A 45,322-nucleotide genomic window follows, 5' to 3' on the forward strand; every position below is an offset into this window, starting at 1 on the left:
CCGAGTCTGCCCAGGTGGCATGACTCAAACAAAAGGGTCTCCGAGAAACCCGGGGCGGTTCAATAATGTTTTTTTACAGCGCGTTGGAAGCGCACCCTTTACTGACACAAGTGTCTTGCACAGCCGTCTTTATGGTTATCAGATCCAGGCGATTGACAGCGTGGGAAACAGCTCTGAGCGCTCTGAAACGCTCTTGGTCACTACAAAGTCAGAGCCCTCTGACGATCGCCCTACGCCACCAGGCAACTTACGCCAGACCGCTGCAACAATGACCAGTGTTTCATTAGAGTGGGACGCGTCTTTCAGTGCACTGGGTGTCGCGTCCTACCGCCTCATAACCTTTGGCGGGGAGACAGTGAGTCTCGACGCCACAACACTCAAGTACACTGTGGAAGGACTAACAGCGGCTAAAACGTATCAGTGTCTTGCCGGCGCGCTCGATACAGAGAAAAACCTGTCTGGCCCAAGCAATGTTGTACAAGCTTCGACCAGCGCAGCGATTCCTGAGTGGAAAACAGCTCAATCCTATTTGAAGGGGGATAAAGTGACGTATGGCGGCGACACCTATATCTGTCTCAATCCTCACACCTCACAAATAGACTGGAAGCCAGGTAGTGCACCAACGTTGTGGGCGCTTTGGGTGGAGCAAGCAGGCGGCAAACTTTATCCCGGTTTGCCGAAAAAATGGCAGTAATCCTCGTGGCGTCAGGTACCTTCTGCCATAGCCGATGAGACGGGCTTGAAAATATAGCGCCGCAATGACTTATCCACACAGCCTTCAAAGCGTTCATGTGGGTGAGTCGTTGCGCTGACGCAGGAATGTACTGGATAACAATCACTTATCCAGATCACCTTGCAAACATTGCACCTGTACATTTTTTGCTCAAAACCTTGTAGCCCACAGTTTCACTGGGTTACAGAGGAGCGCGAACACCTTATCCACAGAAGCGCCAACAGACTTTGGGTACAACTTCGTCCGAATCACTCGGCCTGCTGTGGACAACTTATAAAATGGCTGAAAAACCACCCGAATGGACCAACGCTGCACGCAAAACCCTGCTTTGATCATTTTTCATACAAAACCTCCAAAGCCTTTATTTACAAGGCTTGCAGGTAATCACAAACAACTTGTCCACAAGCACGCGCACAGAGATTGTGGGCAAACCCAGTGGCTGGCAGATGGCAGTGCGCATTTATCCACAAAAAAAATGCAATGAAAATAAAGAGTTAGATTGATCGTTTTTTGAACACCACTCCGAAAGCCACGTTCTAAAAGCCCTTCAGACGTTCACGAACACATTATCCACAGGCGCACGCACAGGGATTGTGTGTAAGTCGTCCTGCAAAGCCGTTTATGCACAGACCTGTCAGGTTTGATAGGTACCTCAGCGCTTGCTCCGCGTATAGGATTTATTCAATGCATTGCCAACTCACTGTGAATGGACTCGGGTGTGCCGTGAAAAAATATCAAAGGATTGTAATGTCGGTGGCATTTGCCAGCGGCCTTCTGTTGGCCTGGCTGGTCACTGCGGCCCCTGGCGTGAGCCCTTCTGAATCATCTCAATCGGCCTCGACTGTTCCCGTCCGGGCAGTCGGTGAAGAAGTGAACGCGGGCACTTTCGAGCAGCCACGGCTGGCAGGAGAACCAGCTTTCAAAGGCGCGGTATTCCTCGACCTGACCGAGCAAGGCAACGTGTTCTATACCGCTGTGTTCGACAGCCAGCCTGATCAGGCTGATCCGGCTTTTCCCGATACGCCACGTTCAACCGAATTCTGGACCTACGCCGGCCAGCATTCAGGTCTGGGGCCGGACCTCAAGTCGTTCGATGAGCCTACCCGTGTGAGTGCCCTGCACATGGGCCTGATTGATAACAAAAGGCTTTGTTAAGCTCGAAAGTGGACGGCACGCCAAGTGCCGAAACACCCTATCCCACCACAGCACAGAGCAATGATTTCTGGGACTTCCTAGGCTTTTTTGATAAATCCGGAACACCTGAAGCCATGAAAACCGATCAGGATCTGGTATGGCCTGGCGTCTTCGTATATTTCGAGCACACCAAAACCGTTTATCTGGCACAGCACACCGGACGCCCAAGTGTTGATGCTTGGCCTGCACCCGGCACAGAGCAAGGCGCTGGGTACTGGAAGTTTGCGGGACCCCTGTCAGGCATAGGGGGTCCCCCTCCCCAAACCCTGGACCGACATGAGCACGTCGAAGGGCTCTTATTATCGCAACCCGCTGAGCCCGCTACGCAGTCACTACTACGCATCCACATTTATCGGGTTTGCGCCCCTTCTGAATGCAGAGTTCCCCAATGACGCGCAGAGCAATCACAACTGGGACTATCGCGGCGCACATGAAGGCTCATATACAGATCCGAAAGCCTTCGGAGAAAACACGGCGCTCGACAAACTGCATCGCGCCAAACTGCAGGGCAAGTGGGTTTCATTCGCGGCGCACTTCGCGGGGGCAGTTGAACAGCCTTACCCAACCTGGCCTGCCAATACCACTTATTGGGGAGTGCGCAGCATCACCCAGAACGCCGGAACCTGGTGGGACCCCAGAACTGATCGGGACACCGAGACCTGGGTCGGCGCTATCCATTCAGCGCCGCAGAGCCAGGGGAAAGCGCTGTATCGTGCGCTGACATCCTGGACCGCGCCGGCAACCGGTTGGGATTACAGCCAGACCGACGAGTTCCATTCGTTGGGGACTTCTCTCCATGCAGGAACAGTGGCCGACCCCAAGACCCAACAGGAATTTACCTGGCCCGGCGCGGTGCATAAAACGCTGATCGACGGCACTCCCGTTTATTTCGTATCGCTGGCAGAGGGCTTTCCCTCCGAGCAGGACTGGCCGCTGCCAACCACACCAGAAAGCAATGAACACTGGTCATATATTCCGGTGATACAACCGTTAGGCACTTTCGAAGCGCCGAGGCAGTTCGCTGACTACAGCCAGGCAGGTTCGGTCTACGTGGATGGCACTGTTCCAGGCGCGCGCACGTTCTATGTTTCCAATTACGAAGGCTACCCCGCCAACGATCTCGACAGCTTCTCGACTGTAGGCATCGCCGATCCTTACTGGGTCTATGCAGGCAGGCACGCAGGCACATGGAGTGACTTCAAGCCCTTCGATGACTTCACCCGGATCGGCGCACTGCATGAGGCCTCGATCAAGGGTCAGCGTGTAGTACTGCGCTCACTGTTCGACGGCATGCCCTCCGCAACGACGCCCTACCCGAATGATCTCGCCAGTAACACACACTGGGAGTTCGTCACGGTGTTCAAACATGCCGGCACGGCAGACGACCTCAAAGACCGTGATGACACCACATGGCCTGGCGCACTGCACCTGGATGAAGATCAGCACATCATTTTTGCGGCCAGGCAGCAGGCTCAACCGGATGCAGGGGGGTGGATTTATCCGGTGGGCGAAACAAGCGATGATCAGTGGAGCTACGTGACCTCACTCAACGGCGGCACAGCCGAAACGCCGCGCGAACGTAACGACATCAACACGCCCGGCGCAATCTTTGCCGACCAGCTTGGCCTGACGCGTCAAAAACTTTTCCGCTCCAGATTTTCCGGATTTGCTCAGGATGTAGGTGCTGTATATCCCTCAGGCGACGAATCCAACGTGTTCTATGAGTACGCCGGAGAACATGCCGGCACCTTCTCGGACCCAAAACCCTTTACCGATCCTACCTGGCCAGATGCGATACACGTAGCAACCATCGATGGTCAACGGGTGTTTCTCAAATCGAAAATCAGCGGAAAGCCCACTTCGCAAACACCTTACCCGCAACAGCCCGCAAGTACAGACTTCTGGGAGTTCATGTTTACCTCCGATCAGGCTGGCACTTACGCCGACCCCAAATCAATGAGCGGCCAGACCTGGGTTGGCGCTGTTCACGAGTACAGCTCATCAGGCCGGCGCCAGTTTTACATAGCTCAGCAGTCCGGAAACCCGACCGCCGACCATTGGCCTCTCCCGACTGCGGGCGATACAGAGTATTGGAAAGTGATGGGCGTGGTCCGGCACAAAGGCACGTTCGCCGATCCGAAAGACTTCGACGAAATGACCAGCCAAGGGCTGATTCACGCCACTACCGTTGAAGGTCAACACGTCTATTACCGCTCTCTCGCACAGGGCATTCCTCAAGCCAATGACTGGAGTTATCCCGTACCTGGAACCGACAACGAGCACTGGCAGTATTTGGGCACAAACGTTCCCGAGGGTACCTGGGCCGATCCGAAAGGCTCCTCAGGATTTACCTCGCCCGGCAGCATCAACGCGATGCAAGCCAGAGACCGTACTCTGTATCTGCTCTCCAAAGTCGATGGACTGCTTGCCGAGCACGACTGGCCGATTCCTCTGAACGGAGAAAATGATTACTGGACAGTAGTCGGAGAATCCAGGCATTCGGGCGATATCATCAATCCCAAGGATCAGCAGGAAGTGACCTGGACGGGAGCGATTCATATGCGCCAGGTCGAAAACACCAGGCATTATTACCGCTCGAAGATTGCAGGCAATCTAGCTGTCATCGGCATCGATCACCCGCTTCCGCTGCAAGCAGCCGGCAACGCCTGGTGGGAGTTCGTGGGCCAAGCCTCTCATCAAGGCACATTGACTGATCCAGTGCAGGCCGGGGAGATGATCAGGCCAGGCGAGACTGTCCGGGTCATCCACACCACGGACGAGTATTACCAGGCTCGTTTTGCCGGTGTTTTCAGTACCGGGCATCCGCTGCCTGACTCACAGCAAAGCAATGAAGACTGGTTTTATGTGGGTAAAAGTGCGCTTGCAGGCACCTTGCAATCACCCAAGGACGCTTACGAAATCACTTGGCCTGGCGCGATTCACCGCTTTGAAGTTGATGGAAAGGTTTACTTCGCAAGGTCCCTCATCGATGGCGTTCCCGGTCAGGGAGGATGGCACTATCCGACACCGCCTGACAGCAACCAGCAATGGTCTTACCTGGACATGGGTATTCACGCGGGCAGTTGGCTCGATCCGAAACCTGAATCCGATGCAACCTGGCCAGGCGCGCTACACGTGGTGAAAATCCCCACCGGTATTGGCGAAAGTTTTACCCGATGGTTCTTCAGATCGAAAATCTGGGGGCATGTGGCGGATGATCCAGAGGGCTATGGGAACGAAAACAACTTTGATCATGTTGGCTTTTCGATTTACCAAGGCACGCTGAACAGTCCCAAATATTTCGACCAGCCAACCTGGGCGGGTGCCATCCATCTGGACCTGGAAACGCGATTTATGTTTGAAGCCAAAAAATCCGGCGAAATGAACGTTGATGTAGGCGAACGGCCAAAGACCCCCACTGATAACGACTCCTGGCACTTTCTGGGCGTCAGCAGGCACTCCGGAACCGAAAACGATCCCAAGGAGTGGGATGAATACACGTGGCCCGGACGTCTGCATCGCTATGAGTATGATGGCAAAACACTCTACTTCCGTGCACAGATGACAGGGACACCTTCAACACATAACTGGTACTACCCCACAGATGAAAGCAGCACCGAACAGTGGGCCTATTACGGCACGACGTCGCATGCAGGCACTTTTGCCGACCCTCATGTACCTGACGAAGTTACGTGGAGGGGAGCGATTCATCGCGTAGAAAAAGACGGCATACGGCTCTATTTCAAAGCCAGACGCGCTGGAATACCCAACCAGCAGAACTGGGCCTATCCCCCAGACGACAGTAGCACTGAACATTTCCTCTACGTAGCGACCGCAAGACACGACGGCACTATCAGCGATCCCAAGAATGAGAACGAGCCCGTCATACCAGGCGACTATGTAAAAACCACGTACGAGGATGGTGATCATTATTTCATCGCGAAAAACAGCGGTGTTCCTTCATTGAATGACTGGCCAACCCCCGCCGATCAACAGGACAACGAAAACTGGGTTTTCTATGGCATCTCCAGGCACGCCGGCACCGTCGATAACCCTAAAGAGTGGAACGAAGTCAGCTGGCGCGGCGCCGTTCATGTGCGCAATGTCAGCGGAATGCGCTTGTTGTTTAGCGTGAACTCCGACAAGGAGGGTATACCTGAGCAGGACAAATGGAGCCAGCCTCCGAACGCGCCACTTGATACGGACGAAGAGAAGAAGCCTCCGGCTCTCGTCGAAAAGTCGCCAGCCTGGAAGTTTCTTCAGGTCACGCACCTCACTGGAACACGCGATCAGCCCAAAAGCCTGGCTGACTGGACGCAGAATGGCCTTGTCCATCAGACAACCATCGACTATCAAAGCATGTTGTTCAGGTCGAAGTTCACAGGCAAGAACGACTACCCCAAGGAGCAGCCCGCTAAAGGCGACCCTGTTGCCGACAAGAGCTCTACATGGTGGGAGTTCTTCCGCAAGGGACGAGGTACGTTCGAAGTGCCCAATACCTGGAACGACTACGCCTACCCGGATGATATCTACAGCTACGACTACCACGGCGAACGGTTGTTGTTCCGTGCAGAAAAAGAGGGTCGTCCGTCCGAAGCGGGCCGGTACTTTCCAACCTCGGAATACAGCACGTCAGACTGGACATATCTCTACAAAAATGAAGGTAACTACGCCGATCCCAAAACATGGAACGAATTTACGCGTGTGGGGGAAATTCATCGTTACGATGAAAATGGCCAAACACGGTTCTTCAAGGCCTTGAAGGAAGGCAGCCCGGCCAGACACAACTGGTATTACCCTGCGGGTGCTGCAGACAACAGTTACTGGACCTATGCTGGCAAGCATGCAGGAACATGGCAGGATCCGAAGGAATGGGACGAACCTACGTACCCCGGCGCCATTCACTCGCTGAATAACATTACTTTTTACCGCTCGAAATTTTCCGGTAACGCAGCCGCGCATTACTGGTATTACCCGACCTCAGAAACAGAAGACGCCCACTGGATCAGGGTCAACAAGGATGCGTATGCAGCGCCGGGCATCAATGACTTCACCAAGACCTTCGATCAGTACACGTGGGTCACTGCGCACAATGCTTATCTGGACGCCATTACTCCACAACTGGAACGCGGTATCAGGGGGTTCATGCTGGATATCCACATGGATGTGGGCGATGACAACGGGCAAAAACGGGTTCGGGTATGCCATCTGCCGGCGATCGGTGCATGCTGGAGGGACGCGCCCTTGTTAAGCGACGTGCTAAGAGAGTTTATTGCCTACATGAAGAAAGATCGAAATGCCGTCATTTCCATGCTTTTCGAATCGACGCTGAGCCCAGCCGAACTGCTCCCGGTGCTGGAAGAAGTGCCGGAAATAGCGGATTACAGCCATGTGTCCAACGGACAAAGCTGGCCAACGGTTCGGGAAATGATCGACAGTAACAAACGCCTCGTCATGTTATCGAACGGGTCAGCGGCGCAGAAGTACACGCTGGCCGGCAAACAGGCCGAGGTTCTTTGGGCACCCAACACGCAAGTTGAGAACTCCTACAACCTGGGTATAACTTCGCTGGTTCATGACTGGCAATGCAAAAGACGCTACAGCTACATGGACCTTTCATTGCGCACCCGTGACGGTGGTTTGCCGCGGCTATTCGTTCTTAATCAATTCCATGCCTGGGGCAGTACTACGCTGCATGCAGGAAACATGGACAACAACCTGACCTGGTTGCAGCGCCGGGTGGAAAACTATTGCGGCGAAGCGACCGGTTGGCGCAAACCCAACTACCTGGGCATTGACTGCAACCAGGTGGGTGACGCGCTGCCCTATGCTGCGGCGCTTTCTCAAGGCGGTCTCTATTTCTACGAAGACAACCGGGCCAACCGTGCGGGGGACACCTCCTGCGTATTGCCGGTGAATCAGGGTGGGGGCACCAGCGGCGTTCAATATGACATGAAGCTTGCCTCACGCGGGTGTGAGAACGACGAACTCCGGTCAATGGAACTTGAGGGTGTTCGAGCGGGCACGCGTATAGAACTGTACGACAACCCCGACGCAGATAAGCAGGATGACTTCACACTGATAGACGTCAAGCAATCGATTCCCATGGGCAAAAGGGTGCGAATCGATTCATTCGAGGGCTCGGCCGATACGTTCTACTACCGCAAGGTCGCCTCTCATAATAATGGGCTTGACGGTAAGGTTTCACGAATAAAAGTGCTTAACAAAGCAGACGATAACGACATAAGCGACGCAAGCATTGTGTTCTATGAAGGCAATGGGGCAACACAGAATATTGTCTGCACGGTGCCCTTCAATGCGGACAGACAATTCAAAATGGGCAGTGGCAATAACAGCTATGGCTGCGACAACGATGAAATACGCTCTGCCAAAATACTCAAGGCCGGTAAGGGATCGAGGTTCTCGGTTACCGGCAAGCCGGACGGAAGTTTTGGCCAAGGCCGTACAGGCGTAACGTTCAAACGAGCCATCTTGCTACCCATCACGATTTCGAGTTTCAACCGCAGTTACGAAAACGCGGATGTAAAAGTCTAGGTCAGTAATGGCGGTGGTCTGGACGGGAGCATTTCCTATGCCTACTTCCAGCCTCTCTCCGAGCAGAAAGGCAAACCGCCCATCAAAGAGGGCAGCACCAGACCATAGCCTTACTTTACGACGCCCTCATCGATCAACAGCTTCAGAATCGCGGCTGCGCCCTCTTCCGGGCGCAGCCCCTTCAGCACTTGGCCTGCGCCGCCGCTGGCCTTGGCAGTGGCGGCTTTCATGCGATCAGCGCCGCTCTTGGCCTTGATCACTTTCAGGCGTTTGGGCCGCGGTCTGGCTGGCTGCAGCGCTTGGTTGGTCAATAACTCATCGGCAACGACCTGAACTCTTTCGGTGTCCAGCGTGCCACGCTGTGCGGGCCCGAATGCGCTCTGTCGAGGTTTGGGAGCCGCGTTATCCACAGTGGCCAGAAACGGCAGGCGGACCTTCAGCCGACGACGCTGGCCGCGAGGCAGAGCCTGCAACACCACTGCGGTACCGTTGTTCAGCGACTCGACCTCAGCCAGACCGGTCACCAGTGGCCAGCCCAGCCTTTCAGCCAACAGAAAAGGCAGCATGCCCGACCCTTCACCGGTTTCAGCCTGACTGCCGGCCAGCACCACCTGTGCGGCAGAATCGCGGAGGTAGTCAGTCAACGCGACCAGCGCATCGGCGCCCTCGGGTTGCTCCAGCACATGCAGCTCGTTGAGCCCCATGCCAAGGTAAGCGCGCAGTGCCGGTTCTTCGGCATTGCCGGCGTGCAGTACCTGCAAGTTATCCCCAGCCAGCTGCAAGCCAAGCTCGACGGCCCGCGCATCCTGTTCGGCGCGGCGCGCACGACCCGATGTCGGGTGCGCCCCGATGGACACCAGACTGATGATCTGTACCGCATGCTTATCCACAGACACTTCAGGCTGCATCGCGCTTACCTCCGCTGCGCCAGGCTTGCACTGCGGCTATCAACGCCGTGAGCACTTCGGCGCTCTCGCCGATGACCGATAGATCAGCGCGTTTGACCATGTCGCACCCCGCATCCAGATTGATCGCAATGACCTTGTCGCAGGCGCCGATGCCCTGCAGATGCTGGATGGCCCCGGAAATACCGACGGCGACATACACCCTTGCGGTCACCCAGGTGCCACTCGCGCCTACCTGCCGCTCGCGGCCCATGAAACCATCGTCCACCGCCACCCGCGACGCCCCTTCGGTGGCCCCGAGTACCGAAGCGGCGTGATGAAACAGGTCCCAGTCTTTGACACCATTGCCGCCAGACAGAATGAATTCGGCTTCAGCCATGGGGATAACTCCGGGGTCGACGGCAACCGCTCCCAGGTCCTCTATACGCGGCAGGCTGCGCGCCACGCTTGTGGACAACTCGACCTCCAATACCTCGTGGCGGGTTTCGCTCACCGGTTCGGCACACTCTACGGCGGCCAGAATCAGACGGGCCAAAGGCCGAACCAGGTCTTCGCGCCCGGCTCCTGCCCGACTTATGCACAGCTGGTCCTTGACCTGCCAGATCCGCGTTGCAGGTCGCTCGCCGATACTGGCGGCAAAACGTCTTCCCAGCTCGCCACCGCCGCTACGGCTGTCCGGCAACAGCCAGTGGCGCGGGTTGACCTGGTTATCCACAGCTCGCGAACCCTGCACGCGCTGTTCCGGTGAATAACCGTCGAACCCGGCACCGTCGATAATCAATAACCGATCCACGCCAGCAACGTCGAACGCAGTTTCCTTGTGTTCGCCGAACACCACTGCCAGCACGGCACCTTCAGCTCCGGCAAGCTGACGCGCCAGCCCCAGCAAGTCGCGATCGTGGCTGCTCAGGCGGCCGCCGACCATATCGGGCACCACCGTGATATAGAACGCTGGCTCGACGATGGCATGCAGTGGCAACTGCACGTCGGCAGCGGCCGAACGCTTGACCGCGCCACCCTGCTGAGCGCCGCTACGGTCGATGCGCTTTATACCGTTGGGACCGATAAAACCCAGGCCATGCACGTTCTTGCGCAGCAAACCGTTTGGTCCCATCCAGCTGTTCAGCGCCGGCTGCATGGCCGCATGCAGTGGGTGCAGTCGATTGCGGGCAATCCACTCGGCACGAGGGTCGCGGCGGATAATGTCGCTCATCAGTACACCTCCGCGGGTTCACGTTTGCTGGCAACAGACGGGCTGGGGATAACTTCTTCAATCAGCGCATCGGCCACCAGCTCGGCGATATCCTTGATCAGCGGGCGTGGTTCAACCACGCCTTCAAGCATGGCCGTGCACTGTGGACAACCGACTGCTACCACCTCGGCAGCGGTTTCACGAATGTCGTCCATGCGCATGTCGGGAATTCGCTGTTTGCCGGGGATATCGGTGATCGGCGCGCCGCCACCACCGCCACAGCAGCGGGAACGAAAGCCCGAGCGCTGCATTTCCCTGATTTCTATACCCAGCGCACGCAGCACGTCACGAGGGGCCTCGTACTCGCCGTTATAACGGCCCAGGTAACACGGGTCGTGATAGGTCACGCTGGCACCTTTGTGCTGGCCCAGACTCAATGCGCCATTGCGCACCAGTTCAGCCATGAAGGTGCTGTGATGCTGCACCTGATAGTCACCGCCAAAAGCGCCATATTCGTTTTTCAGCACATGAAAACTGTGTGGGTCGCAGGTCACGATACGCTTGAAGCTGTAATTGGCCAGGGTCTGAATGTTGCGTTGGGCAAGTACCTGAAAGGTTGCCTCATCGCCCAGACGCCGTGCCACGTCACCGCTGTCGCGCTCTTCGAGGCCCAGCACGGCGAAATCGATCCTGGCCGCTTTGAGTACTTTGACAAAGGCGCGCAGCGTGCGCTGATTGCGCATGTCGAACGCGCCATCGCCGACCCAGAACAGCACGTCCACGCTCTTTCTCTCGCTGAGCAGACTCAGGTTCAGATCCGCTGCCCAGTTCATCCGACCACCCGGTGCAAAACCGCCGGGGTTATCGGTGGCGATCAGGTTATCCAGCACCTCGGCACCCTTGTTTGGCGTCGCGCCCTTTTCAAGGGTCAGGTGACGGCGCATGTCGACGATGGCATCGACGTGCTCGATCATCATCGGGCACTCTTCGACGCAGGCTCGGCACGTGGTGCAGGACCACAGCGTTTCGGCGTCCACCAGCCCGTTGACGATGGGCTGATGCGGATTGCCGCCATGCTCGCCCAGCGGCTTGCCTTTGCCATCCAGCGACGGATATGGACTGCCCGCAAATTTTGCGTCGGTGCCACCGGCAAGGCCGACCACCATGTCCTGAATCAACTTTTTCGGGTTGAGTGGCTGGCCTGCCGCAAACGCCGGGCAGGCCGCTTCGCACTTGCCGCACTGCACGCAGGCGTCGAAGCCCAGCAGTTGGTTCCAGGTGAAGTCCTGAGGTTTCTCCACACCCAGCGGTGCGGTTCGATCGTTCAGATCCAAAGGTTTCAGGCCCGTGGAACGTCCCCCAGCAAAACGCTCGGCACGCCGGTGCCAGGCCAGATGCAGCGCCCCGGCGAAAGCATGCTTCATCGGCCCGCCCCAGGTCATGCCGAAGAACAGTTCACTGATGCCCCACAACACGCCCAACCCGAGGATAACGACCAGCACCCAGCCACCAAAATGCTCGGGAAGAATGCCCGCCACCGGCAGCGTGACCAGAAAGAAGCTCGCTGAAAACGCCATGAGGCTTTTCGGCAGGCGCATCCAAGGCCCTTTCGACAAACGCGCGGGCGGATTGAGACGACGCTTATAGACAAATACCGCGCCGACAAACATCACCGCCGTCATTAGCAATAGCGCGTAGCCAAGAACGCGGTTATGCAGGCCGAAGCCGTGCACCAGAATCGCCAGCACGATTGAGGCAACCGCACCCCCTGCAGTGGCAACGTGGGTGTTGGCGATGTATTTATCGCGTGCGACTACGTGGTGCAGGTCAACCATGTAGCGCTTGGGCATGGCCAGCAGCCCGCCGAGCAAGTCGACTTTCGAGGGCCGTCCGTTGCGCCACATGCTCACCCGCCGCCACGCACCCAGCGCCGCAAGGGCCAGGGCGCTGAACAGCAGGATGGGAAGAAGGGTGTCTAGCATCACGTTGCCCTCAAGATGCAAGCTTTAAGCTGGAAGCCTCAAGCTGCAAGCTGCAAGCTTCAAGAAAAAGTACCGAGCAAAGGCTTCTACTTGCAGCTTGAAGCTTGCAACCTGTAGCTGTTCTCAAAAATCCTTGCACAGGCGCAAGCCGTCATAGATCGCTGCATGGGTATTGCGCTGCGCCACGCAGTCGCCGATACGGAACAGCAGGTAACCGTCGCCCGGCTGGCTCAATGAAGGCTGTGGCTGAATGGCGAATAGCGCATCGATGTCAATCTGGCCCTTGTTGCGCGAGCCTTCCTTGAGCGCGTAATAGATAGCTTCGTCAGGGCGCACGCCGTTCTCCACCACCACTTGATCGACAACTCGCTCCTCCTTGGCACCGGTGTATTCGTTTTCCAGCACAGCCACCAGCTTGTCGCCCTCGCGATAGACTTTTTCCAGCATCATGTCGCCGGTCATGATCACTTCCTTGGGGTACATGCTGCGGTAGTAGGTCGGGAACGAGGTTCCGCCAATTGCCACGCCCGGCTTGATGTCATCGGTGACGATCTCGACCTGGCTGCCCTTGTCGGCCAGATAGTCGGCCAGATAGTCGGCCACCGACATGCCGGTGAACTCGCAGATGGTGTCGTAGACCAGCACGTTCTTGCCGGGCGCCACCTTGCCGTCCAGCACATCCCAACTGCTGACCACCAGGCCTTCAGCCGCACCCCAGTGTTCGTTCTGCTCAAGAAACGGGTGACCGCCGACCGCCAGCACCACGATGTCCGGGCGCAGGTCGAGGATGGTTGCTCCATCGGCCGCAACACCCAGACGCAAATCTACTTTCAAGCGCGCCAGCTCCAGCTGGAACCAGCGCGTAATACCGGCAATCTGGTCGCGCTGCGGTGCCTTGGACGCGGTAGTGATCTGCCCGCCGATGAACTCCTTTTTCTCGAACAGCGTTACGTCATGGCCACGCTCGGCAGATACCCGAGCCGCTTCCATACCGGCAGGACCGGCACCGACCACCACGACCTTGCGTTTTGGCCCGGCTGATTTTTCGATGATGTGCGGCACGCCCATGTATTCGCGGGACGTCGCAGCGTTCTGAATGCACAGCACATCCAGCCCCTGATACTGGCGGTCGATGCAGTAGTTGGCACCGACGCATTGCTTGATCTGATCGATCTGGCCCATCTTGATCTTGGCGATCAGGTGCGGGTCGGCAATGTGCGCGCGGGTCATGCCGACCATGTCGACATAGCCGCCTTCCAGAATTCGCGTTGCCTGGTTCGGGTCCTTGATGTTCTGCGCGTGCAGCACCGGGGCCTTGACCACTTCCTTGATCCCGGCCGCCAAGTGCAAAAACGGCTCCGGTGGATAACTCATGTTCGGAATGACGTTGGCCAGGGTGTTGTGGGTGTCGCAACCCGAGCCCACCACGCCGATGAAATCGATCATGCCGGTGTCGTCGTAATACTTGGCGATCTGTTTCATGTCCTCGTGACTGAGACCATCGGGGTGGAACTCGTCGCCACAGATGCGCAGGCCCACACAAAAGTCGGGGCCGACCTCCTTGCGCACCGCCTTGATCACTTCCAGGCCGAAGCGCATGCGGTTCTCGAAACTGCCACCCCATTCATCGGTGCGCTTGTTGACCCGCGGGCTCCAGAACTGGTCGATCATGTGCTGGTGCACCGCCGACAACTCGACCCCGTCCAGCCCACCGGCCTTGGCACGCGCCGCTGCGCTGGCGTAGTTGCCGATCACTCGCCAGATCTCCTCCGGCTCAATGGTCTTGCAAGTCGCACGGTGTACCGGCTCGCGAATGCCTGACGGCGACATCAGGGTCGGCCAGTGATCACCATCCCAGCGCGAGCGACGGCCCATGTGAGTAATCTGGATCATGATCTTGGCGCCGTGCTTGTGCATGGCGTCGGCGAGGTTCTGGAAGTGCGGGATGATTCTGTCGGTCGCCAGATTGACCGATTTCCACCAGCCTTGCGGGCTGTCGATGGCGACACTTGATGAGCCGCCGCAGATGGCCAGACCGATGCCGCCCTTGGCCTTCTCTTCGTAGTACTTCACATACCGGTCGGTGGTCATACCGCCGTCTGTGGCATAAACCTCAGCGTGCGCGGTACTCAACACACGGTTACGGATTGTCAGTTTGCCAATCTGGATCGGCTGGAACATCGCTTCGAAAGCCATAACGCGATCCTCGATTTACAGCGGCTTGACGACAAACAGTCCGTCGTCGTGACCTTCTTCGGAACCACCGTAAACCTGCTCGGCTACGGTACGGATCGAGCTGCCGCTGGCGGCGAGTATCTGGTCCATCGCCCCGGCAAACCAGCCGGTGAACATGTAGTCGACCTTACGTCCGACCTTGCCGTAGACATACACGAAACAGGAGTGCTCAAGCTTCACGCTGGCGGTGCCTTTTTCGATATCGATGTCCTGAATCTTGAACAGCCCCCAGCCGCGTTGCGACAGACGCTTCATGTAGTGTTCGAACACGGCAACACCTTGCAGGCCGTGGCATTCGGCTTCTTTTTCACACCAGTGCCAGGCGGACTTGTAACCGGCTTTGTAGAGAATGTCAGCGTAGGCATCGGCACCCAGCACTTCTTCGATGCCCATGTGGTTGTTGACGAAAAAGTGCCGGGGCACATAGAGCATCGGCAACGCATCGGAGGTCCAGACGCCGGTTTCGCTGTCGACTTCGATAGGCAGTTGCGGGGCGATTTTAGCCATGGGGGTCAAACTCCAGATGATTCGGGTTACAACCACCGCCTGAAAGGCCGCGGGGGTTCAATTCGATAAGGTGTGGCTGGCGGATTACTCGCCCCAGACGTCGGCCAGTACGTTGACCCAGTTCTCGCCCATGATCTTGCGCACCACGCGCTCGGAATGACCGCGCTTGAGCAATGTTTCAGTCAGATTGGGAAACTCGCCCACGGTGCGGATGCCCAGCGGGTTGATGATCTTGCCGAAGCTGGTCAGACGGCGGGCATAGCCCTTGTCGTGGGTCAGGTATTCAAAAAAGTCCTGACCGTGCCCCTGGGTAAAGTCAGTACCAATGCCGATGGCATCTTCACCCACGATGTTCATCACGTATTCGATGGCTTCGGCGTAATCGTCGATGGTCGAATCGATGCCCTTGGCCAGAAACGGCGCGAACATGGTCACGCCCACAAAGCCGCCGTGGTCGGCAATAAACTTCAGTTCAGCGTCGGATTTGTTGCGCGGATGCTCTTTGAGGCCTGAAGGCAGGCAGTGGGAATAGCAGACCGGCTTTTTCGATTCGAGAATGACTTCTTCCGAGGTTTTCGAACCCACGTGGGACAGGTCGCACATCACTCCGACACGGTTCATTTCAGCGACGATCTCACGACCGAAACCCGACAGCCCGCCGTCACGCTCGTAGCAGCCGGTGCCGACCAGGTTCTGGGTGTTGTAGCACATCTGCACGATGCCGACGCCCAGTTGCTTGAAGATCTCGACGTAGCCGATCTGGTCTTCATAGGCATGCGCATTCTGGAAGCCGAAGAGGATGCCGGTCTTGCCCAGTTCCTTGGCCTTGCGAATGTCTGCGGTGGTGTGCACCGGCATGACCAGATCGCTGTTTTCGCGCATCAGTATCTGGCTGCTGCAGATGCTGTTGATAGTGGCCTGGAAGCCTTCCCATACCGACACCGTGCAGTTGGCCATGGTCAGGCCGCCCTTGCGCATGTCTTCAAACAGCTCGCGGTTCCACTTGGCGATGATCAGCCCGTCAATAACGATGCTGTCGGCGTGCAATTCGGCTGGGCTCATCAGGCTGTCCCCTTTTTTTGATTCCGGCGCGCCGAATCGGCTGTCGGCGCTAATGGGGTCAGCATATGCCGGAGGGTCGCGTGAACCGGGTGCAAAAACGACAGGGGGTTTGCCGAAAGCGTCAAGATGCGACAAAGGGTGACGGCGTGTCGCCCCACGATGTCGTAAACCTGTTCATTGTCTCGCGCTTGAGACAGAATCCAGCGTATCAATGGATCGGAGCGACTCGATGAAAACGTTTTTGCTGACCCTGGCCCTGATGGCAACGGCTGTGACAGGCGTACAGGCTGCTCAGAACCCGGATGTCTCGCCTTGCGACGGTGTTGACGATGACAAGCAGACTCTGGAGTGCTCGGTTTACAGCCGCACGACTGCAGAAGAATTGCTCAAGGAAAATTTCAACAACCTGCTCAAGCGTGTTCAGTCCCAGTTCGTTGCCAACAAGACGCAATTCAACGACTTTACCAGCAAACTCAAGACCGCCCAGCAAGCCTGGGAGAAGCTGCGTGACGCAGATTGCGCCGTTGAAGTCTTCCCTTCTGCGGCAGGCAGCAAAGCATTCACCATCAGTGAAAACGACTGCATTGCGCGCATGAGCGACGAGCGCTCGGAGTACCTGGAGTCGATTGCACAGGAATAACGTCTACGATGATATAACCTGCTTCTTTATATGAACGAGCTCATCAGGTTTTCTCATGATTATTTGCGGTGTAGAAATCAAAGGCAGCGAAGCTATCTTCGCCCTTGCCACTCGGCAGAGCAGCGGGCTCGCTCATCTGCCGCTGGCCACGAAAAAGATCGCGCTGGAGGACGATGAAGAGCCTGCCAACGTCAAGGCTTTCGCTACGCAGCTCGCCAGCTTCGTACGCGAACACGGCGTCAGTCACATCGCCATCAAAAAACGCAGCAAGAAAGGCGAATTCGCCGGCGGCCCGACCACATTCAAGATCGAAACCATCTTTCAACTGATGTCCGATTGCGATGTAGCGCTGATCTCGCCGCAGACCATTAATGCGCAGAACAAGAAACACGCTTTCGCCCTGCCCGATACGCTTAACAAGTATCAGCACGAAGCTTACAAGGCGGCGTGTGCGGGGTTGATGAAGAGCGTTTAAGCAACTTCAAGAGAGGACGCAGAGCGTCCAGAAAGGCATGCGACGCGGAGCGTCGCACGATAGTTGTAGGTGTTCTCCCGGACGCCGATCGTTCCTCACGCTCGCTCCAGCGTGGGAATGCCTGTCGTGACGCTCTGCGTCACAAATCTGCGCCGCGCTGCCAATTTCGAAGCGCTATAAAAAAACCCGCATTTCTGCGGGTTTCTTCAATGCGCAGTCAACTCAGTTGATCTTGGCATCCAGCTCGCCACGCGCGTAGCGTTCGAACATGGCGTCCAGGGAGATCGGTTTGATCTTCGAGGCGTTGCCAGCGGTGCCGAAGGCTTCGTAGCGCGCGATGCACACGTCACGCATGGCCGAGACGGTTTTGGCCAGATACTTGCGCGGGTCGAACTCGCTTGGGTTTTTAGCCATGAATTCGCGGATGGCACCGGTAGAGGCCAGACGCAGGTCGGTATCGATGTTGACCTTGCGCACGCCGTGCTTGATGCCTTCAACGATTTCTTCGACCGGCACACCGTAGGTTTCTTTGATGTCGCCGCCGAACTCGTTGATGATCTTCAGCCATTCCTGTGGAACGGACGAGGAACCGTGCATCACCAGGTGAGTGTTAGGGATGCGCTTGTGGATCTCTTTAATACGCTCGATCGCCAGGATGTCACCGGTAGGCGGCTTGGTGAACTTGTACGCACCGTGGCTGGTGCCAATGGCAATGGCCAGAGCATCGACCTGGGTGCGCTTGACGAAGTCAGCCGCTTCTTCAGGGTCGGTCAGCATCTGGCTGTGGTCCAGAACGCCTTCCGCGCCAACACCATCTTCTTCACCGGCCATACCGGTTTCCAGCGAACCCAGCACGCCCAGCTCACCTTCCACGGAAACGCCGCAGGCGTGAGCGAAGGACACTACGCGACGGGTAACGTCGACGTTGTAGTCGTAATCGGCTGGGGACTTGCCGTCTTCACGCAGCGAGCCGTCCATCATCACCGAGCTGAAGCCCAGCTGGATCGAGCGCTGGCAGATGTCAGGGCTGGTGCCGTGGTCCTGGTGCATGACCACCGGGATGTGCGGGAATTCTTCGATCGCGGCGAGAATCAGGTGACGCAGAAACGGCGCACCGGCGTATTTGCGGGCACCGGCAGAAGCCTGGACGATCACCGGGGAGTCGGTCTTGTCGGCCGCTTCCATAATGGCGCGCATCTGTTCCAGGTTGTTTACGTTGAAAGCTGGAACGCCGTAGCCGAATTCGGCTGCGTGGTCCAACATCTGGCGCATGCTGATAAGTGCCATTGTCTGTCTCTCTCCCGGTAGGATCGTTAATCGAGCAAGCCTGCCGTAGTGGCGGCTGCCATTCAAGTTATAAGCTCAGCCACGAAGGCTGTGCGTGTGTGCCCGAGATCCGACTTATCTGGCCTTGCAGCCGCGACCGATCAGATCGTTGGTAGCGTCCCAATAGATCAGGCCCTCGCTACCCTTGTTGACGAATGCCAACACATTGTTGCTGTAAAGCGTTCCGCTGGCAGCGCCGGGTTCAGCCTTGAGCCTGAACACCTGATCGCTCTGATTCAGACGAACATCGACTTCCTTTTTGGCCGAATCGATGTAGCGCCAGTTGACCTCTGCATTGCTGTCACACACCCAACGGTTCCAGGGGTCATTGTGCTGCGATGTGCTCAGGCTCGAACAACCGCCAAGCACTGCCAAAACCCCAAGGGCAATCACGCGTCTCATTACATCTCCTGGCTGCCCTGCGAAACGCGGTGTATGCCGGTCGTTTCAACTGTCAGGGGCAGTTCTGTTCCTGTTTACGGTCGTCGGCCGGCTCACCCGTTACATGTGCCTCGACCCGTTGACTGTTTTCAGTCGTCGGCACATTCACAGAGGCCGGGCTGAATATCTGACAGGTCTTGGCATGCGAGCCAGAACCGGTACAACCAGCCAATACAACGCAGCTCATCAGAGCCAGGGCAGCGATCTTCATGGCGAAACTCCTTTGCCGGAAAAATATCCACTCTTTAAAGACCGCCCAAGCCCGTCAATGTTGCCAAACGGATTTCAGACCTGGCTCACAAACATCCTACATTGCCTGTTCTGGGCATGAACTCGTAACGATCCCATACCTGCGGACCGCCACGCTTGTAGATGACCGGCACTGTTTCAGCCTGCCAGCCAGCCTGATAACAGCTTAACTGGAGCGGTTGGCTCGGGGAGTCGCTCTCCACCTCTTCAACCGCAGGTTTGCCCGCGCAACCGGCCAGCAAACCTGCGATGAGAAACCACGGTAACGCCCTGACCATTGACCACTCCTTGTCCAAGGCTTTCATTCAAGCCTTGGCGCGTTGTTCGAGCACTTCTACCGCTGGCAGAACCTTGCCTTCCACGAACTCGAGGAATGCACCGCCACCGGTCGAAATGTAGGAAATCTGTTCTGCAACACCATACTTATCGATAGCCGCCAGTGTGTCGCCACCGCCCGCGATGGAGAACGCCTGGCTTTCGCCAATGGCCCTGGCCAGCGTTTTGGTGCCTTCACCAAACTGATCGAACTCAAAAACGCCGACCGGACCGTTCCACAGGATAGTCCCGGAAGATTTCAGTAATTCGGCGAAATGCGCAGCAGTTTGCGGGCCAATATCGAGAATCATGTCGTCATCGGCGACGTCAGCGATCAGTTTGACAGTAGCGGCAGCGCTCTCGGCGAACTCCTTGGCAACCACCACGTCCGTCGGCAATGGCACGCTGACCTTGGCGGCGATGGCGCGAGCGGTGTCGAGCAGGTCAGGTTCGTACAGCGATTTACCGACCTTGTGACCGGCCGCAGCGAGGAAGGTGTTGGCAATGCCGCCGCCGACGATCAACTGATTGCAGATGCCGCTCAGGCTGTTGAGTACGTCAAGCTTGGTGGACACCTTGGAGCCGGCAACGATGGCAGTCATCGGCTGAGCCGGAGCGCCCAAGGCCTTGCCCAGCGCTTCAAGCTCGGCGGCCAGCAACGGGCCTGCCGCTGCCACTTTGGCGAATTTGGCAACGCCGTGGGTCGAGCCCTCGGCACGGTGAGCGGTACCGAAAGCGTCCATCACGAACACGTCGCACAGGGCCGCATATTTCTGTGCCAGCTCGTCGGCGTTCTTTTTCTCACCCTTGTTGAAGCGAACGTTCTCGAACAGCACGACGTCGCCGGCCTTGACGTCAACGCCGTCCAGATAATCGGCAACCAGCGGAACATCACGACCCAATGCCTTGCTCAGGTAATCGGCAACCGGCTTGAGGCTGTTTTCAGCAGAGAATTCGCCCTCGGTCGGACGACCCAGGTGCGAGCAGACCATGACGGCCGCGCCTTTTTCCAACGCCAGCCTGATGGTCGGCAGCGAGGCAAGAATACGTGCATCACTGCTGACAACGCCGTCCTTTACCGGGACATTGAGGTCTTCGCGGATCAGTACACGTTTACCTTGCAGATCGAGGTCAGTCATCTTCAAGACGGTCATGAGCATTCCTGTTTTTTTACTGTTATTGGTCAGCGACGCGCAGAAAGTGATCGGCGACGTCGAGCATTCGGTTGGCAAAACCCCATTCGTTATCGAACCAGGCCAGCAGATTGACCAGCCTGGGACCGGAAACGCGGGTCTGACTCGCATCGACAATCGCCGAATGCGGGTCATGGTTGAAATCGCAGCTGGCGTGCGGCAACTCAGTGTAGGCCAGCAGTCCCTTGAGCGGGCCGCTGGTGGCGGCCTCACGCAAAATACGGTTGATCTCGACAGCGTCGGTGTCTCGCGACATTTGCAGCGTAATGTCCAGGCAAGACACATTGACGGTCGGAACACGAACAGCTTTGGCCTGAATTCGGCCGGCAAGTTCCGGAAGCAGCCGCTCGATTCCGCGCGCCAGACCGGTGGACACCGGAATGATCGACTGAAACGCCGAGCGCGTACGGCGCAGATCTTCGTGGTGATAGGCGTCGATTACCGGCTGATCATTCATTGCCGAATGGATGGTCGTGATGGTGATGTACTCAAGGCCGATGGCCTGATCCAGCAGACGCAGCAGCGGCACACTGCAATTGGTGGTACACGACGCTGCGGAGACCAGTAATTCCCGGCCAGTCAGCTTCTGCTGGTTGACGCCGAACACGACAGTGGCGTCGACATCCCGCTCGCTGGCCATCGGCTGAGAGAACAGCACCCTCGGCGCACCGGCATTCAGAAAGCGCTGGCCGTCTTCGCGAGTGTTGTAGACACCGGAACACTCAAGCACAAGATCGACCTCCAGCCCGGCCCAGTCGATGCCTTCCGGCGTCGCACTGCGCAGAACCTTGATGCGGTGATCATTGATATGCAGGTATTGCCCCTCGACCCGCACTTCGCCGGGAAACCGGCCGTGTGTGGAGTCAAAGCGCGTGAGGTATTCGAGACTGGCCATGTCGGCCAGATCATTGATGGCAACCACTTCAAACCCGGCCTTGGCCCCTCGCTCGCACAGTGCGCGAACGACGCAACGACCAATACGGCCGTAACCGTTCAGAGCAACTTTGTAAGGGCGGGGCTGGGGCATGAAGTTTTCGCCAGGGAATAACAGTCATGTGGGAGCGGACTTGTCCGCGAATGGCAGCACTCGGTTCAGCTGATTTACCGAGTTGCTACATTCGCGAGCAAGCTCGCTCCCACAACATCAACATCAACGTTACATAGCTGATCAGTCTTCAAGCAGCTCTTCAGCCGTGCTCAAGACGTTTTCCAGCGTAAAGCCGAACTCTTCGAACAAGGCTGACGCAGGGGCCGACTCGCCGAACGTGGTCATGCCGATCACGCGACCTTCCAGACCCACGTATTTGTACCAGTAGTCGGCGTGAGCCGCTTCGATGGCAATACGTGCACTGACCTGCAGCGGCAGAACAGCCTGCTTGTAGGCCGCATCCTGAGCTTCGAAGATGCTGGTGCATGGCATGGAGACCACACGAACGTTGCGACCCTGCTCGGTCAGCTTGTCATACGCCTGCACAGCCAGACCGACTTCAGAACCGGTCGCGATCAGAATTAGCTCAGGCTCTGCAGCGCAGTCACGCAGTACATAGCCGCCACGGGCAATGGCATCTATTTGCTGCTGTTCACGCGCTTGGTGAGTCAGGTTCTGACGCGAGAAAATCAACGCGGATGGGCCGTCATTGCGCTCGATGGCGTGTTTCCAGGCCACTGCCGATTCCACGGCATCTGCCGGACGCCAGGTGTCCAGGTTCGGCGTGGTACGCAGGCTGGTCAGTTGCTCGATCGGCTGGTGAGTCGGGCCGTCTTCGCCCAGACCGATGGAGTCGTGGGTGAATACATAGATCACGCGCTTCTTCATCAGCGAGGCCATACGCACCGCGTTGCGAGCGTATTCCATGAAGATCAGGAAGGTTGCGCCGTACGGCACGAAGCCGCCGTGCAGGGCGATACCGTTCATCATGGCGCCCATACCGAACTCACGAACACCGTAGTGCAGGTAGTTGCCGTTAGGGTCTTCGCCAGTGATGCTCTTGCAGCCTTTCCAGATGGTCAGGTTGGAGCCGGCCAGGTCGGCCGAACCACCGAGAATTTCAGGCAGCAACGGGCCCAATGCGCTCAGGGCGTTCTGGCTGGCCTTACGGCTGGCGATGGTTTCGCCTTTGGCGTTGACTTCGGCGACATAAGCAGCGGATTTCTCAGCAAAGTCAGCAGGCAACTCGCCGCTCATGCGACGGATGAAGTCGTTGGTCAGTTCAGGGAAAGCGGCGGAATAGGCAGCAAAGCGCTGATCCCACTCGGCTTCGGCAGCCAGGCCTTTTTCTTTCGCATTCCACTCGGCGTAGATATCAGCCGGAATTTCGAAAGGACCGTGGTTCCATTTCAGGGCCGCGCGAGTCAGGGCGATTTCGTCCGCACCCAGCGGCGCACCGTGGGATTCTTCCTTGCCCTGCTTGTTCGGCGAGCCGAAACCGATGGTGGTCTTGCAGCAGATCAGTGTTGGCTTGTCGCTCTTGCGCGCAGTGTCGATGGCTGTCTTGATTTCTTCAGGGTCATGGCCGTCGACATTGCGGATCACCAGCCAGCCGTAGGACTCGAAGCGCTTCGGCGTATCGTCGGTGAACCAGCCTTCGACTTCACCATCGATGGAGATGCCGTTGTCGTCGTAAAACGCAATCAGCTTGTCCAGTTGCAGCGTGCCGGCCAGGGAAGCGACTTCGTGGGAAATACCTTCCATCATGCAGCCATCACCCATGAACACGTAGGTATGGTGATCAACGATGGAATGGCCTGGGCGGTTGAACTGTGCAGCGAGGGTTTTCTCGGCAGCGGCAAAACCGACAGCGTTGGCAAAGCCCTGACCCAGCGGACCGGTGGTGGTCTCGACGCCTGGGGTGTAGCCAAACTCCGGGTGGCCCGGTGTGCGGCTGTGCAGTTGACGGAAGTTTTTCAGGTCGTCGATGGACAGGTCGTAGCCGGTCAGGTGCAGCAACGAATAGACCAGCATCGAGCCGTGGCCGTTGGACATGATGAAACGGTCACGGTCAGCAAACGCAGGGTTTGCAGGGTTGTGCTTCAGATAATCACGCCACAGAACCTCGGCGATATCCGCCATGCCCATCGGGGCACCCGGATGGCCGCTGTTGGCTTTTTGCACGGCATCCATGCTTAGGGCACGAATAGCATTGGCACGCTCACGACGGCTTGGCATCGCTGATCTCCTGGGAATTGTAAAATTAGGATCGGAAAAAAGACGGCCATTTTCCCTCAGGGACAGGCCGGGGGCAATCACAGATAGTCGACCATAGGCTTTTTTCCGGGGTTACGGACATTATTTGCCCTGTAAAGACTGGATTACCCATCAGCGCAACAAGTTCAGAATGCCTGACCGGTGCCACCCATCCAGCAATATCAAAACTTTTTGATATTGCCCTTGCAGCGCTCCGGATCGCTCTCTAGACTGCGCAGCTATGAACCTGCGTGTACCTGCCATTCGCCATGATGCATGCGACGACCTCTCTGCATTGTGCAAGGCCGGCGGAGATCCCTTGCGGCTCAACGTACTGCGTGTGCTGACCAACGATTCGTTCGGCGTGCTTGAGCTGGCGCAGATTTTTGCCATCGGTCAGTCCGGCATGAGCCACCACCTCAAGGTGCTGGCGCAGGCCGATCTGGTTGCAACGCGGCGTGAAGGCAATGCGATTTTCTACCGTCGCGCCCTGCCCCACACTGAATTGCCGGGTGGCAGGCTGCATGCGGCGCTGCTTGATGAAGTGGACACGCTGAACCTGCCGGACGACGTACAGAGCCGCATAGGCCTGGTGCATCGACAACGTGCACTGGCTAGCCAGGATTTCTTTGCCCGTACTGCCGAAAAGTTTCGTGCCCAGCAAGACCTGATCGCCGGTCTGGCGCAGTACAGCGAAAGCCTGCTGACCCTGCTCGACAAACTGAGCTTTGGTGCGCAGGCAACCGCTCTGGAAGTAGGCCCCGGTGACGGCGGCTTCCTCCCTGAGCTGGCGCGGCGCTTCGGTCAGGTCATCGCGATGGACAACAGCCCGGTGATGCTGGACCTGGCGCGTGGCGTCTGCGAGCGCAAGGCGCTGGCTAACGTTGAGCTGAGGCTGGCCGATGCACTGACCGACGCTAAAGTCAGTGCCGACTGCGTCGTCCTCAACATGGTGCTGCACCATTTCGCAGTCCCGGCCCAGGCCCTGAGGCAACTGGCCGAACACGTAAAACCCGGCGGTAGTTTGCTGGTAACAGAATTGTGTAGTCATGACCAGAGCTGGGCCAGGGAGGCCTGTGGCGATCTCTGGTTAGGTTTCGAGCAGGAAGACCTGGCCCGTTGGGCCATCGCTGCGGGGCTAGTTCCCGGGGAAAGCCTTTATGTAGGCTTACGTAATGGTTTCCAGATCCAGGTTCGCCATTTTCAGCGACCGGCTGGCGACACTCACCATCGGTAAAATGAAGGAAACCCGTAGAGATGAGCGAATATTCACTTTTCACCTCCGAGTCCGTGTCCGAAGGACATCCGGACAAGATCGCCGACCAGATTTCCGACGCGGTTCTGGACGCTATCATCGCTGAAGACAAATACGCCCGTGTAGCGTGCGAAACACTGGTCAAGACCGGTGTGGCAATCATCGCTGGCGAAGTGTCGACTTCGGCCTGGGTCGATCTGGAAGACATCGTGCGTAACGTCATCCTCGACATCGGCTACAACAGCTCCGACGTCGGTTTCGACGGCGCGACTTGCGGCGTGATGAACATCATCGGCAAACAGTCGGTAGACATCGCCCAAGGCGTTGACCGCAGCAAGCCTGAAGATCAGGGCGCTGGCGACCAGGGCCTGATGTTCGGCTACGCCAGCAACGAAACCGACGTGCTGATGCCAGCACCGATCACCTTCTCTCACCAATTGGTGCAGCGTCAGGCCGAAGCGCGTAAATCCGGCCTGCTGCCGTGGTTGCGCCCGGATGCAAAATCCCAGGTTACCTGCCGTTACGAAAACGGCAAGGTTGTCGGCGTCGACGCCATCGTACTGTCGACTCAGCACAACCCGGATGTGTCCTACAAGGACCTGCGCGAAGGCGTGATGGAGCTGATCGTCAAGCACGTCATCCCTGCGCACCTGCTGCACAAGGACACCCAGTTCCACATCAACCCGACCGGCAACTTCATCATCGGTGGCCCGGTAGGTGACTGTGGCCTGACCGGCCGCAAGATCATCGTCGACACCTACGGCGGCATGGCCCGTCACGGTGGCGGTGCATTCTCCGGCAAGGACCCATCGAAGGTTGACCGTTCGGCTGCTTACGCCGGTCGTTACGTGGCCAAGAATATCGTGGCTGCCGGTCTGGCCGAGCGTTGCGAAATTCAGGTGTCCTACGCTATCGGCGTGGCCCAGCCGACGTCGATCTCGCTGAACACCTTCGGCACCGGCAAGCTGTCCGATGACAAGATCATCAAGCTGGTCCGCGACAACTTCGACCTGCGCCCATACGCCATCACCACCATGCTCGACCTGCTGCACCCGATGTACCAGGCCACTGCGGCCTACGGCCACTTCGGCCGTACCCCGGTCGAAATGACCGTTGGCGATGACACCTTCACCGCCTTCACCTGGGAAAAAACCGACCGCGCCGACGCCCTGCGCGCCGCTGCCGACCTGTAAAAACCAGTAAAAAAGCCTCGAGCGACCTGGTCGTTCGGGGCTTTTTTTCGTCTGGCGATTATCGTGCGACGCTCCGCGTCGCATGCCGTTCTGGACGCTCTGCGTCCGATCTTGAATACGCGGCGCAGCACAGATCTGTGACGCGGAGCGTCACGCACTGCATTCCGACGCTGGAGCGTGCGGAACGATAACCTCAACTATCTCAACTATCTCAACTATCGTGCGACGCTCCGCGTCGTATGCCGTTCCGGACGCTCTGCGTCCTGTCATCAAACAGGCCGCGCAGGGCTTTGGCAAAACCCGGTAACCAAGCAACCCGTCTATAAACAACACCAGCAACTAGCCTCATCGAGCCCATTCCTAAAGCAAGGATGCTTCGATGTTGCCCACCATTCGCCTGATGACGTGTGCCCTTCTGTTTCTTCTGCCCGGCCTCGGCCATGCCAGTCAATGCCCTGACTGGCCTGCAGCCAAGGCGCGCAGCGAGGTCACAAACTTGCAACAGCAGATGGCTGCGTGGGACGACAGCTACCACCGCCAGGGCATTTCGCACATTCCGGACGAGCTCTACGATCAGGCGCGGCAGAAGCTGAACCTGTGGCGCTCGTGCTTTGCCGTTTCCACCCCAGAGGCCGATCCGCTAAAGACAGCAGTTGGCCCGCTGCCTCATCCCGTACCGCACACGGGCGTCAACAAGCTGGCCGACGAAAGCAGCGTCAAGGACTGGCTCAAGGGCCGCAAAGACCTGTGGATTCAACCCAAGGTCGATGGCGTGGCAGTCACACTCGTTTACGAAAAAGGTCAGCTGGTGCAGGCGATCAGTCGCGGCGATGGGCGCAAGGGCCAGGACTGGACTTCGCAGGCACGACTGATAAAAGCCATTCCTCAGCGTTTGCCCCAACATGACTCCCTGATCCTGCAAGGCGAGCTGTACTGGCGGTTGACCGATCATATTCAGGCAACATCCGGCAGCGTCAACGCGCGCAGCAAGGTGGCAGGCATGCTGGCCCGGCAGACAATCAGCCCGCAGCAGGCTGATGCCATCGGGCTATTCGTCTGGGACTGGCCGAACGGGCCTACCGATATGGCTCAACGACTCGCAGGCCTGCAAGCCATGGGCTTTGAAGGCAGCGAGGCGTACACGCACTCACTGGAAAATCATGTTCAGGCTGCGAGATGGCGCGAGCATTGGTACCGCAATCCTCTGCCGTTCGCGACAGATGGCGTGATCATGCGCCAGGGCCAGCGCCCACCGATGCAACGCTGGCAAGCCAGTGCGCCTTACTGGATCGCGGCCTGGAAGCACCCTTACGCACAGGCACTGGCCGAGGTGCGCAAGGTCAGCTTCAATATCGGTCGCAGCGGCAGGATTACCCCTGTGCTGGAGCTGACCCCGGTACGTCTCGACGACCGTACCGTCAGCCGCATCAGCACCGGCTCACTGCAACGCTGGCAAACACTGGATATAAGACCTGGCGATCAGGTAGCCGTGAGCCTGGCCGGGCTGACGATTCCGAGACTCGACGGCGTGATATCCCGCGCGGCTGAACGAGTTGAAATGATCACTCCGCAAGCCGACGACTTTCATGAGTTGAGCTGCTGGCAAGCCACCCCAGGCTGTGAAAGCCAGTTCCGCGCCAGACTGATCTGGCTCAGCGGCAAGAAAGGCCTTGCGCTGCCCGGCGTCGGTCCGGGGACCTGGGACAAGCTTATTGAAAACGGCCAAATAGAGAGCCTGCTCGATTGGATGACCCTGAATCATGCTGAGCTTGCTAACATTCCCGGCTTCGCAGAGCGCAGCAGCGCTAAACTGCTCGCCAGCCTGCAAACAGCGCGTGAACGGCCGTTTCAGACGTGGCTCAAGGCCATCGGACTGCCGCCCACAGGAAGCGCAACACTTCCTGACAATTGGCAGGAACTGGCCGGGCGTAGCGTTGAGCAATGGCAAGCAGAGCCGGGCATAGGGCCTGGCCGGGCAGCGAAACTGAGGTCTTTTTTTCAGGCCCCAGAGGTGCAGGCATTGAGCTATCAATTGCAGGCTCAGGGTATTTCAGGTTTTAAGTAGCGGACGTCCATTTTTTGGTCCGTATTCAAACGGAGTTCATATGCAGTTTTTATCACCACTGATCCTTTTCACCAGTTGCACGCTACTGGCTACAACGCTGCTGGCAGATGAGCAGGCACCCGCACCTTCCGAGTGCCAGATCAAAAGCCAGGAAATCAGCAGCAAGATTCAGGACGCCAAGACCGAAGGTAACAAGGCCGAGCAGGTCGGGCTTGAGAAGGCCCTCGCCGAGGTCAATGCCAACTGCACCGAAACCTCATTGATCAAGCAGAGAAAGCAAAAGGTGCTGGACGCCAAGCAGGAAGTCAGCCGCCGCCAGACCGACTTGAACAAGGCCATGGACAAAGGTGATCCGGAGAAGATCAACAAGCGCAAGGACAAGCTGGCCGAGTCGCGCAAAGAGTTGCAGGAAGCCCAGACCGACCTTGAGAAGGTCCAGCCTGACGATTGATCAAGGTTGCGGCGCTGCTGCTTATCGGCAGCGCCGCAACCTGGCTGTCAGGATACGGCCGGGAAAGCCGACACGCCGAACAGCGCGACGATGAGCCCCATGCCCACCAGCCAGACTATCGAACGCAGTGCGGCGAGATCAGCCAGATAGAAGATGATGTACAACAGACGACTGGTGATGAACAGCACCGCCAGCACATCGATGGTCACCAGCTGCGCATTGCCGGCAATGTGCGCGATGATGACCGCTGCGGCAAACGCCGGTGTCGCTTCATAGCTGTTGAGCTGGGCAGCATGCGCACGGCGCGGGAAACCCTCCAGCTTGTCGAGAAAGGCGCGCGGGTCATGATTGTGTCCGCTGCCGAATTTGCCGCTGCCGAACTTGGCGATACCGGCACACATAATCGGCAGCAGGATCGCGACCAGCACGCACCAGAAAGCAACTGTCATACGTCCATCCTTATAGGTTCAGCTTCATCTGAAGCATCCGGGCAATACCCGCTCACAAGCTATGAGCCGGGGGGCAGCGAAAGGTTCTTGAAGAACGACCAGCAACCTGACGCATTACACCAGTTTAGGAAAGATCAGGCTGAACGTCGTGAAGTGTCCGGGCTCGCTCTCGACCGTCACCTGCCCTTCATGCAGGCTCATGATGGGACGCACAATCGCCAGCCCAAGCCCCGTCCCGCCCTGCTGTCGCGCGCGGCTGACATGAACCCGATAGAAGCGATCGAACAGCCGCGACAGATGTTCGGCATCGATACCATCGCCCGCGTTGCGCACCGCCAGTGACACTTCATCTGCATGCGTGGCAAGGGTGATGGTAATGACACTGCCGGACAGACCGTGGCGAATAGCGTTGGACAGCAGGTTCGAAATCGCTCGCTGAATCATCAGCCGGTCGCCTGTTGCCTTCGCGTTACCCTGAACCTGCAAGGTGATGTCGCGCTCTTCCGCCGAAGATGAAAACAGCTCGGCGACCTTATCGGCTTCTTCGCGCAGGTCGATGACCTCAACCGGCAACGGCGCGGCAGGCTGGCTGACACTGGCCAGAAACAGCATCTGGCTGATCATGCGCGACATGCGCTCCAGTTCCTCGGTGCACGATTCCAGCGCCTGCTTGTACTCTTCCGAAGGGCGCGGCCTGGACAGCGTGTCCTGCGCCTTGCCCATCAGGTTGTTCATGGGCGAGCGCAACTCATGCGCGAGGTCGTCCGAGAACTGCGCCAGTTGCTGCACATCGCCGTCCAGCCGGTGCAGCATGAAATTGACCGCATGCGCCAGGTCGCGCAATTCATCAGGCAGGCCCTTCAATTTCATGCGATGAGACAGATCGCGAGCCGAGATCAGTGCCGTTACTTTTCTGAAAGCACCCAACGGCCTGAGACCACGACGCACTACCCACCAGGCACCGAAGCCGACCAGCAGCAAGATCAGCGGCAGTATCAGGAAAGTCGATTTCAAATAAGCGTGCAGCAGCGTGCTGTCACTTTCCCGATCCATCGACAGCCTGACGAGAATATCCTGCCCTGTCTTGAGGTGTATTTCCCTGTAACCCATCAGAATCTTGTGGCCGTGTACCGACTGCAACTCCTGAAAGCCTTGAGGTATGTGATCTGCCTCGGGGACAGGCAGGTTCCGGCCTTCCTCGTTACCGACCATCATCAATTGCTGCCGAGGATTGCCCGCGTCGAGCACCATCAACGAGTAGCTGTCGTGTCCGATGATCTGGTCACGCAGGGTATGAGGGTATTGAACAATGTCTTCGATGCCGAGAAAGCCCTCGCTCATGCTGTGTTCGATCTGCGCGAACTTCTCGTTCAGGCTGTCTTCGGCGCGCAGATCGAGCTGACGGGAAATAGCCGCATAAGCGAGCATTTCCATTACCAGCACCAGGCACGCAATCAGCGCAGTAACGGTCAGCCCCAGGCGCGTCGACAGACGCGTCGGTTTCATTCACGCACTTCCAGCACATAGCCCACGCCGCGCAACGTGTGGATCAGCTTGGTCTCGAAAGGATCGTCGATCTTCGCGCGCAGGCGACGGATCGACACTTCCACCACATTGGTGTCGCAATCGAAGTTCATGTCCCTGACCAGAGAAATGATCTGCGTACGCGACATGACTTCCCCGCTGTGACGCATCAGCAGGTGCAGGAGCGCGAACTCCTTGGTGGTCAGGTCGATGCGCTGGCTGCCGCGAAACGCCCGGTGCCGCCCTTGATCAAGCTCCAGATCGCCAACCGGCAACACCTTGGAGGTGGTGGTCTGCTCGCTGCGCCGCATCAACGTGCGGACCCTTGCCAATAGCTCGGGAAACTCGAACGGCTTGACCAGATAGTCATCCGCGCCCAATTCCAGACCCTTGACCTTCTCTTCCAGGCGCCCTCGTGCAGTGAGCATCACGCGCGTACTGACCGTCTTCCTCAGGCGACTCAATACCTCCCAGCCGTCCATTTCCGGCAGGTTCACATCCAGTATCACCACATCGTAAGCCTGATGCTGCGCGAGATAGAGGCCATCGAGCCCGGTTGCAGCGATATCGACGATATAGCCACTTTCGGTCAGACCCTGATGCATGTACTCGGCAGTTTTCGGCTCGTCCTCTACGACAAGGATTCGCATAACCAGGCTTCCTGTTTGATGAACGGATGATGACGATGCCGTGCAGTGTACTGAAAAGAAACGCTTATCTTGCTGGATAACAAAATCGTAATTTTCCAGCAATCCCTGTGATAGCTCCGGTTACATAAAGTCCCCACAGCCAACTTCAGCGCCAAGGTGCCTGTTTGTTTTTTGTTTTGATGGGGTGCTTCATGGACAGGGTAATTCATGCGACTGAAGAACAACGTACGCACTCCGCGTACCGGTCTGGTAACAGGGTGCCCGGCATGAAAGTCGCCGCACTTTGTCTGCTGCTGTTGCCATTTGCTGCTCCTGGCATCGCAGCAGCCCAGGGCATCAGCCTGGCTCAGGCGCTGGAAGCAGCCTTTGCGCGCAACCCGGAACTCGCCGCCGCGCAATGGGAGATCGGCGTCGCCGAAGGTGATCGCCAGCAGGCCGGGCTGATTCCCAACCCGGTGGTGTCGTGGGAGGTTGAAGACACACGCCGCGAGACCAGGACCACCACCGTGATGCTCAGCCAGGCACTGGGCGGCAAGCGCGGAGCACGCATCGAAGCCGCCAGCAAGGGCCAGGACGCCGCCCGGCTGGAGCTGGAGCGACGCGGCAACGAACTGCGGGCCGAAGTGGTTCAGGCGTTCTACGCAGCGGCGCGGGCGCAGGCAGGTCTGGACCTGGCGCGCCAGTCCAGAACACTGGCAGAACGCGGTCTGCAGGTTGCCGAAGGGCGTGTTCGGGCGGGCAAGGTGTCACCGGTGGAGGCCACGCGCGCTCAGGTGCAACTGGCTGAAACCGACCTGCTGGTAAGGCGCGCCGAGACCCTGAAGATCAACAGCAACCGTGAACTGGCGCGCACCACAGGTTCGCCGGTCGCCTCTTTTGAGCGTCTGGAATACACCGATCTGTCGCCGGGCAAGCTGCCACCGAGCGCAAAGCTACTGACCGCCATCAACCAGTCTGCCGAGCTACGCCTCGCTCAGGCGCAGATAGAACAGCGCGAAGCCGCGCTGGGTTCAGAACGCGCCAAGCGCATCCCGGACCTGGCCGTCAGCGTCGGCAGCCAGCACAGCCGCGAAGAGCGCGAGCGGGTCAACGTCGTGGGCCTGTCGATGCCGCTGCCGTTATTCGACCGGAATCAGGGCAACGTACTGACAGCATCACGCCGGGCCGACCAGTCACGCGACCTGCGCAATGCCGTTGAGCTCAAGCTGCGCACCCAGACCCAGTCCGCCCTCGATCAGTGGAGCACCGCGGCGCAGGAAGTCGAGTCCTTCAATCAGGTCATCCTGCCCGCCGCGCAGCGCGCCGTCGACACCGCAACGCGCGGTTTCGAAATGGGCAAGTTCGGTTTTCTGGAAGTGCTGGATGCGCAACGAACGCTGATTTCAGCGCGCAGCCAGTACCTGGAATCGCTGGCAACCGCCACCGAAGCCCGAGTGGCTGTCGAGCGAATTCACGGTGATCTCAACCGGTTCAGCTTCAACCCCTGACTGTCCTTGTCCGCCTATATCGAGCGTATCGCAAGGTGCCGCAAGCGCCTGATCGCCGGGAGCCTTTATGAACAACAAACGAAGCATTGCCATCACGCTGGCGGTGGTGGCCATTATTGGTCTGGGCAGTCTGACGCTGAACCCGCAGATGCTGCCCTTCGCAACTGGAACAGAGGCATCAGGCGAGAAACACGACCATGACGCCGAGCCAGGTCATGCCGAGGAGCAAGGCCACGGCAACGAGGCGAAAACACCAGGCGCCGTAGCGTCAGAATCTTCCCATGAAGAGGAAGAAGGACACATCGAACTGAGCGCAGAGCAGATCAAGACTGCCGGCATCGAGCTGGCCACCGCCGAGCCTCGACAGATGAGCACCACTGTGACCTTCCCCGGCGAAATCCGCTTCGATGAGGACCGCACCGCGCATGTCGTGCCTCGGGTCAGCGGTGTGGTCGAATCAGTGAAGGTCGATCTGGGTCAAGCCGTGAAAAAGGGTCAGGTGCTGGCAGTGATTGCCAGCCAGCAGATCTCCGATCAACGCAGCGAACTGAACGCCGCACAACGCCGCCAGGAACTGGCCCGCCTGACGTTACAGCGCGAGAAAAAACTCTGGGAAGACAAGATTTCCGCCGAGCAGGACTACTTGCAAGCGCGCCAGGAGTTTCAGGAGGCCGACATCAACCTGGCCAACGCCCGGCAGAAGATCAGCGCCATCGGTGCCAGCCTGAACCCATCCGCGGGCAATCGCTACGAATTGATCGCGCCATTTGACGCCATGGTCGTAGAGAAACACCTCGGCATCGGCGAGATGGTCAGCGAAGCGAGCAATGCCTTCACGCTGTCCGACCTGTCGCGTGTCTGGGCCACCTTCGGCGTAGCGCCCAAGGATCTGGACAAGGTGGTGGTCGGTCGTCCGGTCATCGTCAGCGCGCCCGATCTGAATGCGCGGGTCGAAGGAAAGATTGGTTACGTCGGCAGCCTGCTGGGCGAGCAGACTCGCGCTGCCGCCGTGCGCGTGACCCTTGCCAACCCGCAGGGTGCCTGGCGTCCCGGCCTGTTCGTGTCGGTGGAAGTCGCCGCCGAGCAGACCAGCGTGGCGGTCAGCATTCCCGAGTCTGCGATTCAGTCGATTGAGGACAAACCCTCGGTCTTCGTACGCAACGCTGAAGGTTTTCAACTGACACCGGTAACCCTCGGTCGCCGCGATGGCGGCCATGTGGAAATCGTCAAAGGCCTGGCTGGCGGCACACAAGTGGCTGCTGCGGGCAGTTTCATCCTCAAGTCGGAGCTGGGCAAAGGCTCCGCCGAGCACGCCCATTGATCTGCGTCACACGAGTACACCTCCATGTTTGAACGGTTGATTCAATTCGCGATTGAACAGCGCATCGTTGTGATGCTTGCTGTGCTGCTCATGGCTGGGCTGGGCATTGCCAGTTACCAGAAACTGCCTATCGATGCCGTCCCCGACATCACCAACGTACAGGTACAGATCAACACGTCGGCACCCGGTTTCTCGCCGCTGGAAACCGAACAGCGCATCACGTTCGCCATCGAGACCAACATGGCAGGCCTGCCCGGCCTGCAACAGACGCGCTCGCTGTCGCGCTCGGGCCTGTCTCAGGTCACGGTGATTTTCGAAGACGGCACCGACCTGTTCTTTGCCAGGCAACTGGTGAGCGAGCGCCTGCAGATTGCCAAGGACCAGTTGCCTGAAGGCGTCGACGCGATGATGGGGCCGATTTCCACCGGCCTCGGCGAGATCTTTCTGTGGACGGTCGAGGCCCGAGAGGGCGCACTGAAAGAAGACGGCACGCCGTACACGCCGACCGACCTGCGGGTGATTCAGGACTGGATCATCAAGCCGCAATTACGCAACATACCGGGCGTGGCCGAGATCAACACCATCGGCGGTTTTGCCAGGCAGTATCAGATTGCGCCCGATCCGAAGAAGCTGGCGGCCTACAAACTGACACTGAACGATCTGGTGGCTGCGCTTGAGCGCAAAAACGCCAATGTCGGCGCAGGTTACATCGAGCGCGGCGGTGAGCAACTGCTGATACGCGCACCGGGCCAGCTCGGCACGGTGGACGATATCGCCAACATCGTCATCGCCAACGTGCAGGGCACGCCCATCAGGATCAGCAGCGTGGCCGAGGTCGGTATCGGCAAGGAAATGCGCTCCGGCGCAGCCACCGAAAACGGCCGTGAAGTGATGCTTGGTACGGTGTTCATGCTGATCGGTGAAAACAGCCGGACGGTGTCACAGGCCGTAGCCGCCAAACTCGCCGACATCAATCGCACACTGCCCGAAGGCGTCGAGGCGGTAACGGTTTACGACCGCACCAACCTGGTCGAAAAAGCCATCGCAACAGTGAAAAAGAACCTGATCGAAGGCGCGATTCTGGTCATCGTGATTCTGTTCCTGTTTCTGGGCAACATCCGTGCTGCGCTGATCACCGCCATGGTGATTCCGCTGGCCATGCTGTTTACTTTCACCGGCATGTTCACCAACAAGGTCAGCGCCAACCTGATGAGCCTAGGCGCGCTGGACTTCGGCATTATCGTCGACGGCGCGGTGGTGATCGTCGAAAACGCGATCCGCAGGCTGGCGCATGCCCAGAAGAAATACGGCCGCATGCTGACCCGCTCCGAGCGTTTCCACGAGGTCTTCGCCGCCGCCAGAGAAGCCCGTCGGCCGCTGATTTTCGGCCAGTTGATCATCATGGTCGTGTACCTGCCGATCTTCGCCCTCACCGGTGTGGAAGGCAAAATGTTCCACCCTATGGCGTTCACTGTGGTCATTGCCCTGCTCGGTGCCATGATCCTCTCGGTGACCTTCGCGCCTGCCGCCATCGCCATATTCGTCACCGACAAGGTCAAGGAAGAAGAAGGCTTTGTGATGCGCACCGCTCGCCAGCGCTACGCGCCGATACTGAGCTGGGTACTGGGGCATCGCTCGATAGCGTTCGGCTTGGCCTTCGTGCTGATTGTCTTGTCGGGGTTCACCGCCAGCCGCATGGGCAGCGAGTTCATCCCAAGCTTGAGCGAAGGCGACTTCGCCTTGCAGGCGCTGCGGGTGCCCGGCACCAGCCTGACCCAGTCGGTGGACATGCAGCAGCGTCTGGAAAAAGCCATCATCGACAAGGTCCCGGAAGTGCAGCGCGTATTCGCCCGCACCGGCACCGCCGAGATCGCCGCCGACCAGATGCCGCCCAACATCTCTGACAGCTACGTGATGCTCAAGCCCCAAAGCGAATGGCCTGACCCGGACAAGTCTCGCGAAACGCTGATCGCCGACCTGCAAAAGGCCGCCGCCAGTGTGCCGGGCAGCAACTACGAACTGTCCCAGCCGATCCAGTTGCGCTTCAACGAGCTGGTTTCCGGAGTGCGCAGCGACGTTGCAGTGAAGGTCTTCGGCGACGACATGAACGTGCTCAACCAGACCGCAGCAAAAATTGCCGCCACCCTGCAAAAAGTGCCAGGCGCTTCAGAAGTGAAGGTGGAACAGACCACCGGCCTGCCGGTACTGACCATCAACATCGATCGCGACAAAGCCGCGCGTTACGGCCTTAACGTGGCCGATGTGCAGGACGCCATCGCCATTGCGCTGGGCGGTCGTCAGGCGGGAACGTTGTATGAAGGCGATCGCCGCTTCGACCTGGTGGTGCGCCTGTCCGAGCAACTGCGCACCGACGTGAACGGGCTCTCCAGCCTGCTCATTCCGGTGCCTGCGAGTGCCAACAGCAACCAGCAGATCAGCTTCATCGCACTGTCCCAGGTCGCCAGCCTTGATCTGGTATTGGGCCCGAACCAGATCAGCCGCGAGAACGGCAAGCGTGTCGTTATCGTCAGCGCCAACGTGCGCGGCCGGGACCTCGGCTCGTTTGTCGAAGAAGCAGGCACCACCATCGACAGCGGCGTGCAGATCCCGGCGGGTTACTGGACCAATTGGGGCGGCCAGTTCGAGCAACTGCAATCGGCCGCCAAACGCCTGCAAATCGTCGTGCCAGTAGCATTGCTGCTGGTGCTGGCGCTGCTGTTCATGATGTTCAATAACCTCAAAGACGGCCTGCTGGTATTCACCGGCATCCCGTTCGCCCTCACCGGCGGCGTCATGGCCCTGTGGCTGCGCGATATTCCCCTGTCGATCTCCGCAGGCGTGGGCTTCATCGCCCTGTCGGGCGTGGCGGTGCTGAACGGTCTGGTGATGATCGCCTTCATCCGCAGCCTGCGCGAAGAAGGCCGCTCGCTGCACGACGCCATCACCGAAGGCGCCCTCACCCGCCTGCGCCCGGTGCTGATGACCGCACTGGTCGCATCCCTGGGCTTCATCCCCATGGCCCTCGCCACCGGCACTGGTGCCGAAGTGCAGCGACCGCTGGCGACGGTGGTGATTGGCGGGATTCTGTCGTCGACCGCGCTGACGTTGTTGGTGTTGCCGGCGTTGTATCAGTGGGCGCATCGGCGGGAGGAGGATGAGGTCGAGGCGTTGAAGCAGGGTTTCAAGTAACCGCCAAAGCTTCAGGAGGCTCGTGATAGAGCATCCTGAAGCTTTCACCTGCCCGCAGTGAACTTTCAGTTAAAGGAAGGTCGAAACACTCGCCATTGAAAGTAGCGTTCGTCCGTAGCTTTTATCCCACAGGATTTTCAGGGCTTTCCTGCTCATAAGTCCGCTCAGAGATATAGTCCGGTCCCGTTAAAGTGCTTATCGTCCAGTTACAAATGGGCCACGCGGCAGTACGTTGCCTGCGTAAGGAGATGTAGCAGTTGATGAACAACGTTCAAGCCGCATGACGCGCACCAGTCTCTACGACCGTATCTCTGAACGCCGACTGGCTGACGAAGCACTGGCGCGCGAGTAAACCGAGCGGGCTGCCGCTCAACAGGCGCTCGACATCATTCAGGCGGCTATCCCTGTCCCACAACCCTTGCTCGACGCACCCTGCAGTTTCAATTTTGGCGGGTTCCGCTTCGGCTTTCCGGAAGGGTTCGGGTGCAGCGCGATCGATGCCACCATTCAAGTCGATGGAGAGCCTGTGGTGGTCTCCATTCAGCGCAGCGATGTACCTGAAGAGGCGAACCTTGCCGGGGCGTTCGCCGAAGCGGTCAAAGCACTGCAGCCGTTGTATGGCAATGTCCGAGTCATCCGCCAGTATGAAACGTTACTGGCAGGGAATGCCGCGCTGGCGCTGGACTTCCATTTTCGCGTGGGCTTCGAAGAACGGCATGGACGCTTGATCGGTTCCATCGTACCGGTCGCCGATCAAAACGAACGCCAGTGGCTGAGCGTGGGCTGCGTAATCGACTCAGAAAAAACCGCGCTGAAAACATGGCTGCTGGACTTCGACGTCATGCTTGAAGGTATGACGGCCCCCTGAGCTCTACTTCATCGCTGACAGGACACGTTTTAATGGACTATCCGTTGCAGAGCATCAGCGTCACGTGGCTGATCGGGCCTCCACTACTCGCGGGCTACAGGAGTAATTGCGATGTTTGAGGCAGCCCGGTTACTGGATGAGATCGAACACACCGGTGCACTGACGGGCTTTTTGCTCGGCGCAGTGGTGGGTATCGCGGCAGTGGCATATGTGTCATTCACCTTCGTCACGTGCGGGTTCGGCGGGATTCTACTGGGACTGGCCGTCGGCCTGGCAGGCAACGCCCTTGCAAGTCTTGGGGAGGCCATAGGCAGCGCCTTCAGCTCTCCAGCGGGGCAGATCGAGTCTGCCTCGCCCAACGTGTTCATCAACGGCCGGCCTGCTGCTTTTGCTATCGAGAGCACCGCCGTGTGCGACAAGCACTCACCCATCGTCAAGGTGGCCGAAGGGTCCAGCAACGTCTTCATCAATGGCCTGCCCGCAGCGCGCAAAGGCGACAAACTGACCTGCGGCGCGAAAATCGGCACCGGCTCGCCCAACGTCTTCATCGGCGGAGGTACCCAACGCTACCTGCCGGTGGATGACGAAGTCTCGGCGATGTACCGCTACACCGTGGACATTCTGTTGATCGTGGCGGGCGGGGCCAAGGCCGTCACCAGTATCGCCAAACTGGGTATGCAGGCGGGCCTGAAAGCTGCTGGCCCTTGCGCACTGCGCTTCATGGGCGGTGTCTTTCTGGGGGACGCGATTTTTCGCTTCGGCGTTGCCCCCCTGGCCGAAAAAGTGCTGGGTGGCCTGCACGGCAACCCGGTCGACACCACCACTGGGCGCAAGCTGTTGATCGATGAGTCCGACTTCGGCCTGCCCGGCCTTATGCCCATCGAATGGACGCGCTTCTATGCCAGCGACCTGACTGTCGACAGCGCACTGGGCAAGGGCTGGGTATTGCCCTGGGAACAAAGCCTGCGCCGAAAAGGCAGCTTTCTGTACCTCAGTGACAATCAAGGCCGCAGCGTGCCGTTCGTGACACTGGACTACAACCAGCGCATCTACAACGCACAGGAACAGCTGTATCTGGTGCGTACCGAAGGCGGTCATTACCTGCTGCAAACGCTGGACAACGTGTTCTATTACTTCGGCGAAGTGCCCGACGACAACCAGCCGGTGCCACTGGAACGTATCGAAAACGCCCTCGGCCATTTTCTGCATTTCGTGCGCAGCGAAGACGACGTTCTGACCGACATCTGCGCCACTGGCGGGCAACGCGTACACCTGCACTACGACGAAGTGACCAGCCGCCTGAGCACCGTCAAGCGCATCGTCGACGACAAAGCCGTTGAAACACTGGTGCGCTATGGCTACGACAGCAACGGCCAGTTGAACAGTGTATACAACCGCAATGGCGATGCCGTGCGCAACTTCAGCTACACCGACGGGCTGATGACCCGCCACGCCAATGCACTGGGGCTCAGTTGCGAGTACCGCTGGGAAACACTCGACGACAAGCCCCGCGTAGTCGAACACTGGACCAGCGACGGCGAGCACTTTCAGTTCGATTATGATTTCGAGGCGCGCCAGACGCGGGTGACGGATGTATTGGGTCGTCGTGCCGAAGTGACCTGGAACGCGGACCGCCGCGTCGTCGCCAGCACTGATTTCGGCGGTGAGCAGTACCGTATCGCGCTGGACGACACCGGCAATATCAATAGTCTGACGCTGCCCGACGGCAATCAACTGGGCTTCGAATACGATGATCTGTCACGCCTCACGGCAGAGACCGACCCGCTGGGCCGAACCACGCGTTATCAACATCACTACAAGACCACGCTGGTCAAACAGATCACCTACCCTGACGGCGCCGTGTGGAAGGCCCGTTATGATGAGCGAGGCAACCTCGTCGCCGAGATCGACGCACTGGGTCACAAGACCGAATACCTCAACGGCGAGGACGGCTTGCCCCATACCATCGTCGACCCGACGCTCAAGTCCAAATACCTGTGGTGGAACAACCTCGCGCAGGTAGAGCGCTTTCAGGACTGCTCGGGCAAAAGCACGTATTACCGTTATGACGAGCGCCATCAACTGGTCGCCGTTACCGATGCCCTGAACAACACCACCACGCTGGAGCGCAAACCCGGCGGCGAAGTGCTGCGCATCGACCACCCGGACGGCACCCGCGAGAGCTTCACCTACAACGCTCACGGTCAGGTTCTGACACACACTGACGGCAAGGACCAGACCACCCATCTGGCCCGCAACGCACGTGGCCTGCCGACCAGACGTCAGGACCCTAAAGGGCTGATGGTCGCCTACCAGTACGACAAAGCCCTGCGCCTTGCGGCGCTGAGCAATGAAAACGACGCCACTTACACGTTCGCCTACGATGACTCCGACCGGCTGATCGAAGAAAAACGCATCGACCAGTTGACCCGCCGTTTCAGCTACAACCTTGGCGGGCATCTGACTCAGGTCGAAGAAACCGGCTACGGCGAAAAAGGCGAACGGCCACAGCGCAGCACGTATTTCGAGCGCGACCCGATTGGTCGACTGCTGGCCAGACTCAACAACGACGCCCGACAGGATTTCGCCTACGACGACAGCGACCGCTTGCTGTCCATCCAGCGCACGCCCACTGACGGCGGCAGAAAACTCGGCATCACTGCCGAAAAACTGGAATTTGCCTACGATATTCTGGGCCGCCTGACGCAGGAGACCTCGCCTCAAGGCGCACTGAACTACGACTACGATCCACTCAGCAACCTGACCACGCTGACCCTTCCTACCGGCCAGCACCTGAACCACCTGTATTACGGCAGCGGTCATCTGCACCAGTTGAACCTCGACGGCCAACTGATCAGCGACATGGAGCGCGACGACCTGCACCGCGAGATCTATCGCACGCAGGGCAAACTCACCAGTTGCTTCGGCTACGACGCCCTTGGCCGCAAAGCCTGGCAGTACGCAACCACCCTGCCCGCTGAAAAACTCTCACAGATCCAGAACCCGCTCATAAAGCCCGAGCGCTACGTAGAACACGCCTACAACCCGATCCACCGCCGCTACGAATACGACCCAGCCGGCGAACTGAGCCGCACCCTCGACAAACTGCGCGGCGAGGTCACCTACGAATACGAAGCCAACGGCCGCCTGCTTGAACACAACCCCGAAAAACGCTTCGAAGGCGAAGAATTCCGCTACGACGCCGCTGGCAACCGCCTGAACTTCAACACCAACCGCTTCGACCGCGTCAAAGACAACCGTCTAAAGCAATGGAGCAACCACGAATACAAGTACGACGCATGGGGCAACCTGGTCGAGAAAATCGTCGGCATCGTCCGCTGGCAAACCTTCACTTACGACAGCGAAAACCGCCTGGTCAAAACCGAGACCACGGCCAACAGCCATGTGGAAAGCACCAGTAGCTATCAATACGACAGCCTGGGTAGGCGGGTCGCTAAACAGTCGGAGATCAAAGGCCAGAGCGACCAGAAGCGCTTTCTTTGGCACGGTCTGAGGATGCTGCGTGAAGAGGGTCCCGAGCACAGCAGCTTGTATCTCTATGAGCCTGGCAGCTATGCCCCGCTCGCCCGTGTTGATCAACGCGAGGGCGAAACCGGGAACAGGGTTTACTACTTCCACACCGACCAGATTGGTACCCCGCTGGAGATGACCGACGCCGAAGGGCAGATCGTCTGGCAGGCGAAATACCGGCCGTGGGGAGCGATTGAAAAGCTGGTGGTGAACGAGGTCGAGCAGAACCTGAGGTTTCAGGGGCAGTATTTCGATGTCGAGACAGGGCTTCACTACAACACGTTTCGGTATTACGATCCTGAGATTGGGCGGTTTATAACGCAGGATCCAATTGGGTTGAGTGGTGGGGATAATCTTTATCTGTATGCGCCTAATCCTTATGGGTGGGTTGATCCTTTAGGTCTTTGCAACGGTTCCGGAAATGGCTCACTAGAAATTGCACCGGGCAAATTTGACTACCTATTTGGCCGCGCAGCTAGTAACGCTCATAATGCAGCCAGATCGAACCAGCTTGCTCTCGAAATGAAGAGACTTGGTGTTCCTGATACTACTTCTGGCCGTCAGATGCTAACTGAGCATTTGGCGTCATCCACAAAAACCCAAGGCAACGTTATGAGTACTTTTTCCAACCAGTATGGGATGTTTGAGGTCAGAGAATCCCTATTCATAGGCCCATCGGGTCGAGCAGCCAACTTCAAAAGTACTTTCCAAATACTTGATAATGGAACTCGCAAACTTATAACCTTAATACCCGTTCACTAAGGAGTGACTATGAAATTTCCGAGCCCCGATGATTTCTTAGAAGAATTTGGCATTGAGCCTGTCGAGATGGATACCAGCTCAGCTCTATTTTGTTATAATATAAAATCGAAAAACAGTGAGATTGAAGCTGATATATCCTTCAGTGCCGTAATGCGATCTTTTCAAATAGCACTTTATGTTTCAGCGAAGGAAACTGCCATAGTATCATCAGAAAATGTAGAATCCATTGAATTTATGCGCACTAGTTCCGGAGCAGGAATTCGCGTAATATTTGATATATGCGAAACCATTTCAGAAGCTCAGATTTTAATTGAACCTGAACTGAGCTGTCGTTGGTGGACATTACGGAATGCATGAGCACCTTAGAATTCCATATGCCTTTCAATTTACTTCATTATTAAGATGATCAATCAAGCCCCCCATTATAGAAGCTGCCCTCTACGCTTCTTGGGGCAGCATTGGGCAACAAAGACGGGTTGCTCCCGTAGTTAAAAGATGTAAATCGTTGTCACTTTAGAGCTTTTGAAGCGGTTATTGCCAGCACTGTAAATAATAGAGGGCAGTAGACATTGAGCTTGACTTAATATATGACAGCGGCGGCGTACAAAATATATATACCAATAATGCCTATCGTCAAGGCAATAAAATACTAGAAAGCATACTTGAGAACACATATGAAAGATAAAGATTCTTCAAACCAAGCCCTGTAAACTATCGAAAAGTTCATGCAAGAAATGAACGTTTGGGAAGCCGAGCTTTTCAGACTAAGAAAAAAGAGCTAATAGAGGGTAAAGATAATTTACCTCTAAAGAAAGCTTACAGAAGCAAACTAGAAGCAAACTAGAAGCAATACTAAAAACATGCAATAGAAGACAAAAGCAACTTCTGCAGACTAATAGACTTAGGCTATACGAATCCACCCACATACGACCCCAAAAGCGATATATTGAAAAAATCGCTAATGAAAAAATTTTGTTACTATAATAGCCCAGCAAACGATTAGAACAGAAACCTTATCGAAAATAACATTAAAACTCCAAAACAATAAATGATTGATAACGAAAAAGAAAATCTTAAGCCATGATGAAAGATCGCAACGCGCACCATTATAAGTCAATTGGCAACAATGTAACTCTTACTAATAAAAAAGAGTACTTACAAGCTAAAAGTTCGGATCTAAGCCATGAACCTTGCCTGACTGGTTGATTTTGTGCGTATGGCGCGCTCTAATTGGTGAGATATATCCTGAAATAAGAGCAATCGCTATTTCTCTAACGGATGATCGAACACTATTTATTTGTTACTATCTTGACAGGCCACCCACAGACTTTGACTGGGAAAGCTTAGAGGTCGTATCTACAAATATTTCAGCATCAATTGGTCAAGATAAAATCCTCCAAATAGACCTGGAGTGTAAGTTTGACTTGAGTCCAATCGGAAGTCTTGAGCATCTTGAAGGTTTTGTCTACTGCCGTCGGGAGTATGAGTCATAGGGGCAAGCGGACCATCTAAAAAAACAGCATGGTCAAAAGCAAGGTCCAGAATCAATCTTTTCGGATATTGCTCAAAATATCCAACAAGCAAACAAACTGTATATTTACGGGCCCGACAGCTATGCCAGCAGCCCATGCTGATCAACAGAAAGTTGAAGTATAGGACTTTATTACTTTCACATCGAAAAGGCTGGTAAAATCTTGGAGATTGCGGGTGATGAGAAAAAATAATCGCGCAAAGCTTGAGGTGCTCAATCCAAATGAACTCTAAAACAATCAACCAAGAAACCATTGAAAACATATTAAAAGCTGACGACATAGATATACACACAGCCAAAGTCCTAGAACAGGCTAAGGCACATGTTGATTTTATACACGGGTTAAATCTTGAAATCTACAACATAAATGGAAGCTCAAGCATGAGACAAATTGTAGATTACAGAATAGACACTCTCGAGAAAAGCGGCAGGACCTTCTACGGAGCAAAGGAATGCACACTAAAATTAGGAAGATTGGCACCAGACCACCCAGTTAGCTGGATCGCTAAAAAGATGGAAAACAACATCTTAGTTTTAATAATCGACCGCAAATCTAACGGCGTTATACATGCAATGTCGACCACGGCTAAAACGACCTAATACTAGGTATGTAGAGCACAATTACGACTTTGCCTAAGCAGCTACTGAATTAAAGTTGGCATAGCGTGGACGCCCCATGGCCTTGAATCATATCAATGCACAAAGAAAACTCGCCTCATCATTTGGTGAGTTCATCAGCGGGTTGAAAAATGAAGATGAGGTAGATCTCTGATTCCCTTGCCCTCGGGAGTATCAGTTTTTTTGTGTTCGGGCTGGTTAGGGCCTGCCGTCAGGCAGGCCCTTGTTTTACCAGCTCGG

The 45,322-nt window shown here is 57.3% G+C and carries 32 protein-coding genes and 1 pseudogene; 17 read left to right on the forward strand and 16 right to left on the reverse strand.

From position 1 onward, the window contains the following. From AO277_RS15755 to AO277_RS15760, 3 genes are all read left to right on the forward strand, one after another. Positions 1-694, forward strand: a 694-nt coding sequence (locus AO277_RS15755; RefSeq protein WP_371411885.1) for a carbohydrate-binding protein, incomplete at its 5' end; no start/stop codon positions are given. A 786-nt stretch (positions 695-1,480) separates the two neighbouring features. Continuing rightward, positions 1,481-1,888, forward strand: a complete 408-nt coding sequence (locus AO277_RS29195; RefSeq protein ID WP_236691222.1) for a hypothetical protein — start codon at positions 1,481-1,483, stop codon at positions 1,886-1,888. A gap of 315 nt (positions 1,889-2,203) precedes the next feature. After that, positions 2,204-8,482, forward strand: coding sequence for a phosphoinositide-specific phospholipase C-related protein (locus AO277_RS15760; RefSeq protein ID WP_236691221.1), 6,279 nt, complete (start codon positions 2,204-2,206; stop codon positions 8,480-8,482). A 110-nt stretch (positions 8,483-8,592) separates the two neighbouring features. Here AO277_RS15760 and etfB read toward each other — a convergent pair whose 3' ends face one another. The 6 genes from etfB to AO277_RS15790 all read right to left on the reverse strand — a co-directional run bounded on the left by etfB (position 8,593) and on the right by AO277_RS15790 (position 16,365). After that, positions 8,593-9,390, reverse strand: coding sequence for an electron transfer flavoprotein subunit beta (gene etfB / locus AO277_RS15765; protein ID WP_002555662.1), 798 nt, complete (start codon positions 9,388-9,390; stop codon positions 8,593-8,595). Beyond that, positions 9,380-10,600 (reverse strand): electron transfer flavoprotein subunit alpha, encoded by a 1,221-nt coding sequence (gene etfA / locus AO277_RS15770; protein ID WP_044318371.1) that lies wholly within the window; start codon positions 10,598-10,600, stop codon positions 9,380-9,382. Before etfA ends, etfB begins: the two co-directional genes overlap by 11 nt. Then, positions 10,600-12,561: a dimethylglycine demethylation protein DgcB gene (gene dgcB, locus AO277_RS15775; protein ID WP_044318370.1), complete on the reverse strand. Its 1,962-nt coding sequence runs from the start codon at positions 12,559-12,561 to the stop codon at positions 10,600-10,602. The genes etfA and dgcB overlap by 1 nt, the downstream gene beginning before the upstream one ends. A 123-nt stretch (positions 12,562-12,684) precedes the next feature. Next, positions 12,685-14,757 (reverse strand): dimethylglycine demethylation protein DgcA, encoded by a 2,073-nt coding sequence (gene dgcA / locus AO277_RS15780; RefSeq protein ID WP_044318369.1) that lies wholly within the window; start codon positions 14,755-14,757, stop codon positions 12,685-12,687. Between the two features lie 15 nt (positions 14,758-14,772). Continuing rightward, entirely contained in the window at positions 14,773-15,303 is a 531-nt protein-coding gene (locus AO277_RS15785) for a DUF5943 domain-containing protein (protein WP_005613912.1), read from the reverse strand. An 84-nt stretch (positions 15,304-15,387) separates the two neighbouring features. Then, complete coding sequence (locus tag AO277_RS15790; protein WP_044318368.1) at positions 15,388-16,365, reverse strand: dipeptidase; 978 nt, start codon at positions 16,363-16,365, stop codon at positions 15,388-15,390. A 229-nt stretch (positions 16,366-16,594) separates the two neighbouring features. Here AO277_RS15790 and AO277_RS15795 point away from each other — a divergent pair, with 229 nt between their 5' ends. Continuing rightward, the gene (locus AO277_RS15795; RefSeq protein ID WP_002555668.1) at positions 16,595-17,005 is read left to right on the forward strand and encodes a lysozyme inhibitor LprI family protein; all 411 of its coding nucleotides are present in this window, start codon (positions 16,595-16,597) and stop codon (positions 17,003-17,005) included. Between the two features lie 55 nt (positions 17,006-17,060). After that, complete coding sequence (locus tag AO277_RS15800) at positions 17,061-17,480, forward strand: DUF3010 family protein (protein WP_002555669.1); 420 nt, start codon at positions 17,061-17,063, stop codon at positions 17,478-17,480. Between the two features lie 222 nt (positions 17,481-17,702). On the opposite strand, the gene fba is transcribed toward AO277_RS15800, so the two are convergent. The 7 genes from fba to tkt all read right to left on the reverse strand — a co-directional run bounded on the left by fba (position 17,703) and on the right by tkt (position 24,170). Next, positions 17,703-18,767, reverse strand: coding sequence for a class II fructose-bisphosphate aldolase (gene fba / locus AO277_RS15805; RefSeq protein ID WP_004654897.1), 1,065 nt, complete (start codon positions 18,765-18,767; stop codon positions 17,703-17,705). A 114-nt stretch (positions 18,768-18,881) separates the two neighbouring features. Further along, on the reverse strand, positions 18,882-19,208 hold the full coding sequence (locus AO277_RS15810) for an MliC family protein (RefSeq protein WP_002555692.1): 327 nt from the start codon (positions 19,206-19,208) through the stop codon (positions 18,882-18,884). Between the two features lie 52 nt (positions 19,209-19,260). Then, on the reverse strand, positions 19,261-19,458 hold the full coding sequence (locus tag AO277_RS15815) for a hypothetical protein (RefSeq protein WP_004654900.1): 198 nt from the start codon (positions 19,456-19,458) through the stop codon (positions 19,261-19,263). A gap of 85 nt (positions 19,459-19,543) precedes the next feature. Beyond that, positions 19,544-19,774, reverse strand: coding sequence for a putative periplasmic lipoprotein (locus tag AO277_RS15820; protein ID WP_044318367.1), 231 nt, complete (start codon positions 19,772-19,774; stop codon positions 19,544-19,546). Positions 19,775-19,801: 27 nt separating this feature from the next. After that, the gene (locus AO277_RS15825) at positions 19,802-20,965 is read right to left on the reverse strand and encodes a phosphoglycerate kinase (RefSeq protein ID WP_044318366.1); all 1,164 of its coding nucleotides are present in this window, start codon (positions 20,963-20,965) and stop codon (positions 19,802-19,804) included. A 22-nt stretch (positions 20,966-20,987) separates the two neighbouring features. After that, the gene (gene epd, locus AO277_RS15830) at positions 20,988-22,031 is read right to left on the reverse strand and encodes an erythrose-4-phosphate dehydrogenase (RefSeq protein WP_002555695.1); all 1,044 of its coding nucleotides are present in this window, start codon (positions 22,029-22,031) and stop codon (positions 20,988-20,990) included. A 141-nt stretch (positions 22,032-22,172) separates the two neighbouring features. After that, a complete protein-coding gene (tkt, locus tag AO277_RS15835; protein ID WP_044318365.1) occupies positions 22,173-24,170 on the reverse strand; it encodes a transketolase in 1,998 nt (665 codons plus the stop codon). A 259-nt stretch (positions 24,171-24,429) separates the two neighbouring features. Between tkt and AO277_RS15840 the strand changes: the two genes are divergently transcribed. From AO277_RS15840 to AO277_RS15860, 4 genes are all read left to right on the forward strand, one after another. Next, a complete protein-coding gene (locus tag AO277_RS15840) occupies positions 24,430-25,425 on the forward strand; it encodes an ArsR/SmtB family transcription factor (protein ID WP_002555697.1) in 996 nt (331 codons plus the stop codon). 20 nt (positions 25,426-25,445) lie between these two features. Then, positions 25,446-26,636 carry a methionine adenosyltransferase gene (gene metK / locus AO277_RS15845; RefSeq protein WP_044318364.1) on the forward strand — a complete coding sequence of 397 codons (1,191 nt, stop codon included), beginning with the start codon at positions 25,446-25,448 and terminating at the stop codon, positions 26,634-26,636. 379 nt (positions 26,637-27,015) lie between these two features. After that, on the forward strand, positions 27,016-28,701 hold the full coding sequence (gene ligB, locus AO277_RS15855; RefSeq protein ID WP_044318363.1) for an NAD-dependent DNA ligase LigB: 1,686 nt from the start codon (positions 27,016-27,018) through the stop codon (positions 28,699-28,701). Positions 28,702-28,741: 40 nt separating this feature from the next. After that, on the forward strand, positions 28,742-29,152 hold the full coding sequence (locus AO277_RS15860) for a DUF1090 domain-containing protein (RefSeq protein WP_005734420.1): 411 nt from the start codon (positions 28,742-28,744) through the stop codon (positions 29,150-29,152). 47 nt (positions 29,153-29,199) lie between these two features. Here the strand turns inward: AO277_RS15860 and AO277_RS15865 are convergent, their stop codons facing one another. From AO277_RS15865 to AO277_RS15875, 3 genes are all read right to left on the reverse strand, one after another. Continuing rightward, positions 29,200-29,601 carry an MAPEG family protein gene (locus tag AO277_RS15865; protein ID WP_002555701.1) on the reverse strand — a complete coding sequence of 134 codons (402 nt, stop codon included), beginning with the start codon at positions 29,599-29,601 and terminating at the stop codon, positions 29,200-29,202. A 114-nt stretch (positions 29,602-29,715) separates the two neighbouring features. Next, the gene (locus tag AO277_RS15870) at positions 29,716-31,107 is read right to left on the reverse strand and encodes a heavy metal sensor histidine kinase (protein ID WP_044318362.1); all 1,392 of its coding nucleotides are present in this window, start codon (positions 31,105-31,107) and stop codon (positions 29,716-29,718) included. Further along, positions 31,104-31,775, reverse strand: a complete 672-nt coding sequence (locus AO277_RS15875; protein WP_044318361.1) for a heavy metal response regulator transcription factor — start codon at positions 31,773-31,775, stop codon at positions 31,104-31,106. The genes AO277_RS15870 and AO277_RS15875 overlap by 4 nt, the downstream gene beginning before the upstream one ends. A gap of 266 nt (positions 31,776-32,041) precedes the next feature. Here AO277_RS15875 and AO277_RS15880 point away from each other — a divergent pair, with 266 nt between their 5' ends. From AO277_RS15880 to AO277_RS15920, 8 genes and pseudogenes are all read left to right on the forward strand, one after another. Further along, positions 32,042-33,262 (forward strand): TolC family protein, encoded by a 1,221-nt coding sequence (locus tag AO277_RS15880; protein WP_044318360.1) that lies wholly within the window; start codon positions 32,042-32,044, stop codon positions 33,260-33,262. Positions 33,263-33,329: 67 nt separating this feature from the next. Beyond that, on the forward strand, positions 33,330-34,583 hold the full coding sequence (locus AO277_RS15885) for an efflux RND transporter periplasmic adaptor subunit (protein ID WP_044318359.1): 1,254 nt from the start codon (positions 33,330-33,332) through the stop codon (positions 34,581-34,583). Between the two features lie 24 nt (positions 34,584-34,607). Continuing rightward, positions 34,608-37,772: a CusA/CzcA family heavy metal efflux RND transporter gene (locus AO277_RS15890; protein ID WP_044318358.1), complete on the forward strand. Its 3,165-nt coding sequence runs from the start codon at positions 34,608-34,610 to the stop codon at positions 37,770-37,772. Between the two features lie 280 nt (positions 37,773-38,052). Then, positions 38,053-38,640 (forward strand): annotated as a pseudogene (locus AO277_RS29445) (hypothetical protein). A gap of 111 nt (positions 38,641-38,751) precedes the next feature. After that, entirely contained in the window at positions 38,752-42,933 is a 4,182-nt protein-coding gene (locus AO277_RS15900; RefSeq protein ID WP_257214236.1) for an RHS repeat-associated core domain-containing protein, read from the forward strand. 9 nt (positions 42,934-42,942) lie between these two features. Next, positions 42,943-43,290 carry a hypothetical protein gene (locus tag AO277_RS15905; protein WP_099259068.1) on the forward strand — a complete coding sequence of 116 codons (348 nt, stop codon included), beginning with the start codon at positions 42,943-42,945 and terminating at the stop codon, positions 43,288-43,290. Positions 43,291-44,135: 845 nt separating this feature from the next. Then, the gene (locus AO277_RS29965) at positions 44,136-44,426 is read left to right on the forward strand and encodes a MafI2 family immunity protein (RefSeq protein ID WP_474700713.1); all 291 of its coding nucleotides are present in this window, start codon (positions 44,136-44,138) and stop codon (positions 44,424-44,426) included. A gap of 260 nt (positions 44,427-44,686) precedes the next feature. Further along, complete coding sequence (locus AO277_RS15920) at positions 44,687-45,064, forward strand: hypothetical protein (protein WP_099259070.1); 378 nt, start codon at positions 44,687-44,689, stop codon at positions 45,062-45,064. Positions 45,065-45,322 lie beyond the last annotated feature (258 nt).

Origin of the sequence: Pseudomonas amygdali (assembly GCF_002699855.1) — a bacterium.
GTDB classification, from domain to species: domain Bacteria; phylum Pseudomonadota; class Gammaproteobacteria; order Pseudomonadales; family Pseudomonadaceae; genus Aquipseudomonas; species Aquipseudomonas amygdali.

Bases quoted from the DNA above. Each gene is read 5' to 3' on its own strand.
- AO277_RS15870 (WP_044318362.1), bottom strand. From the start codon at position 31,107: ATGAAACCGACGCGTCTGTCGACGCGCCTGGGGCTGACCGTTACTGCG.
- AO277_RS15810 (WP_002555692.1), bottom strand. From the start codon at position 19,208: ATGAGACGCGTGATTGCCCTTGGGGTTTTGGCAGTGCTTGGCGGTTGT.
- etfA (WP_044318371.1), bottom strand. From the start codon at position 10,600: ATGAGCGACATTATCCGCCGCGACCCTCGTGCCGAGTGGATTGCCCGC.
- AO277_RS15820 (WP_044318367.1), bottom strand. From the start codon at position 19,774: ATGGTCAGGGCGTTACCGTGGTTTCTCATCGCAGGTTTGCTGGCCGGT.
- tkt (WP_044318365.1), bottom strand. From the start codon at position 24,170: ATGCCAAGCCGTCGTGAGCGTGCCAATGCTATTCGTGCCCTAAGCATG.
- etfB (WP_002555662.1), bottom strand. From the start codon at position 9,390: ATGCAGCCTGAAGTGTCTGTGGATAAGCATGCGGTACAGATCATCAGT.
- AO277_RS15790 (WP_044318368.1), bottom strand. From the start codon at position 16,365: ATGAGCCCAGCCGAATTGCACGCCGACAGCATCGTTATTGACGGGCTG.
- AO277_RS15860 (WP_005734420.1), top strand. From the start codon at position 28,742: ATGCAGTTTTTATCACCACTGATCCTTTTCACCAGTTGCACGCTACTG.
- AO277_RS15875 (WP_044318361.1), bottom strand. From the start codon at position 31,775: ATGCGAATCCTTGTCGTAGAGGACGAGCCGAAAACTGCCGAGTACATG.
- AO277_RS15760 (WP_236691221.1), top strand. From the start codon at position 2,204: ATGAGCACGTCGAAGGGCTCTTATTATCGCAACCCGCTGAGCCCGCTA.
- dgcB (WP_044318370.1), bottom strand. From the start codon at position 12,561: ATGCTAGACACCCTTCTTCCCATCCTGCTGTTCAGCGCCCTGGCCCTT.
- AO277_RS15880 (WP_044318360.1), top strand. From the start codon at position 32,042: ATGAAAGTCGCCGCACTTTGTCTGCTGCTGTTGCCATTTGCTGCTCCT.
- AO277_RS15885 (WP_044318359.1), top strand. From the start codon at position 33,330: ATGAACAACAAACGAAGCATTGCCATCACGCTGGCGGTGGTGGCCATT.
- AO277_RS15890 (WP_044318358.1), top strand. From the start codon at position 34,608: ATGTTTGAACGGTTGATTCAATTCGCGATTGAACAGCGCATCGTTGTG.
- AO277_RS15815 (WP_004654900.1), bottom strand. From the start codon at position 19,458: ATGAAGATCGCTGCCCTGGCTCTGATGAGCTGCGTTGTATTGGCTGGT.
- AO277_RS29195 (WP_236691222.1), top strand. From the start codon at position 1,481: ATGTCGGTGGCATTTGCCAGCGGCCTTCTGTTGGCCTGGCTGGTCACT.
- AO277_RS15785 (WP_005613912.1), bottom strand. From the start codon at position 15,303: ATGGCTAAAATCGCCCCGCAACTGCCTATCGAAGTCGACAGCGAAACC.
- dgcA (WP_044318369.1), bottom strand. From the start codon at position 14,757: ATGGCTTTCGAAGCGATGTTCCAGCCGATCCAGATTGGCAAACTGACA.
- AO277_RS15900 (WP_257214236.1), top strand. From the start codon at position 38,752: ATGTTTGAGGCAGCCCGGTTACTGGATGAGATCGAACACACCGGTGCA.
- fba (WP_004654897.1), bottom strand. From the start codon at position 18,767: ATGGCACTTATCAGCATGCGCCAGATGTTGGACCACGCAGCCGAATTC.
- AO277_RS15865 (WP_002555701.1), bottom strand. From the start codon at position 29,601: ATGACAGTTGCTTTCTGGTGCGTGCTGGTCGCGATCCTGCTGCCGATT.
- AO277_RS15905 (WP_099259068.1), top strand. From the start codon at position 42,943: ATGAAATTTCCGAGCCCCGATGATTTCTTAGAAGAATTTGGCATTGAG.
- AO277_RS15920 (WP_099259070.1), top strand. From the start codon at position 44,687: ATGAACTCTAAAACAATCAACCAAGAAACCATTGAAAACATATTAAAA.
- metK (WP_044318364.1), top strand. From the start codon at position 25,446: ATGAGCGAATATTCACTTTTCACCTCCGAGTCCGTGTCCGAAGGACAT.
- ligB (WP_044318363.1), top strand. From the start codon at position 27,016: ATGTTGCCCACCATTCGCCTGATGACGTGTGCCCTTCTGTTTCTTCTG.
- AO277_RS15795 (WP_002555668.1), top strand. From the start codon at position 16,595: ATGAAAACGTTTTTGCTGACCCTGGCCCTGATGGCAACGGCTGTGACA.
- AO277_RS15825 (WP_044318366.1), bottom strand. From the start codon at position 20,965: ATGACCGTCTTGAAGATGACTGACCTCGATCTGCAAGGTAAACGTGTA.
- AO277_RS15800 (WP_002555669.1), top strand. From the start codon at position 17,061: ATGATTATTTGCGGTGTAGAAATCAAAGGCAGCGAAGCTATCTTCGCC.
- AO277_RS15840 (WP_002555697.1), top strand. From the start codon at position 24,430: ATGAACCTGCGTGTACCTGCCATTCGCCATGATGCATGCGACGACCTC.
- epd (WP_002555695.1), bottom strand. From the start codon at position 22,031: ATGCCCCAGCCCCGCCCTTACAAAGTTGCTCTGAACGGTTACGGCCGT.